This is a genomic window from Paenibacillus gansuensis, assembly GCF_042684925.1.
Classification (GTDB): Bacteria; Bacillota; Bacilli; order Paenibacillales; family DY6; genus Paenibacillus_N; species Paenibacillus_N gansuensis.
The window spans coordinates 57,672-114,255 of record NZ_JBHUME010000009.1 but is presented as its reverse complement, the minus strand read 5'-3'; the positions used below and the strand labels follow the sequence as shown (position 1 = coordinate 114,255).

Here is a 56,584-nt window from a genome sequence, read left to right as displayed (position 1 = left end):
GGAGCAATAATAGCAGAGAGGCTGTCCCGCTTAGGCGGGACGGCTTTTTTTGCATGAAGTGCCGATGCTCGCAGCGTTTGAAAGATAAATAGGAAGGTTTGTGGACATGCTGCAGTGACCGGTATTTTGAAATCCATGGCCCGAAGTGTATGATAAGTACGATCAACATGCTCACTTGGAAAGGAATGCATCCTATGACTGACAACCGCACTCCGAAAGAAAAAATGCTCCAAGGCGACCTGTACCACGCAGGAGACCCTGTGCTGCTTAGAGAACGGGAAGAAGCCCGGGCGCTCACCCGCGCATTTAATGAAACGCTCGAAACGGAATACGATAAGCGCAAAACTCTGTTGAAGCAGCTGTTCGGATCTACCGGGGAAGAGCTGTATGCCGAGCCGACATTCCGCTGTGATTACGGGTATAACATACATTTGGGGAACAACTTTTTTGCCAATTTCGATTGTGTCATTCTGGACGTGTGCGAGGTGCGGATCGGCGAAAACTGCTTCATGGCTCCGGGCGTTCATATTTACACGGCGACGCATCCGATTCATCCGGCGGAGCGCAACACAGGGCTGGAGTACGGCAAGCCGGTGCGGATCGGCGACAATGTGTGGATTGGCGGACGTGCCGTAATCAATCCGGGCGTAACGATCGGAAACAATGTAGTCGTCGCTTCCGGTGCCGTGGTGACCAAAGATGTTCCGGACAATGTCATTGTCGGCGGTAATCCGGCGAGAATCATCAAGGAAGTTCAACTGTAGTACCGCGCGCAAAGCTTGTCTTCTTCCATCAAGGGGGCAGGCTTTTTCTCATGTAAAAATTTTGAATAACGGGTGTATTGACATTGACGTTGCGTAAAGGTGTAAAGTGAACATTGTCAGGAGGGAATCAGATGGAATATACAGTGCAAAAGCTCGGGCAGCTCGCCGGGATCAGCACCAGGACGCTTCGATATTACGACGAGTTGGGTATTCTGAAGCCGGCAAGGATAAACACCTCGGGGTATCGCATTTATGGGCAAGCGGAAGTGAATCGGCTGCAGCAGATTCTTTTTTACCGGGAGCTTGGCGTTAGCTTGGAGCAGATTAAGGCGATCGTGACCGATCCGGATTTTGACGGGGCACACGCACTGAAGGAACATCGGGAGAAACTCCTGGACCGGAGGGCGCAGCTCGATCTGTTAATCCGGAATGTTGAAAAGACGATTGCCCAAACGGAAGGGAGAATGTCCAATATGAGTGACAAAGAGAAATTTGAAGGCTTTAAGCAAAAGCTGATTGACGATAACGAGGCGAAATACGGGAAAGAAGTACGCGAAAAATACGGCGACGACACAGTAAATAAGTCTAACGCCAAAGTAAAGGGCATGACGGAAGAGCAGCATGAACAATTGACCCGGCTGACGGAAGAGGTTACCGATACGTTGGCGGCGGCTTTCCAAACGGGCGATCCGGCAGGGGAATTGGCGCAAAAAGCGGCCGATCTGCACAAGCAATGGCTGACCTTCTACTGGGATTCGTACAGTAAGGAAGCCCATGCAGGGCTGGCGCAAATGTACGTCGACGACGAACGGTTTACCGCTTACTACGATGCCAAACAGCCCGGAACCGCAGCATTTCTTAGAGATGCAGTCTACATTTATACGGGTACCAAGAAGCAGGACTAGGTTTCACGGAGGTCGTGCGCAGGTTTGCTGCGTGCGGCCTTTTTTTGTTGGGAAGAGGGGTATGATCCCAAATCTTATAGTAAAATGGAACATGAATTCACCTTTTCCTCTACATAGCAAAGAAAGGAGCACAACATGAAAAAAGCGGTTGTACAGTTTGTCTGCTTCGTGCTGGCAGTGTCCTTTCCTCTTACCCCGACGGCCCAGGCAGAAGGCAAAAAATTTAAAAATTGCACCGAATTGAACAAAGTGTATAAAGGAGGAGTAGCCCGCGCTGCCAACATCAAGAACAAAGGCGGCAAAACCCGGTATGCTCCACATGTATCCAAGGAAATATACGAGGCTAACACCAAGAGCGATCGTGACAAGGACGGAATTGCCTGCGAAAAATAAAAGGAGGATGCGCGCCTATGGACAGCAAGGAACGATTCACGAACCGGGTGGACAGTTACGTGAAATACCGTCCGGGTTACCCCGTAGAAGCATTGGACTATTTATATGCGAAAGTAGGTTTCCGCAGAGATTCGGTGATAGCGGATATCGGCGCGGGTACGGGCATCTTTTCCGCGTTGCTGTTGGAACGGGGAAGCAGCGTGATCGCGGTGGAACCGAACGGGGCCATGAGGGAAGCCGCGGTGCGGGTGCTGGCGGAGGAGCCGAGGTTCCGCACTGTTGCTGCAACGGCTGAACATACCGGGTTGCCGGAGAGGTCCGTTGATTTTATCGTGTGCGCCCAGTCCTTTCATTGGTTCGACCGCCCTGCAGCGCAAGCCGAATTTGCCAGGATCCTGAAGCCGGGCGGCAAGGCCGTGCTGATCTGGAACTCCAGGCTGACCTCGGGAACACCGTTTCTTGAGCAATATGAGCAGCTGCTTCGTGAATATGGAACGGACTACGAACGAGTGCAGCACAAGAATATCGACGAGTCCGCATTGGTGCCGTTTTTTGCGCCGGGCAGCTTTCAGGTGAAGCGGTTCCCGTATCGGCAATTGTTTGACTTTGAAGGATTGTGCGGCCGGCTGCAAAGCTCCTCCTATGCGCCTCCTCCGGGACATGACCGCTACGAACCGATGATCAAGGCGCTCAAAGACGTATTCGACCGGACAAAACGGGAGGGACTCGTCTCCTTTGACTATGAGACGGAAATCTTCTGGGGCGAAATGTAACCTAAGCGCAAAAACCAGCGAGTCTACTGTAATCGTACAGTGGGTTCGCTGGTTTTACTTAATGCTATGAGGTGTCACTAACTATTCGCAACGACATGGCTAGTGATATGACATATCACTAGTTCGCGCAAACTTCATCAAATGTTGCTTAAATTAGCCAATCAAAGCTGCTTAGTGCTATGTGGTATCACTAACTTCGACCGATGACACGGCTAGCGATATGACATATCACTAACTTGAGCCAACTTCCTCAAATGGTGACCCAAGTTGCCAGCTGACTATAGATCCGACTCTGTTGCACTGGAAGGCTCCGCCGAACCCTTTGACTCAGTGCCGGCCGGAGCCTTCCCGTCTACAGGGCCGGGTCCGTCGAAGCTGGGGCCGCCAAAACCGGGGCCGCCGTGGTGGACGCCGTGGTGGACGCGTCCGCCAAAGCCGTCCTTTTCAGGGAAGTTGCCGTTGACGATGTCAGCTGCAGTCGCAGCCAGATTGGCCTTTTGCTTATCATACTGCGCCTGTGTAAGGATTCCGTCAGCCAGCATCTTATCGAGTTCTGCCGTCAGCGTTTTAGTCACCTGAGCTGTTACTGCGGAAACAGCAACGCCTTTTTCGCCTGCGATCGCAGCCAGGGACTTGCCGTCGTGCAGCGCAGTGTGGAGCTCATCTTCGGTCATCCCGAACAGGGTTGCCAAGACTGTATCCTTAAACACGCCAGGCCCTCCGAAGCGAATGTGGCCCTCGGGTCCTTTCAAGCCGCCTCCTTTGCCGATCTTCGTTTCATTTACAAAGTCCTTGGCCCATGCCGCAGCTTTTGCCTTGATTGCATCATATTCAGCCTGCGTTATGGCGCCGGCCTTTACCTGCTTATCCAAAACCGCACTCATCGTTTTCGCTGTCAGATCAATAACCTTCTGGACTTCTACTTTCTTCTCTTTAGCCACCACTGCAACCGTTTTGCCGGAGCCCAGCGCTGTTTTCAACTCAGCAGCAGTTACACCGAGAAGCTTAGTGAACTCAGGGTTGTTCAATACAGCTGCCTCGAATTCGTGATGTCCGCCGTCGAAGCGGATTTTGTCCTTACGTCCAACGAAGGCGTCGTTCACCATTGAAGTGACCTTCGCGGTAATCGCCGTTTTTTCCTTATCATATTCCGCTTGCGTTATTTTTCCGGCTTTGAGCGCCGCTTCCAGGGAAGCGATTATCGGTTTCGCCTGGAGGTCGATCACTTTTTGTACGTCTACCCCTTGTTCACCTGCAATGGCGGCCAGTGTTTTGCCCGACTTTAGAGCTTTGCGCAGTTCCGCCTCCGTCATGCCGAGCAGCTTTGCAGTTTCAGCACCGTCCGGAGCAAACCGCGGTCCTTTGCCAAAATGGACTTTAACCTTCTGAACCGTTTCCGCCGCCCAGGCGTTGTTCGTAACCAATGCTCCGTTTCCTGCCGTTACCGCTAGTGCCAACAAACTTGCTGCAATCATTTTCTTATTCATGTGAATTCCTCCTAGAGAATGGGTGTCTTGTTTTACAAGGATCACTTTACGCGGACTTGGTGAAAAAACGGTGAAAAAAACGGGTTCATCTCATCTTTTTTCTCAAAAATTTCCGGACGAGGTTTACAATCTATCAAAACGGGCGACTCTAGGACTATGAATCTTTCATAGTTTGGGAGGGTGTCTATATGAAATGGTATGTTCCAGCTAAAAGCAGCCTGTTGATTTCCGCTTTATTTTGTTCCCTTTTTTTCGGCGCTGCAGCCGTCAGTGCACATGACTTCATCGGCAGCGACCCCCATGTTGGCAGAGTGAAACCGAATTCTACTATAAAAAACGCAGCCGCTGTAAACCAGCAAATCAAGCCTGTATCCCGCGGGGTTCACCTTGCAGCACCTGCAGTTAAGCAGCTCAAATACAGAGTTAACACAGGTGACACGCTCTACCGTATTGCAAGGAAGTTCGGCGTAACCGTAGATGCCTTGCAGGCCGTCAACCGGATTCATAATCCGAATCAGCTGTCCGTAGGGGCACAGCTCGAGGTGCCGCAAAAACAAATTTCCGCCGCCAAAACGCTGCTCGCAGGCAAGCAGGTGGTAGCGCAAGTGATTACGGCCAAGCTGACCGCCTACACGGCAGGGTTTGAGTCAACCGGCAAAAGGCCATCGCATCCGGCCTACGGCATTACCTCGAGCGGGGCGAAAGTGAAGGAAGGCCGAACGATTGCGGTCGATCCCAAAATTATTCCCATCGGGAGCACCGTCTACATTGAGGGAATCGGGATCCGGAGAGCGGAAGATACCGGGTCAGCCATCAAAGGGGCCAGGATTGACGTATTCATGAAAGACCTGAAGAAAGCCCGGAAATTCGGCGTGAAAAAAGATGTGAAAGTATACGTACTTTCCGGCCCGCAGGACCGGGCTTCGTTATAGCAGCACGGAGAGGACCCGCAAGGGTCTTTTTTCGTTGAACAACCTGTATTACAATTAGGGCATCATGTCACGAATGGGGAACGGGAGGCCTGACTGCATGCTGGCATATTTAAAACAGGTGGCTGCTTCGTGGATCGACTTCCCCTTGAGACCGGGGCTTATCGTCCGAAAGAAGTATCGCATTGAACATTTTCTGGGAATAGGCAGTTACGGACTTACCTATGTGGGCAAAGAGCTCGCGACCGGAAAGGAATTTGTGCTGAAGCAAGCCAAGCCCAGCAAAGGCAGCAAAGCAAGGCTGCTTCTGGCCCGGGAAGCGGATATCCTGCAAATGCTGGACCTTGCTCAGATTCCGAAGCTGACGGAAGTGTTCGAATGGAGGAAGAAGCCGTTTCTCGTCATGGATTACATTCGGGGGCAGACGGTGGAGGACCTGATTTTTCTGGAAGGAAGGACCTTCAGCGAGACAGACTGTTTGAAGCTGATGCTTGAACTGACACGGCTGGTAGAAATGATTCATAACCAAGGGATCGTTCATTTGGATTTGAGGATACCGAACGTGCTAATGAAGGAGGGCAAGCTGCATGTCATCGACTTCGGCTTGGCCCGAAAGATCGGAGAGGAGCCCGAACCGGAACCGAAAGGTCTGGATGCGGCGGCGGCTGCGGAACACAGGCTCAGGCGTACGCCTCAGCCGGCAAGCGATTTATACGCGCTCGGCCATTTCCTGCTGTTCTTGCTCTATTCGGCTTATGAAACCCCACAGGAAGAGGAGGAAGCGGACTGGCAGACGGAACTTCAGCTGGCTCCAGACCTAAAAGGCGCCCTAAGGCGCCTTCTGCAGATCGATCAACCCTATTCCGGGGCGACCGAATTCAGGTCGGAACTAATCGAACTTCTACGCGTCAGATCGGCGCTTTAGCTCGAGCTGCCGTAACGGTTTTTATAATGCTTATGGCCATGCCCGTGATGTTTATGCCCGAAGTCCGAGCTGGAGTGGCGGGTGTAGACGGGACGCTGATGTTTATAATCACTGCTGCTGTGTTTGTAGTGGCGGTACGGCCGATGGTGTCCCGATTTGGAACCCAGCAGGGAATGAAGTAATTTTTGGAGCAGATGTTTTAGCATAGAAACAACCTCCTTGGTTATTTGAAACTATACTATGTAGTACGAAGAGACCTTAGGAGGGTTTCTTTTTTTAAAAACACTATATTGCATTATAGAATAGCTTGCAGTATATTATAGACATGGGTATTCAACATTGATGAATAGCTTGTTATGAAGGATAGGTGGAGGATGACCATGAATGTGCAGTTTAAGAAGGGTGTGCTGGAAATCTGCGTACTTGCCCTGGTTGCAAGAAGGGACCGCTACGGGTATGAGTTAGCCGTAAAGATATCGGAGAAATTCGAGGTGGCGGTAGGGAGCGTTTACCCGCTGCTGAACAGGCTGACCCAGGAGGAGTACTTCTCCACGTACTTGCAGGAGTCGCCGGAAGGGCCGCCGCGAAAGTATTACAGCCTGACCCCCAAAGGGAGGCTTCATATGATGGATTTGAAGGATGAGTGGAAGCAGTTTGCGGAAGCTGTGAACGCTTTGTTAGCGGAAGGAGAGCAGGATTGAGATGAGAAGGGAATTATTTTTGAGCCAGTTGGAGTCGTCTCTTGCCGGTGTGCCTGATGTGTTGAGAAGAGAGTGGATGTTCGATTACGAGGAGCATTTTCGTATAGCCGAATTGGAAGGAAGGCCGGAATCAGAGGTGGCGGATGAGCTCGGGGACCCCCAGATGATTGCGAAAGAGCTGCTGATGAGCTACAGGGTAACCCAAGCTGAGGAGAACAGCAGCATAACTAACGTGATGAGAGCTGTAACCGCGGCAGTAAGTTTGGGGTTTGTTAATCTTTTGTTCGTATTGGCCCCTTTTATCGGAGTATGTGCAATCATAGTTTCTTTATGGGTTGTGGGTGCAGCATGTTCCTTATCAGGACTGGTATTTGCAGGTGCGGGGGTGTTCCGGGGAGGCGGCAGCATGTTGCAAGGTATCTTTGTCGGGCTGACTTTGTCTTCGCTGGGCGTCCTGATTTTTTACGGAATGGCTGCTGTCACGAAGGTGTTTCTGGCTTGGACCATCCGGTATATCCGGTTTAACGTGAAGATTGTAAAGGAGTAATGAGACATGAAAACAGGTGTCAAAATGGCGCTGCTAGGGCTGGTCATCGGGCTGGCCGGTACAGCGCTCACGATAAATAAAGGCGATATGTTCACGTTCCGGACAGAGCCTGTGTCCCTGGAACGCATCGTCGAACATTCGAAAGCCGTCAAAGCCGTCATTGTAGCTGACAGTGCCGACATGAAGATCATTCCGGCGGAGGGAGACCGGGTGAAGGTGAGCATAGCGGGAAAGGTAAGCCTGCACCAGGCGGACCGGCTACTGCTTACTGCGGAGGAATCAGGAGATACGCTGACGATACGGGCCGATTGGAAGGATCAGTTTGTCGTCGGTGTCAGCATGGCTGAACTGGATATGACTGTCGAGCTGCCCAAAAGAGTATATGACTCCTTCAAGCTTCGGACAGACAGCGGCAACGCCGTGATTACCGGGGTACAGGCGGATTCAATGGAAGTGGACAGTGATTCCGGAAAGGTTACAGTGGAAGATAGCCAGGCGGAAAAGCTCTTGTTTGACGGCGACAGCAGCACAATGTCTTTTGTGAACGTGCTGGCGGATTTGAAAGGAACAACGGACTCAGGGGATGTTGTTATTACAGGCAAACAGTGGGACCGTACCGCCGAGGTGAAAACGGACAGCGGCGACGTTACTGTAACCTTGTCCGAGCAGCCGCAGTCCATGAGAATTCAGTATACGACGGATTCAGGAAAGCAACAGCTGGATTTCGACGGCATCATGCGGGATGATTCGCAAGAAGGTAATTATCAGGCTCACTTTGGGAGTGGAGAGAAGAAGTTTGAGGTAAACACAGACTCGGGAGACTTCACTTTCCGCCAACAATAAAGGGTATACATGAATATCCCCCGCTGCAGCGGTTTGGCCGCCTGCAGCGGGGGATGTTTGTAAGTATGGGTTAGCTTGGATTTATTCCGGCGGACCGCTGCAGCCTTTTGGCGATTTCCAGAAAGTCCCCCTTCGACACGCCGGGAGCAAACTCCTCCGGCATTTCCTCCAAATCGATATTCGGCGCTCCTTCCGGCATCCCGGTGATCACTTCAAGCGGCTGCTTCGTTTCAGGATGCTGACCTTTCCAAATATAGCGGATATCTTCATAATCCTGGTCGCTCCACGTATAAAGCTTATTGGAGAGGTGCTGGAATTTCCGGGAGGTTTCGAATGCGTCGTTCGACAGGTCCGGGATAGGGAGCATCTTGGTCACATCCGCACCCGTCGCCATTTCCAGTGCCTTGGCGTAAGCAACGATATGCGTGCCTCCCCGCACAAGCAAATAGCCGACCACTTCGCGTACAACCGGGTGGCTGGTCATTTCATATACGCGCATTTTATTGGTCCGGGCGCCGCACTCCAGGTAGAAGTTATGAAGCAGATCGAATACCAGGTTTCCGGTATTCACCACATAGTCGCCGCGCCAAGGATTCCCCATGGAATCCGCAACTAAGGCCGTTTGTGCGTGGGAGATAAAATGCTGTGAATTCCTTTTGTCGACACCTGGCTGTAATGGTGCCGCATCCGGGTCCGCTGTGAAACTCGAAGGGGTTAACGTCAGGTCGATACCGGTGCTTACGATCTCGACATGGCCGAACTCCTCAGCCGTAATGCTGGCGATCAGGTCGAAGAAGGGTTTCAGCTTCTTTTTGCCGCGGAAGTTAAAGGATTGAAACATATAGTTGTTCAGCGTGGACATCTCGCCGAATTTGCCCCCTAGCAGTTCCTGCATCGCCGCCGCGGCGTTTGCGTCCGAGTACCCCGGTTTCGGGAGCTCGATGGCAATTTTGTTAAAACGTTTGATCAACGGGATTCCCCCTATAAAGGATTTTAAAATATGAAAATGACGGCGTAAGCCGTCTCACCTTGTTAACGTATATTCATAAATCGACACAAATAGAACACTCCAGGGGGAGGAGTGTCCTATCCGAAAGCTTTCTGGCGATTGTTGTCGTACAAGCTTACATTTCAGGCGTAATCCAAATGATCTGCTGAATTCGAATGAAGAAAAGGGACATGCTGTCTCTGGCCTGAACTACGATATGGTCGGGTTTCACGTCTTTCAAAGTTCCGCGGATAATGCCCCGGGGCGTTTCCAATGCGACATTTTTGCCAATAACGGTAGACAGGGTTTGAAATACGAAAGGCTCCACGATGTACTGCGGCTGCGGCATGGCGGTAGCCATATTCTCGTTACGGTAAGCATCATAAGACATTTCCATGTAACCTCCTTTGATCTAGTTTCAGTCTATGCGACTGCCCAGAAAAGGTATGGGCGGATGCCCAGCACAACTGCGAAAGTTGCGGGTGTATGTCTAAACCATTATAAACGGGCTATTTCCCTAAAAGGTTGCATGCAGAAATGAGCAACATATTGAGGAGGTATCTCGTTAGAGAGAATGTGAACAGGCCATTGGTACTGTATTAACAACAACAGCGAAGGAGAGATTGATCATGAAAAAACAGAAATGGATAATGCTTACCGTAGGCGTAGGGATCCTTGGGGCTTCCGCTGGTGCCGGGGCGCAAGGTTTAATCGAACAGGTAAAAGGTGTGCTGCGCAACGATGTCGGCATTTCGGTGAACGGTGAGGCAACCTCACTCCATCCGGTATATATTAAAGGCAAAGCGTACCTGCCTGCCAGAGAAACTACAACGGCAATGGGGTATACCATGCACTGGGACGGCAAAGGCAAGCGCATCGACATCCAGGGAACTAAAGGAGGAGGCGGCTCTGAAGAAGAGAAGCTGATTCCGGTTTCCGGCGTAATCGTAAGTGCGGAACCAGCTGGCAACCAGGTCCGTGTAGAAGTATTGGGACATGGTCCGAACAAATGGATTATTCTCTTTGTGGATAAGGAAACAGCACTGACGAACGCGGAAGGTAAGCCTTTTGCCGCAGCGGATTTGAAAGCGGGCATGAGAATTACAGCGGAGTACGGTCCTGCCATCGCGCTGAGCTACCCAGGTCAATCCCATGCGGTGAAACTGCAGGTGCAAGGGGAGTCTCTTGTAAAAGAGCAGGCGATTTCCGATGTGAAAAAGACTGATGACGGCTGGCAAGTATCTTTCAGCGAAAACGGCAAGGATACTTCGCTCGTGTTGACCGCAGGCAAAGAGACAATGGTTGTGAATGCTCAAGGTGAATCAGTAGATTGGAACGCTTTGAAAAAGGGTTCGAACGTACGCGCTTACTACGGTCCGATGACGACGAAGAGCCTGCCGCCGCAAAGCCCGCTGCATGTGCTTGTAGTTTTGGATGAGCAGACTCAAGCTCCTGTAGATGTGAAGGAATACCGCAATCTGGCATGGTCCTTCCTTCCGAAAGAACAAAAATCTCACGTTACAACTAAGCATCAGGACGCGGAAGTAAACTTCGTATCCGCTGCTGATGTCAGCGTGATGACGACAACGGACCGTCAAAAGCAGCTTCTGGCTGACCTGAAGGCCAAAGGCGGAAAGCTGGCGACTGTCACTTACAACACCGATCAAGATGAGCTGTTAGGGCCTATCACGGTTGCAATCGATGTAGAAACTAAAGAGCTTGTTGGATTCTTTGCTAGACGGTAATCTAAGTTGAAATAATGATAAATGGCAGTGCAGGAATGACATCCTGCCTGCCATTTTTCCGTTTCGGCCCATCTTCGGCTTATCGTTGTTCAATATATCGCATACAATTCATTTGGCACGGTTGTCGGTCACAGAATGTGGCCGAGACTTTCTGGGCTAGGTCCATTTCCCGGCCTTTGTTTCCGGAACGCTGAATAAGCTATAATAGAAGCATACATAGATTAAAGGAGCGATGATCGATGGCGACATTCGAGCAGCAGCTGGAAACTTATGCAGAATTAATTGTAAAAGTTGGCGTAAACGTACAAAAGGGGCAGGAAGTAGTTATTAATGGAGCGAGCCATGAATTCATTTCACTGGTCCGCCTGATCGCGGCAAAAGCTTACGAGGCCGGAGCGAGCAACGTACACGTTGATTGGACGGATGAGGTGCTCTCCCGCCTGAAGTATGAGAAAGCGGCGGATGAAGTGTTCACTTCATTCCCTGAATGGGAAACGCTGAAGCGGAATACCTTCGTGGAGAACGGGGCGGCCTTCATCTCGATTACTGCGCCGAATCCGGATCTGCTGAAAGGCATTGATCCCCAGCGGATCGGTAACTTCCAGAAAGCTGCCGGCCAAGGGCTGAAAGAATTCCGCCGCGCGATTCAGTCCGATAAAGTAAGCTGGACGGTTGTAGCGGCTTCCACGAAGGACTGGGCGGAGAAAGTGTTTACGGATGCCAAAGGGGAAGAAGCAGTAAATAAGCTGTGGGAGGCCATTTTTGATTCCGTAAGGCTGCACAGCGCAGATCCGGTGAAGGCTTGGGAAGAGCACAATGCGAATCTTCACAAAAAAGTGGATGTATTGAACGCGAAGCGCTTCAAAAAACTGCATTACACCGCTCCAGGCACCGACCTGACAATTGAGCTTCATCCGAAGCATGATTGGGTAGGGGCTGGAAGCGTAAGCTCCATAGGCGTTTCTTTCATGGCTAATATGCCGACCGAGGAAGTGTTTACAGTCCCTCATAAAGACGGTGTGAACGGGTATGTATCCAGCACCAAGCCATTAAGCTACGGCGGAAACTTGATCGACGGGTTTAAGCTGACGTTTGAAAACGGCCGGATCGTAAAAGTACAGGCGGAGCAGGGCGAAGCGATATTGCAGCAGCTCGTAGATACGGACGAAGGATCGCACTATCTCGGCGAAGTGGCATTAGTGCCGCATGAATCCCCGATTTCCATGTCCGGCATCCTATTCCTCAACACCCTGTTTGACGAGAATGCGTCCAATCACCTGGCTATCGGCAGCGGGTACGCTTTCAATATCGAAGGCGGAAAGACCATGTCTCCGGAAGAACTGGAGCAGCATGGAGTCAACCAGAGCATGACGCATGTTGATTTCATGATCGGTTCCGCAGAAATGGACATCGACGGCATCCTGGAAGACGGGACGGTTGTACCGGTGTTCCGCAAAGGAAACTGGGCGATCTAAAGTTCTATCGGAGCATTAGAATAAAGAGGTTGAAGGACATCGTCCTTCAACCTCTTTTCGTTAGGTTACGGCTTCTGCGTAACCGGCCTGATTCATACGGCTTTTGGCCACTTTCAGGTAGCCGTACATGTTCTGGAGCTCGCTCTCAGGCATAAAGCGCAGCTTCATCGTGCCGGCGGCTTCCTGCAGGTACGGCTTCAATGCGGCTGCTCCTCCGCCGAGAACATAATAGCACTGGATGTCAGGGTACTTCTTCCAGCGCTTCTTTATCAGCTCAGCCACTCTATGGGCGGCCCGCTGAAAATACATATCGACGATTGGCTGGATACTCACTTGGCCTTCACCGATCCGTTGAATTGTATAATCCCTATTCCGGATGCGGGCGGCCAGCTTCGCGCGGCTCGCAAAGGAATATTGGTATGTATCTTCCACATCCCGGATAATCGCATCCAAATAAACGGCCATCCCCATTTGCTCGCCGTAGCTGAAATTGTTATCGATGCTCATTCGGTTAACGACTGGCAGATCGGTGGTAAGTGAGCCGATTTCACAAACGCCGATAACGCCGTTATAAATTTCTTCGTCGCGCACCTGGAGGTTCTCATGCGTAGCCAGATTAAACAAAGCAGCTGCACCCTCAATGGAAACGACGGCCCGGCGGATTCTGACTTTGACTTTCCGGTTGCGCAGCTGCGGCGTAGTCAGAAACGTCACTTCATGTTCTCCGACCAGACGCGCCTCGAACGATTCGTGGTACTTTGCATAGGTCCGCACTGGAAGGCCCGTTCCTACAACAAACTCTACTTCATCCGCCTGAGCAAAGCCGCCTGCAGCTCCCTCGCTGCCTGAGATTCCGGCCAAAGCAAGGCCTGTTAGCGCGACGATCAGCGATTGGTCCGACAGCGCCTTGTTGTCTGTCTCTTCCAATTCGTAGCTGTCATCCAGCTCCGTTGCCAGCTGACCGACGAACCATCGGCGGTTATTCTGTTTCAGTGCCGGGCTGTACACGATGACATCGAGTGCTTTCAGCGCCGAATCCTCTTCCTGAAAGATAGGCCTGTCATAGCCTGGTGTTATAATGTTAGGCACGATCAGCGGCTTATAGCTTCCGTCCGTGATGACTTTAATGCTGTCGTTGCCGATGTCGATTCCTGCTAGCTTTGCCACTTGCGGTTCCTCCCCTAAATCCCTTAATCTACTTTCTTTTATTTCGATCTATAGGCATAGATTCCTCTGCTACTTTTTACCTATTTTTAGCGAAATGGAGGACTATGTGAAGGTTTTTATCCTTTTTTGTAGAATTACAAGCGGTACTATTGTTCCATATATTTCTACGTAAAGCAGCATGTAAGGAGAAGTCAGAATGAGCATCAAGTGGTTAACGAAACGTTTTACGATTGTCCTGATCCCGGGCGCGGCTGCCTCGGTCCGCAGATTTCATCTGCCTTACGCCGTAGCTTACGCGATAATCGGGGTCCTTCTTGCAGGGGGAACATTGGCAGCTTTCTTCTACGCCAGGCATGCGGAATCCGCGTTGGTTAACATGGGGCTGAAACAGCAATTGGACGGTCTTGCCGCTTCTTACGAGCAGCAGTTGACGGACAAGAACAGGCTGTTGACAGATAAGAACCGGCAGCTGGAAGAAATGCAGAATAAAGTGATCGCATTATCCCGGCAAGCGGGTGAAGTGAAACAGCAAGTGGAGGAAATGAAGAAGCTGGAGAGCGACCTGCGCTCCTATTCCTCAGATACGAAAACCAAGGAACCTGCACATACAGTGAGCAAAGAAAGCCCGTTGTTTCGACAAAAAGAAGGCATAGGCGGCACTGAAATCCCTGCGACTGAATTGGGGATAGAACAGCTTTCCAAGCAGGCGGGCCTTTCCTTCGAGAATTCATCTAAGCAGCTTGCCGCATTGCAAGGCAGCTTTACTCTTGTGAAGCAGGAAGTGCTTAGAAAAGCAAGAGAATTAAGACATACGCCGAATCTATGGCCGTCCGACACCCATCGGATCACGTCCGCATTCGGATACCGTGAAGATCCGTTCACTTCGCGTCCCACGTTTCATGGGGGTATCGATTTTGGCGGTCCTGTCGGATCGCCGGTCTACAGCACGGCGGACGGGGTTGTAGTCGAAGCCGGTGAAGACAAGGCAAGAGGGCTGAATATTGTAGTCGAACATAAACAAGGACTAAGGACTTGGTACATGCATCTCAGCAAACTCCAGGTCGAGCAGGGGGATACCGTTCAAAAGGGACAAACCATCGGCCTGCTGGGCAACACAGGAAGAAGTACGGGCCCTCATTTGCATTATGAAATCTTGGTAAACGGGGAGAAAGTAGATCCAGAGCTTTATTTAAACGAAAGCAAGGGGGATAAATAGCAGCATGTTCAGCAAAAAGAAAGCGAAGCTTAATCCAAATGCCACGGATACCCTGGTGGGGGAAGGCACTATATTTGACGGCAAAATCGTATCGGAAGCCGGTGTCCGCATCGAAGGCCAAGTCACAGGGGGGATTGACTGCCAGGGTGATGTAGCTGTCGGTGAAAACGGAGTCGTCAAATCCAGCATTTCTGCCAGGGAAGTGACAATAGCGGGAGCTGTGCACGGCAATGTCACCGCGAAAGGAAAACTAACAATTCTAGCTTCCGGCAAGCTGTTCGGAAATACGAACGCCGCTTCGTTCATCATTGAAGAAGGCGGTATATTTCAAGGAGTCAGTAAGATGGCCGCCGCCTCCGTGAGAGAAGAGGAAGCACGGGCAGCCGGACGGCAAGCAGAGTCCCAACCGGCTTCGATCGTGCCGCCGGGAGAGCGGACGGTTGTATTCTGATAGAAATATACTTAAAGGCAAGGTTTATTCAGGATTGCGACAGCCGATTCCGCTTGTTCCGCCGATTCATCCGTCCTGGCCGGGGGTAATGATGATTACCATCGATCGGAGGAGGAACCATTATGTACGGGACTACTGTCGTCAGCGGAAAAGTGATCGAATATCGTAAAAACCGTGTGGTGATTAAGGAAGGCGATGCGGTTAGCACTTACAATCTAAGCTATTACCGCTTGCTGCAGGAAGAACAGCTGTCGTCGCCGTTGTCGGCCGATTTGTTCGAGGAGCTTCTTCCGGATCCGGAAGTTCTCCCGGAGGCCGGTGTCCAACCCGAGGCGGAGATCCTCGTTCAAGCTCCGCAGCGCAAACGTCCTTTCTTGGGTCAGCTGTTAAGCTTCTCCAAATAAGCAACACATTTCAATGAGGCCGGAACATCCCTATTGCTGCTGTGAAGTCTTGAGCGATCAAGGCTTTTTTGCCGTTACGGCGGAGTCAGAACGAGAAGGACAGCTGGACCGGAGTTTCCCGGCTATCGCTATGATCCTGGAGGCTTGGATTGCCCTCATCCCTTACCTGTACCCGACCGGAGAAAGGTTCCTTCGCCCCGACGCCGTACCGTTCCAGCAGCCCGTGAATTTTCTTCCTCACGGGGATACGGTACCGGTCCGGCGCGTAATGGGACGACGCATAGTAGTCCGCATACACCGGAACCAGGTCCGGGTAATGCGCTCTCAGCGTCTCAAAAAACCAATACTTTACTTCCTGCGTGCTCAGCCGCAGGAAGGAGGACATGACGAAGTCCGCTTTGTGCTCCTTCGCGGCTCTTGCAAAGCGCTCCAGCTCCTCGTCGCTGTCGCTGATATGCGGCAGTACGGGCGCCATAAAAATGCCCGCATGAAGGCCTTCTTCCTTCAAAGTCCGCACCGTCTCCAACCGCTTCACAGGAGACGGAGTGGAGGGTTCGAATCTCTTCCAGACATTCGAATCCAAAGAATGGAGGCTGATATTCACCGAGGTAATGTTCATGCTCTTGAGCAAATCCAGATCGTTCAGAATCAAAGGCGACCGCGTGGTGATGGAAGTAGGTACACCATATTCGGCAAGCACCTCCAGACATTGCCTTGTGAGGCGGGATTTCGCTTCGATCTGCTGATAAGGGTCGGTGGCTGTTCCGATGGCCACTTGTCCGAACTTGGCAAGGCCTTGCTTGGAGCGTGCCGCTTTCGCCAGCTGTTCTCGGAGTGCCTGGGCGGCATTCTCCTTGAAATAGATATGATGCTGAAACGTATCGTCCGCCTGTTCACCCAGGAAGGTATGGGTAGCCCGGGCATAACAGAAGCTGCAACCGTGCTGGCATCCCCGGTATGGATTCAAAGACCAGTCAAAAGGCATGGACGGTGCCTTGACCTGATTCAGCATCGTCTTCGAGTGCATGGGTTCATATTGGGTCTTGGCAGCCATCAGCACCGCCTCCTTCGTCGAATAGGAATATATGTTCGTATTTTTAGTTTAACACAGCCATCCTATGTTAGCAATTTCCTATTTTTAGGCGTTTAACCAAAAAGAACCGCATGCCATAGGCCTGCAGTTCTTTTCTTTGCACTATTTAGAATGACTCGTTAATGATGATTTCGGATAAAGGCAGGCGGGATGAAGCATGAGCCTCTTTCGCCGCTTCTCCGATCGCGATCATCATAATCGGTACGTAACGTTCAGGGACATTCAGTTCCTTAACTACCGCGGCATGGTCGAAACCGCCCATGGCAACGGAGTCATAGCCTTTGGCTTTGGCAGCCAGCATCAGCTGCATTGCAGCCAGTGGCGCATTCTTCAACGCTTGATCATGACCTACGCCAGGGTTCGCATAGGCTCCGTTGATTTGGTTCAGCATGTTCTCGCGAACCGCTTCAGGAGCGGATGCAAAAGCTGCAGGTGCTGTCAGGTTCGCCTCCACATCGCCGAGAACCAGAACAACAAGCGAAGCGTCGGAAACTTGCTGTTGTCCGTAAGCCAGAGGACGCAGGCGGTCTTTACGGGCTTGATCCTTCACAACAACAAAACGCCAGTGCTGCAGGTTCCATGCGGACGGAGCGCTGTGTGCCAATGTGAAAATTTCCTTTTCCACATTCGCGGGAATTTCTACTCCAGGTTTAAAATTGCGGACGGAATGACGGTTCAGCATTACTTCTTCAGCAGTGACATTAGTTACAGATTGAGTCATGGTTAATATCTCCTTCTCTCCGGTTGGTTGTTTACTATTGTATATTTTATTACTAAAAGTAAGTTAATGCAATGCAAATATCAAACTTTACAAAATGTCAGCATTCTACCAGATTAGGCTTGGTATTTTGCTCTCTTTTCATGTGCACGGAGGAATGTTGGCGTTTAGGTTTGAATAGAGCGGGGCAGGGTAAATCATACTATGGAAATCAACAACAGTAACGGGAAGGGGATAGGCACATGGGTAAACAAATTCAAGCTTATTTCAGAAATGAAAATGATGCGGTAGACGTAAGAAGCAAGCTGAATAAATATAATGCGACGGCAGTGGAAACTTCCGAACTGCCTGAAGCAATCAACGGGGATGACAGCCGCTTCCTGTTTCCGGTTGTCGCTGCGGCCGCTCCCGGCCATACGACCGGTATAGGTAATCTGGTGGCTCCGGCAGGCGTGCCCGGTGTAGCGGCAGGCACGGTCGGCACGCTTGGCATTCTGGATGTGTCAGGCCAGAATACGTTCGGGATTGATGATAATGCTCACAAGCTGACTCACACGATCACGGCAGAGGTAGCAGAAGAAGACTACGAGGACGTCGTAAACACGATCCGCCAAAATCACGGGTATGTAGAGAATTTCGAGAAGTAGATTGCAACTTGTATCAGCAAAACAAAAAAGCAGCTTGCCTGGCCCCGCCGGTTCACCGCCTCGGGGCAGCCGGGCAGGCTGCTTTTTGCCTTCTTAATTCCACATCATCAGCATCGAAATCAGCGCTATGAGCGCACATCCGATGATCGTCAAGGAGGCGAACACGAACATGATGATGGTGGTGCGGGGGCGGAACTTTTGCTCGCGAATCCCTCTTTGGATAATGTAGTAGTCTTTGGCCGCGAATAAAATGACCAGCACGCCAAGCAGAACTGAAGTGATCCCGGTAAACGCGGCAAGCTTATGGATCACTTCCTGGTTTGCTGATGAGTTGAACACTAGACCTGCCGCTAAAAAGCCAAGACCAATAATCGCAGTACCTGTCCGGACCCAGGCTAGGAACGTGCGCTCATTAGCCAAATGCTGCTGTACGTAAATTTGGTCCTCGGAGTAAACGCCTTGTTCGGAATGCAGTTTCTCAGTCATCCTGCCGCCTCGCCTCGCGCCGGCATCATCCGCGCCTTCTTCCAGCCTCCGAAACGGTAATACAGCACGTTAAGCAAGGCAGCAAGTATAAAACTGGCCGGGAAGCTCCACCAGATCGCGTCGAACCCGTAGAGATGGCTAAGCCAGGTGGCTAAAGGAATCCGCAGCAGCAGCAATGCCGTAAATGTGACTGTCAACGGGACGACTACTGCCCCTGAAGACCTTACCACACCGGCAACCACGTTGAAGATCCCGAAGAAGATAAACGACCATAATGTGACAGCATTGATGTGGACGCCCAGTTCGATTGCGCGTCCGGTGGCAGGGAGGAACAGCGATAATGCTTCACGGTCGAAGATAGTAAGCAGTACTACCATTCCTCCGGTCAGCGCCAAATTAAACAGTACGCCGATCCATGTCAAACGGGAGATGCGGTCCCACAGGCCTGCGCCGATATTTTGCGCGGCAAACGAGGTTACTGCGCCGCCGATGGCCATAGCCGGCATCTGCACGTAGCTGGAAATCTGCATCGCAGCTCCGAAGGCGGCGGCCGCTTCAGCCCCGTACTCGTTAACAAGATGTATTAGCAGCAGGTTGCTTAGCGAAACCACAACCATCTGTAAGCCCATTGGGACCCCTTTCCGCACTAAGGCAGCGATAATGCTCCAATCGATTCTAAGCATATGCAGGTCCGCGGAAGTGATGCGGAGGAAGTATTTTTTAGCATATAAGTACACAAGAAGCAGCGTAAAACTGATAAATTGCGCTATAAAGGTAGCAAGAGCAGACCCGGTGATGCCCAGTTCAGGCAGGGGCCCCGTGCCGAGTATTAACAGCGGATTAAGCAAGATATCGAGCCCGGCAGATAACAACAGGAAATAAAAAGGTGTTTTCGCATCCCCCGAGCCTCGTAGAATGGCCATAACGAGATTATATCCGAATATAAATGGAATCCCGGCAAACATAACCTTTGTATAGGCTACCGCCAACTCTTTCACTTCCTGAGGCGTATTCAACCAATCCAGTAAAACAGAAGTAAACAGCAGTCCGAGGCCCCCTACGATCACTGAAAGAAGGAAAAAGAATACCGTACTGGTACCCACTACACGCTTGGCTTCTTCCGGTTTTTTCGCCCCCAGATGCTGGCCGATCAGAATGACAGCCGCCATGGCAAATCCAAAGATAGCGCTGATTAGAAAAAACATAATGATATTTGCGTTGGAGGTGGCAGCGAGTCCTTTTTCACCTAAGAATTGGCCTACCCAGATCGCATTGATGGACCCGTTGAGCGACTGCAGAATGTTGCCCAGCAGAATTGGCAGAGAAAAAAGAAATAACGATTTGGCAATCGGCCCCTCCGTTAATGCAGCTTTCGGTTTGGACATGACGCACCTCGATTATGTAAAAGTTAAAATATAAAGTTCATAGGATATTATACCATGAAGCACCCGGCTGAAACATGGAAGCCGTCCCGAAGGACGGCTGTAAGTCATTCCTGCACTTGCGTGCGTTTCGGTTTCTTCGCCGCTTCGTTCTCATTAACCTCGTTGCCGAAGCGGGGATTCAGCGTCATGCCCGTATGCTGCTGATCCATCGGAAATCCGACCATTTTCCACTCGGTATCGCCTAATACCGGATCAGCCGGAAAGACATCACCCCGGTCCAGCTGTACTTCTCTGCCCCACTCGGTCTCATAAACACCGCTTACTTCCACGTGCTCCCCCGACATCGGGTCCATGCGTTTGGAATTTGCCATAAGGTTCCCTCCTCCAAAATTCACTATAGTTCTCAGGATAGTCTTCCACGAAGCGCTTGGTATATACTTAAAGGATGTTTGGCTGCCGAACGGCATATTACAGCGTAGAGGAGTAACTAGAACTAATGCAGGCATTATGGGGGACTTCAGTGAATGCTGCGGCTATTATAGCGGGCGCTTTGCTCGGATTGCTGCTGCCGAAACTAAGAGAAGGAATTAAGGATACAGTGATGCAGGGCATCGGGTTAGCTGTAATCGTACTGGGCTTTTCAATGGCTTTGAAATCGGACAACTTTCTGGTAGTGATCGCCTGCCTGGTCTTTGGAGGGATTTTGGGCGAATGGATGAGAATCGATGACGGAATGCAGTGGCTTGGACAGAGGTTGGAAAAACTGTTCGGCAGCAGGGGACAAGGGAAAGTGGCCGCCGGATTCGTAACCGCCACTTTGATCTATTGCATCGGCGCAATGGCGGTGCTGGGGGCGCTGCAGAGCGGGATGGACGGGAAGCATGATATTTTATATACCAAAGCGATGCTGGACGGGTTTTCTGCTATTATTTTCGCTTCCACGCTGGGCGTCGGCGTCATGTTCTCTTCGGTTCCGGTGTTTGTGTACCAGGGGATTATGGCGTTGGCGGCTACCTGGATCGCGGCTTCAGTCGGACATGTGATGCTGGATCAAATGATCGTGCAAATCACGGCCGTCGGCGGTGTCCTGATTATCGGGGTAGGACTCAATGTACTGGAACTAAAAAAGGTGAATGTCGCCAATCTACTGCCGGCTATCGTGCTGGCGGCTTTGTCCGTGCCTTTTCTGCAATTATGGAATTGAGGGATTTAGGAAGATCAGGAAAAAAATGAAACTTTTGTGACTGTTTTGGCGTATACATTGGACGTAAGATCTTACAATGACTAACACATGTTTAGGGAAAGGAGGGCGGCATAAAGATGGAACAAGTGTACTGGAGCTGTCTGCTCGGAGGAGCGCTGTTCGCTGTCGTTACCGTGATTTTCGGAGATCTCATTAGCGGACTGTTTGATGGATTGCTGGACTTTCTATCGGTCGATTTTCTGCAGCCGATGGTGTTAGCCGGCGGAATTACCGCGTTCGGTGGAGCGGGAATTATGCTGGGAGACTACACTGCGCTACCAGCTCTCCCGGTGGCCGGCATGTCGGCATTGATTGCGGTTGGGACCTCGGCCGCGGTGCTCTTCGGCTATGTGAAACCGATGCGCAACTCGGAGACCTCCGTAGGTTATTCGATGAGCGATCTGGTGGGGCGGACGGGACTGGTCACCGTAGCGGTGCCGGTACACGGAGTCGGTGAAGTGATGGTCCAGGTGGGGGCATTTCAAACAAACCACATCGCAGCAAGCGCGGATGGAGAAGCATTGGAAGCGGGCTCGACCGCGATTGTGCTGGAAGTCCGCAAACATCTTCTTTATGTCGCCCGGTTTGATGCAAAATACTTAACCAAAGGAGATGGAGTGTTTGGAATTCGTGTCTAGCGCATTGTTTATCCCCGCTATTGTCATCGGGGTCATCATCGTTCTGGGGTTAGCGTTCTGGGCCCGTTATAAGACGGTTGGGCCGGAAGAAGCAATGATCGTAACCGGTTCGTTCCTCGGTTCGAAGAATGTTTCCTCCGATGCGGATCAAGGAGGCCGCAAAATCAAGATTGTAAGAGGCGGGGGCGCATTCATCTGGCCGATATTCCAGCAGGCCGAATTCCTTTCTTTGCTGTCGCATAAGCTGGATGTTTCCACACCGGAAGTATACACAGAGCAGGGTGTTCCGGTCATTGCGGACGGAGTGGCCATTATCAAAATCGGCGGGGCGGTAGAAGATGTCGCTACTGCGGCGGAACAATACATGGGCAAGCCGATCGAAGGGTTGAAGGCCGAAGCGCAGGAAGTGCTGGAAGGCCATCTCCGTGCGATCCTTGGTTCCATGACCGTAGAAGAGGTGTACCGGAACCGCGATAAATTCGCTCAGGAAGTGCAGGGGAATGCGGCGCTCGATTTGAAGAAAATGGGGCTGCAGATTGTCTCCTTTACCATTAAAGATGTGCGCGATAAGCACGGGTATCTGGAATCGCTCGGAAAGCCGCGGATTGCAGCCGTGAAGCGGGATGCGGAAATCGCGGAAGCGCAGGCAATCCGGGATTCGCGGATTCAGAAGGCGCTGGCGGAAGAGGAAGGGCAGAAAGCGGAGCTGCTGCGCGACACCAACATCGCGGAAGCCGAGAAGGAGAAGGAGCTGAAGGTCGCAGCCTTCAAGCGGGATCAGGATACGGCCCGCGCGGAAGCGGACCAGGCGTATCATATTCAGGAAGCTCGTTCCCAGCAGATTGCGGTGGAAGAGCAGATGAAGATTGAACTGGTCCGGAAGGAAAGAGAGATTGACCTTCAGGCCAAAGAGATTCAAGTCCGCGAGAAGCAGTACGATGCGGAAGTCAAGAAGAAAGCGGACGCCGACCGGTACTCGGTTGTTCAGGCGGCGGAAGCCGATATGGCGCGCCGGATGAGAGAAGCGGACGCGCTGCAGTATAAGATCGAGGCGGAAGCCAAGGCGTCAGCCGAGCAGAAGCGCCTCGAGGGTTTGGCGATCGCGGACGCCGAGCGGGCCAAAGGTACGGCGGATGCGGAAGTCATCCGGCTGCGCGGTCTGGCCGAGGCGGAAGCGAAGGAGAAGCTCGCCGAAGCGTTCCAGAAGTTCGGCGAGGCGGCGGTGTTGGACATCATCGTGAAGATGCTGCCTGAGCTGGCGGGTAAGATTGCCGAGCCGCTGCAGTCCATCGACAAGTTGACCGTAGTAGATACCGGCAATGGTAAAGGGGCTGCACGTGTCAGCAATTACGTGACGGAGCTGATGGCTACCGCACCCGAAATGCTTCGTTCTGTGTCGGGCATCGACCTGGAGCAGCTGGTGCGCAACCTGACGACGAAGTCGCTGCCTGCAGCAGGAAGCAGCGCGCCGCAGCAGGCTGAGCTGCCTGCTGCCGCTCTGGTAGGCGCAGCGAAAGAAACCGAAACCAACTAAGAAGAGACAACGCCCACCCGGGTTTGCGGGTGGGCGTTACTTGTTGCTGGCTGACGGGCTTTAGTTTACCTGCGTGGAGTGTGGAGGAATCCCCCGTTGTTCACCATATCGGTAATGTGCTCCGTAAGTTTAGCCTTAAGTTGATCCGCCTCGGTTTGGGTCAGCTTACCGGACTTCACTTTCTCGTTTACTTTCTCACTCATATCCTTGACTTGTGCGTCGATCAGCTTTTGCGGATCGATGCCTTTTTCTTTGGCCAGCTCCGCTAGCGTCTTGCCCGCCCGCAGCGCCTCATGCACTTCCGATTCCTGCATGCCCAGCACTGTGCCGGCCGCAGTGAAATCGAAGCGCATCATCCGTTTACCCCCGCCGAACATGCCGCCCTTGGCGTCAATGATCCTGTCCAAATTAGCATAGAAGCGCTGCTTCTTCTGGTTCAGCCGCTGATCAAAGGCCCGGGTCATGATGTCTTTCAGCTCCGCCCGCGAAACGCCTTTAGCTTGTGCAATTTCCGCAAGGGATTTGCCGGCCTTAAGCTGCGCCTTCAGGCCCGCCTCGTCGGTCTTTAGAGCCCTCAACAGTTCCTCGTTGAAACCTCTATGCCACCCTTTTCCGTCCCGATGGTGATGCTCTACGCCGTCTGTTGTGGGCTGAGCGGGCGCTGCTGCTGTCCCTGGCGCCGTTTCGCTCGATGCCGGTCCGCTGGCGCTGACGGGCAATGCCAATGCTAGCAGCGCAGCTGCTGCCAGCAGTTTGGCTGCGATCCATTTCGTCTTGTTCTTGTTCATGGACTATTCCTCCTTTGGAATATTTTGTGTTACGCCCACAGTATGTATACGAATCCTTAAACGAAGATTAAGGCAAGCTAAAAATTAGATGAAAAACGATAACCCGACGGCCAAACCGTGATCGAGCTGATTGCCATAAATCCTTTTGAGATTGCTGCCAAAGGCAGAGTCAATCATCTTGCTTTTCAAGTCGAGAATATAGAGCATGGAAAGATTACATCCGTCATTATTTTCATAGATGAGCTTGACCAAGGATAACTGACAACGGATTACGGGTGCTTCCGGCTAACTTCGGGGCATCCGTTTTCTTTTTGCTCAGCATAAGCAAAAGGCCCTCCGGATGGAGAGCCTGTTCCTGTCTCTTTTATCACTGGCATTACACCCAGAAAGTGCGCAGTACAATTACCAAAAGGATGTAAAGCACCAGAATTACACCTGTAGAAGTCCAACCGCCGTATCCTCCGACTGGTCCGCAGTTTGCTGACATTGAAGAGCACCCCCTTCGTTTTGGAAGTTAGTACAGCATATGCGTATAGTACAGCCATGGATTGGACGTTTATCCCTGATCGGAAGCAGCTTGCCAGTTACATTCGGGAAGGATAAAAAGCAAGAAACGCGCGCATACGATTGATTCAGCATTCACGAGATAATAAAAGATCGCATGTAAAGTAAGCGGTTCCCTGGGCCCAAATTAAAGCTTTTCCGTCGAAAAACCACTCTATCGTACCTTTACTTGAAACGTCAGGGACTGTATATTCTAGATGCAAGTTCCTTACGGCTGCAGCCGCAGGAAGTACATCCAGAAGGAGACACAACCGTGCCATTTCTATTTATATTTGTAAGTTTGTTTATCGCGGGTATTTTGCTGCTTAGTCTATTTGGCGTACAGGGCGGGGCCGGCGGTCCATTCTGTAAAAAGCGCAAAAGAAACCTGATCTTGATCTCTTTATCTCAAGCACTGGTTTTCTCCGCAGCTTACAATATGTTTTTCTATATTCACTAAAAACTAAAACAATGAACAGAAAGCCGACCCGTAGAGGTCGGCTTTCTTTAATTTGTTTCCACTTATTGTTACGCTTTCTCTTCAAATCCCATATGAACCATCAACCGGCGGAATGCCGCGCGGCCTGGAGCATCCTGCTTGTATACGCCGGCATCCTTCAGTACATTAAGGAATTTGCGGCCGACTTCGCCGCGAAGCATTTCTTCAGCCTCGGCAGCGGATAAGGACGTGCCGTAAGACGAGACCATGCTGCTGATCCAGTCGCTGTGCTTATTCAGCGGATGGGAAGCGTCTTTGCGGATGTCATCCGACAAAACGGCTTGGCCTGTCAGGAAAGCGCTGATCTGCTGAAGCTCATCCTTCAGACGCCCAGGCAGAACTGCAAGGCCCATTACTTCGATTAAACCGATGTTTTCTTTCTTAATGTGGTGCAGGTCCTGATGCGGATGGAAAATGCCGTCCGGATGCTCTTCGCTCGTCCGGTTGTTGCGCAGTACGAGATCGATTTCGTACTCGCCCTGCGTGTTGCGGCGGGCGATCGGAGTGACCGTGTTATGAGGGATCTTGCCGCCGTCCGTTTCCGTAAAGGCGGCGATATCCAGCATCGGATTGCTGTATCCTTGCCATTGCTCAAACACAAGCGCAGCAAGCTTCAGCAGTTCCTCTTTGTCGCTGCCTGACATCCGTACTACCGACATCGGCCATTTCACAATGGAAGCTTTCACGCCAGGGAAGTCCCGGTGGCTGAAGAACGCTTCCGATTCGGCCCGTTCCATTGCAAACTGATGTCGTCCGCCTTGAAAATGATCATGGTTCAGAATCGAGCCGCCTACGATCGGCAAATCCGCGTTGGAACCGATGAAATAATGCGGGAAGCGGTCAAGGAAGTCCAGCAGGCGCGCAAACGTAGCCGGCGTAAGCTTCATCGGGACATGCTCATTATGAAAAATAATACTATGCTCGTTGTAATACACATACGGCGAGTATTGGAAGTTCCAAGGCTCATCCACGAGCGTCAACGGAATGATCCGGTGGTTCTGGCGTGCCGGGTGGTTCAGGCGGCCGGCATAGCCGACATTGTCCACACACAACAGGCAAGCCGGGTAGTTCGATTGCTGTACCGTTTTCAGCAGAGCAATCTCTTTAGGATCTTTTTCCGGCTTGGACAGGTTGACCGTGATCTCGAGATCCCCGTATTCCGTATTTGTCAGCCAATATTGGTTCTTGCGGATGCGGTCCATCCGGATATAGTTCGAATCGGTGGAAAAGCGGTAGTAGTCGGAAGTAGCCGCTTCAATACCGCTTTCTTCCGCCGTTCTCCAGAATTGGCGGACTACTTCGGATTGGCGGGGCATCAGCAGCCCCATAATCCGCGCGTCAAGCAGGTCGCGGTGTGTCAGCGTATCCGCCTCCAGCATGCCGGATGCCGCTGCATAATCCAGCAGCACCTCCAGCACTTCCACGGCGCTGTCCAGCCGCTCTTCCGGCACTTCTCCGCCGAACGGTTCCGCCAGGCGGAACAGGTCAAGCAGGGCGTTGCGTGCAGGAATCACGTCCAACGGCTCCAGCAGCCCGCGCTGCACGCCGAACTGAAGCAGGCGCTCGATCTGCAGATCCGGCTTCGACCCAGCAGCTGCAGTCGCAGCTGCTGCGGTAGTTTCTTTTTGCAGCATGATGTCTTTCCCTCCTATCTTAACTTGAACACGTCTCTATTTTTCGTTATAGCCCTTCGGATTAGCTTGATGCCAAGCCCACGCGCTGGCGATGATGGATTGAAGGTTGTTGCGTTTCGGATTCCAGCCAAGCTCGGTGCGGATGCGGTCCGACGAAGCGATCAGGGAAGCCGGGTCGCCTGCACGGCGAGGTTCGACAACCATCGGAATCGGGTGGCCGGTCACTTCGCGCGCCACATCGATGACTTCCTTAACAGAGTAGCCGTTGCCATTGCCCAAGTTGTAGATCGAGCTGTCTCCTCCGTCACGAAGCTTCTGTACCGCAAGGATATGGGCATCCGCCAAATCCGTCACATGGATGTAGTCGCGGATACAAGTGCCATCCGGTGTATTATAATCGTCGCCGAAAATGGAAATGTGCTCGCGTTGTCCCAAAGCTACCTGCAGGATAATCGGGATCAAATGCGTTTCCGGCGCGTGATCTTCGCCGATTTTGCCGCTTTCATGCGCACCGGCTGCGTTGAAATAGCGGAGAGATACATATTTCATGTCGTGGGCCGTGTCGAACCACTTCATCATTTTTTCCATTGCCAGCTTGGTTTCGCCGTAAGTGTTGGTCGGAGCCGTACGGTCCGTTTCCTTGATCGGCACGCTTTCAGGCTCGCCGTACGTTGCTGCTGTAGAAGAGAAGACGATGCGCTTCACGTTGTATTCGTTCATTTTCTCGAGCAGGCACAGAGTTCCGTACACATTGTTGTGGTAGTATTTAGCCGGCAGCTTCATACTTTCGCCAACCAGAGAGTTTGCCGCAAAATGGATTACCGCATCGATGTCATTCTCCTTGAACACGGTATCCATAAAGTCCGCATCCCGCAGGTCGCCGACATACAGCTTGCCGCCAAGTACCGCGTCCCGGTGTCCCTGCTGCAAATTATCAACGATCACGACTTCCTCGCCGCGGGAGAGCAGCTCCGCTACAGTATGGGAACCGATATATCCCGCTCCGCCGGTAACTAGAATCGCCATTACGCTTCACGCTCCATTTCTTTTACGCCGTCGCCGATCGTGCATACGTAGAAATCTGCTTTCAGTCCGGTGGCTTCCGCATACTTAGCGCCTACGGTTTCAATAAATTCGTCGACTTTGTCTTCGTGAACGAGAGACACAGTACAACCGCCGAAGCCTGCGCCCGTCATACGGGAACCAAGCACGCCGGGAACGGTTCTGGCTGCAAACACCATGGAATCCAATTCGTGGCCCGTTACTTCGTACAAATCCTTCAGCGAATCATGGGATGCATTCATCAGCTGGCCGAATTGCTCCAGGTCATCCGCCTTCAGAGCGACTACGGCTTTCAGTACGCGGTCGATTTCTTCCACAACATGCTGCGCGCGGTTTCTTACGATTTCATCAGGGATGAGGTGCTTGTGCTCGTTGAACTGCTCCAGGGTCAGCTGGCCGAGCAGCTTGATTTCAGGGAATGCGCCCTGGAGGTACTCGACCGCTTTCTCGCACTGTGCGCGTCTTTCGTTGTATGCGGAATCTACAAGACCTCTGCGTTTGTTGGTGTTGCCGATGACGATTTTGTACTTTTTGCTGTCAAAAGGAATCAGGCTGTACTCCAGCGTATCGCACATCAGCAGAATCGCATGATTCTCGCGTCCGTTAGCAACGGCAAACTGGTCCATAATGCCGCTGTTGACGCCAATAAACTGGTTCTCTGCTTCTTGGGCAACCAGTGAAAGCTGGACAGTATCCAGGGAGCTGCCTTCCATGGCAAGGAATCCGAATCCTGTAACTACTTCAATGGAAGCAGAGGAGGAAAGGCCCGCACCGTTCGGAATTTCCCCATGGAACAGCACGTCGTAGCCGCCGAAGGAGAAGCCGCGCTTTTGCAGGTGCTTGATGACGCCTTTCGGGTAGTTCGCCCAGTCATGTGCTTCCTCGTACACGAGGTTGTCAACGTTCACCACTGTGGTAACCGGGAAGTTGGTAGATGCAAAATGAAGCTCCTTGTCGTTCCGCTTGCGGATCAGCATCGTTGTGCCAAAAGTCAGTGCTGCCGGGAACACATAGCCCCCGTTATAATCTGTATGTTCTCCGATGAGGTTTACACGGCCCGGTGCATGGAATACGCGAAGGTCTTCCGCAGTGCCGCCGTACGTTTCAGTAAATTTGTTGGTTAATAGTCTCAAATCTGCCATGATTACACCGCCTGGGATTCATTTTTAAATTAAGATGTTGCTTGTATTCAGTATACTTCCCGAAGAGTGGCGTGCATATGGAAACATGTAATTTTAACATGGATATATATCACTTTTAGGAGTAAACTATCAGACAAGTAGGTAGATGGTATGACAACAAAAAAAGACGCCATAGGCGCCTTGCAGGATGCATGTCCGGTTCAAAGTGATCTTACAGAAATCTTGAAGCTAGTATAATTACAGCTATTACTCCGACTGCCAGCAGCAGATTGCTGATCTCTCTCCAAAGAGACGGACCGCCAAGGATATGGTGTTCTTTTTCGGCTTGTTTCATGCGGGCTGCGTCCACATTTAAGGTTCTGCTGATTCTGGTCGTATGGGCTTAAATCCATGGGCTGTCTCCTTTAGATCACAATGAGATGGCTAGACAAACTTCACAAGCACAAAGTAAAGAACAACAAGTACAGCTATACTAACGATCAATTTCATGAATTTCATAAAAAGCGTCGGTGCAGTGCCGTTCTGAATCTGCCGTTCGACTTCATCCTGACGCGCTTTGGCCGTTTCCTCGTTCAACGGATTCGGAGTGTTACCAAAGTTGGGTTCCATAACAAGTGCCCCCTTGGTAAAGTAGTGGGTTACATATATCGAAGCTCAATGACTGAGGCTTCTCTATGTCCGGACAGTATAACATAAATTGTCATTTTAGTAAGGGTCTGTAGTTCTAATTGTAAGCCTAATTTGACTGGGAGGAGGATGGATATGCGGGAGGAAAGCTATTATGTAGTGTCCAATCCGGCGGCGGGTGGGGATCGGCCGGGGCTTCATGTGCTTTTTGCGGGGCACAGCCAGACGAAGCCGGGACATAGGAACGGGCCGAAGGTTTTTGATTATTACCTTGTGCATTATGTGCTTTCGGGGCGGGGCGTGTTTCGCTGTCTGGATGAAGCGTATGAGCTCCGGGCGGGGGACAGTTTTTTTATTAAGCCCGGGCGGCTGGTCAGCTATGAAGCGGATTTGGCTGATCCGTGGCAGTACCGCTGGATCGCCTGCCGAGGTGAGGAAGCGGAGCGCATGTATGATGCTGCGGGCGTTTCATCCCGAGCGCCTGTGATCCGCTCAACAGGGAATCGGCGAATTCCCGTTTTGTTTAATCAGATCGAAGGGGTGCTGAAGCGCAAAGGAGAGGGCGTGGACTACAAAGCCTCCGGTTATTGGAACCTGCTTATGGGAGAATACCGCGAAGTGCAGTCCCCCCGGGCGGATGCCGGGCCTGAGGTGCTCGACGAAATCGATAAGACCGTGCAGCAGGCGGTCCATTATTTATCGACGCAGTATGCGGAGGCGGTCACCATCGAGATGATGGCGGAAAGCCTGGGGTATAACCGGGCGTATTTGTCGAAGATTTTTAAACAGCGTATGAAAGAGAGCCCCGTCACCTTCCTGCTTCATCTCCGGCTTGATAAAGCTCGGCTGCTGATCCGCGAACGGCCGGAGCTGACCTTGGAGCAAATCGCTTCCTCCGTAGGGTTTAACGATCCGCTTTATTTTTCTAAACAATTTAAAAAAAGATACGAATTGTCTCCTTCCGATTACCGCCGGGCGATGGAGCGTCTGGAGGAGGGTTGATCGAGGGCTGCAGTTGACTGCCGCCCATGTAACGCCGATCGCGTGCCGCGAGCTGGTTTAGGTGAAAAAGTGAGTCGGGGCATATGGAAAAGGCGAGGCTGTTACAGCCTCGCCTAGCGGAGATAATATACTTTACTAATCATTCGGCTGCTTAAGGATCAATAATTGAGATTATAGAACAAATTCTACGTATGACGCAGCGCATAAAATTAAGGAACCGAGCAGCGTTGCTGCGAGGGTACGGCCGCCGCTGACGCGAAGAAGCGGCAGATTCATGTTCAGGCCGAGGCCGGCCATGCCGGCAGCCAGCAGAAACGCGGCGGCTTTGGAGGCTGCCGCCGCGGCCAACGGCGAGATCCAGCCGAGCGAGTGGAACAAGCTAACGGCGAGAAAGCCGAAGACGAACCATGGCACAGGCAGGGTTCGGATGGAAAAGCGCCTCTGCGCCTCCCCTTTGGGGCGGCAGAGGAGCGCAAGCACAGCGGACACCGGGATGAGCAGCGCCACCCGGGTCAGCTTCACCAGCAAGGCCGCGTCCTGTGCCTCGCGGCCGAACGGCGCCGCTGCGGCCACCGCGTGGCCCAGCTCGTGCAGGGAAGCGCCCGCGAGCATGCCGTAGCGGGCGGGATCCAGGCCCATCACCGGCTGGAGCAGTGTATACGCGATGGTTATCGCGGTACCGAGCAATGCTACGGTGATGACGCCCAGCGCCGTCTCGTCGCGCTTTGCGCCGACGAGCGGTGCCACCGCGGCGATGGCCGCGGCCCCGCAGATGGCCGTGCCTACGCCGGCCAGCAGCGCTATGCGCTGAGGCACGCCGCAGACGCGGGCGATGCCGTACACCGCGCCGAGCGCAAGCGCCGCGTTCAGCGCGGTGAACCCGAGGACGCCGCCGCCTGCGGCCGCGACGTCCTGCAAGCTCAGCTGCGCGCCGAGGAGCACGATGCCGGCGCGCAGCAGGGTTGTCGACGCAAAGGCTGTGCCTTTTTGCGTCTCAGGGTGCACGCCGGCGGCATGGCGCCAGGCGGCCCCCAGCCCGATGGCGAGCACCATCGGGCCCAGTATGCCCAGGCCGGGCAAGGCGGCCAGGGCCAGCGAGCCTGCGGCCAGCAGCAGCGCGAGCAGCACGCCGGTGATTGGACCCCGCCCCAGTTTCCATTTATCATGACTTCTTATATATACTTTCACGAGTTCAGCCATCGCTTATCGCCTCGATTTTCTTGTGGATGCGATAAGTATATGCCTCACAGCACAGTATGGGAAATTCCAATCTGTTATGTGAAGTATAATGATTGCTTATAAAGCGGATATCTATGAACTCTTCAACTATCTATTTCAAAGCCAGCTCACAAGACGGACAGACCGCATCCCGATGCGTAACCCGTTCTCCGCAGGCAGGGCAATCCTCTTCAAACGAAGCCGAATCGGCAAGATCGCCAAGTATGCCCGGATTGCGAGGATTCGCCGAACCAGCAGGACTACCCGATGAGCCTGGTTCGATGCCCACCTTACTTCCAGCCGACACGTTGGCCTGAAGAACGGCGTCTGCTGCTTCTTCCTTCCCCGCCGCCTGCTCCCCGCCTCCGGGCCGTAAATGTGCGGGCGTACCGAACAACGATTCTACGATCTCCCTCACCCAGCGGTGCTGATCGGAATCCGACGTGGATGCTTTCACCACTAGGAACATTCCGCCCAAAATCACTACCGCAAACAAAGCCACGACAGAATAGCCAATAATGTCAATCACCTGCGGCCCCCCGTTCCCCCTAAAAACTCCAATCAGCAAATTTCCCTTATCGACTCAAAAAAGATGCATTTTCTCAAATTAGACGTACTTATTTCCTTTAAATAAATTCCGACAATGTGGAGCTATAGCTTGGCTGGCGGGAGAAGCGGAAGTTCGTGCTGCCCCTACCCCTCCAGCTTATACTTGGCCTCCAGCTTCTTGCCGCCGTACCAAAGCCCGGCAATGACGGCACAGACGATGACGAGCTGCCAAGGATGGCGGATGAGCGAAGGAATGTCGTGTCCCAAAAAGGCGATGACGAAAATCATGACGGCTTTGCCTGACAGCACGGCCATCGCAAAAGTGCGGATGGAAACGGTACTCAAACCGGCAACGACGACCAGCAGGAAGGACGGCGTAAACGGAAAGCAGCACAGCAGAAAAATCGGCGTAAACCCTTTATGCTCGACCCATACGAAAAATTTCCTCGTGTGCGGCAGCTTGCGGTCGACAAAACCGCGGAGCCGGTGGCCGAACCGGCGGAAAATCCAAAACAGCAGAAAACTGCCCGCAATAGAACCTATATAAGAGTACAGAAATCCCAAAGTCAACCCATATGCGGCAGCATTGCCCACGATAAATACCCACAACGGCAGAAAGGGCAGGAACGCCTCCACAAAAGGAAGCGCAATGCCCGGCAGAGGACCGAACGCTTTGTAATCGTCCATCAGTCTCTGAAAATCATCCATATTCAAATTACTTACATGCTGAAGCCAATCCATCAGTACACCCCAATTTCTTCAACCTTTGCGAAGCTCTCCCCGAAATACCCTAAAAGGAAAAAACATGTAAAATAAGGCAATTACGGCGAATAGTATAGCACTTAAAACTACTGTCGTCGAGGTCCCATACCACTGTGCCAAAAGTCCGCCAAGCGCCGGCCCGATCATGACGCCGACCCCTTCCACAGTAGAAAAGATTCCCCATCCCAGCCCCTTCTGCGATGGAGGCACGTAAGCGGCAAGCAGCGCATTCCAAGCGGGCAGCACAGCCGCATAGGAGATGCCGAGCACAACCGCCCAGAGTATCGCTTCGGCAATACCGGGTTTCCCTGTCGAAATCGAGTACAAGCCGAATCCGAAGATGAGGAAACCGATGACGAGAAACCATTTTTTGCCCAGCTTGTCCGACAGCTTCCCTAACGGGATGAGGCCGAGCACCGTACAGCCGCCGCCCGCTAGCAGCAAGTAGGAATACTGTGTATTGCTCATGCCCAGCTCCGATTCGGCAAAGCCCGGCAGGATCGGTACAAGCATACTGGCCCCCAAAGTCTGAAGCACCATCCCCGGCAGCAGCAGCTTCATTTGCCTCAACCGTCCGCCAAGGATCTGAAACTGCCTCCGCATAGAGATTTTGCGTATACTGGAGGTTTTCTCATTCGTTATCAGCAGCGCCAGAATCCAGCTCAGGAAGGACAGCCCTACCAGAATCCAGAACGTCAAATTGTAGCTAATATCCATAATAAAATTGGATACAACCGGACCCGCGCCCAGCCCGACCAGCCATATCGTGTAAAGCAGGCCCATCTGGGTGGCGCGGTTTTTCTCGGAAACCTGGGTCAGGCATACGATCCAGATCGGCGAGATACCCACCCCGTATAAAGCGGCTGCGGCGACAAAAATCCACGGATAGGACGCATAGTGAATCAGGAACAATCCCGCGAAGCTGATAAGCAGCCCAGTATGTACTACGAACTTAATCGAAAAACGGTCCAACAAATATCCGATAAACATTTTTAAGGCCGTATCCGTTATATAATGCGCCGTGATGGCGACCCCGATAATACCTAAAGGCAGCAACAGCCCTTTTTCTCCGTAAATGGGAATAAAGCTGATCAGAGCCGCGCCCCGCACGAACTCTACTAAAAAAAGAATGATCGAAAACAGTGCGATTTGCCTGCTGAGATGAAACCGGCTTATGTTTTTGGCACTCAATAGGAAGATCCCCTTTGCACTGGCTGTATTTTGTACCTTGCCTTTCTCATTCTGCTGCATTTTAAGATATCTAATACGATAGTGTCCGAAGAATTGGCTTTTTGCAGGCTGCGGATCCGGGCTCTCATTTGCTCCAGGCGATCGGGCTGCGCAGATAACCAGTGAATGTGGCGGCACAGTTCGGCCGGTCCTTTGGCAATCAAAGCGGCGCCTTTCCTCGTTAAATAGGCGGCATTCTCCATTTCTTGTCCCGGCACGGGGCGGTAGATGATGATAGGCAGGGTGCAGGAGAGCGCTTCGGACAGGGTAATCCCACCAGGTTTAGTGACCACGCAGCTGGACACTGCCATCAATTCATGAATCCTACTCACAAAACCATAAACATGGACATGAGGATATTCCGAAAAGGCACGTTCCATCTGAGCCTGTAAAAATTTGTTTTTGCCGCATACCACCGCGATCTGCAGGGAAGCGCCTTGTTCGCACAGCTGTCTGCACATCGTACGCAAACCTTGCATGACACCGTAAGAGCCAGCCATAATGAGCAGGGTCTGCAGGCCGGGCGCCAGTCCGTATTTACTTTGAATTTCCGGGGAAGGACAAGGGTCGTGAAACTCAGGTTTCAGCGGGATGCCGCTTACTTCAATCCGGTCTGAAGGAACACCCATGCGCTCAACGGCTTGTTTTAAATCGTCGGTGGCAACGTAATATTTATCCGTATCGGGGTGAACCCAGCGGGAATGCAGGTCGAAATCAGTCAGAACATTGTAGGTAGGGATGCGGATGCCGGCGGCTTCTTTCAGTTTTTGCATAACCTGCAGAGGAAACGTATTGATCACCAGATCGGGCTGTTCCCGTTCCAGGATCTGCTTCAGCTTGCGCACGCCGAAAGAATGCAGCACTTCCGAGAAAGGAGCGTTATGTTTCATCCGCTTCGTTGCGTTATAAATCCAGCCATAGACGGAAGGCAGAAAAGTGAAGCTTTTAATGTACAAAAATTTGGTAAGGTCGTTCAGCAGCGGATGTGCTTCGGCGAACAGATCCAGCATAATCACTTCCGTAATGCCGTGCCGCAGGAAGGCGTCCTGCAGCGCTTTAGAGGCCTGGAAATGCCCGTCTCCGTAACTCGCGAACAAGATCAGCACCTTCGGATTCCCTTTCATTCGGCATACCCCTTTCGCTTCAAGCTGTGACGCCCGTACCGGGCTTCCTTTCACTATAAATTTCTAGTATTAAGCAGGCGTTAAAAAAGATTTGATATCACGTAAAAAAGAACTTATATTATATATCTGACAATCTGGGCAAAATATACGAAATTCACCACGGAATGCCATATCCATCTTTTCCGGTAGGAATTATCAAAAATATAATGACAAACCAGATTGGCTTCGATTATAATCATTTTGAAATACAGGAGGACAAGCCATTGATTGTGCTTTCTAATCTGGTGAAGGACTACAAGACGAAGGGGCAGTCTGTCCGCGCCCTGCATAGCATAAATCTCACCATACCCAAAGGTCAGATATACGGCATCATCGGTCATTCCGGAGCCGGGAAGAGTACGCTCATCCGGTGTATCAACCTGCTAGAGCGTCCTACCGACGGAAAAGTAATGGTAGACGGAGTGGATCTGACCTCACTGCCGGTAAGGCAGCTTCAGGTGCAGCGGCGGAAGATCGGCATGATTTTTCAGCATTTCAACTTATTAACCTCGGCTACCGTGTTTGAAAATATCGCGTTTCCGCTCAAACTTGCCCGCAAGCCCCAGGCGGAAATCAATAAGCGCGTGACCGAGCTGCTGGATCTAGTCGGGCTGACGCAGCACAGGGACAAGTTTCCCGCCCAATTGTCCGGTGGTCAGAAACAGAGGGTAGGTATCGCTAGAGCGTTAGCGAATGACCCGAGCGTATTGCTTTGCGACGAGGCGACCTCGGCGCTGGATCCGCAGACGACGAATTCTATTCTTGCCCTTTTGCTCGATATTAACCGCAAGCTCGGATTGACCATTGTTCTAATTACCCACGAAATGCAGGTCATCCGATCCATCTGTGATCAGGTGGCCGTGATTGACGGGGGACAGATTGTGGAATCCGGAAAGGTCATCGACGTCTTTTTGCATCCGGAGCATCCTACGACGCGCGAATTCGTCGAACAGGTATCCGATTCCTCGGAGCTGGGCGAAGTGCTTGAGAAGGAGAAAGCGGCCGGCACTCATCAGGTCATCCGTGTTACCTTTCTTGGAAATATTACTTACGAACCGGTTTTGTTCGAAACAATTCGGGAGCTCGGAGCAAGCTTCAGCATCCTTCAGGGGACAATTTCCCGTATGAAGGACATGCCTTACGGGCAGCTGATCGTTAAGATTGAAGGCAACGATACACAAGTTCGCCAGGCTGTAGACACCCTGCGTGTACGCGGGCTGGAAGCGGAGGTGATCTAAGATGGCGAATTGGTTTATGGCTGTGGAGACGAAAGGGTTTTGGGACATCGATTTTTCTACGGTAGATTGGGCGGATATTTGGCAGGCAACAGAAGATACGCTGGCAATGCTGGGTTTCTCGGCTTTATTCACGATCATTGTAGGCTTGCCTCTTGGCGTGATGCTGTTTTTGGTATCCAGAGGTCAGATGCTTTCGAACCGGCCGTTGTATTGGGGGTTGTCGCTGATCATTAACGTGCTTCGTTCGATTCCATTCGTGATTTTGATGATTTTGTTCATGCCGTTTACCAAATGGATTATGAACACATCCATCGGTGTCGAGGGATCCATTCCTCCTCTAGTGATCGGTGCGGTACCTTTCTTTGCGCGTCTGGTAGAGGTGTCTTTGCGTGAAGTGGACCGGGGTGTCATTGAGGCTGCTCAAGCGATGGGGGCTTCCCATTGGGAAATCGTCCGGCGCGTACTGCTTCCGGAATCCCGTGCCGGGCTTATGGCGGGGGCCACAATTACCACAGTAACCCTCGTTTCCTACACGGCCATGGCCGGCCTTATCGGCGGCGGCGGTTTGGGGGACATGGCGATCCGGTATGGATACCAACGGTTTGATACTGCGGTGATGCTGATTACAGTCTTTATTTTGATAGTACTTGTCGCTTTGCTGCAGGCAGCTGGAGACAGGCTTGTGATCAGGTACAGCCGGAAATAAGTTAGGGCATTTATTTTGATATAAAGTGACCTTGTCACTTCTATATAATGTTGTTTTAAGTATAGAAAAAGGGAGTGTTTTAGATGAGAAAAGGTTTACTGGCTTTCCTATTAATTACCTTAATTGCACTTACTGCTTGCGGCAACAACAATGCGGGCGATAACGCCCAAGGTTCCAACGGCGGAACAAATACAGGCGCGAACGGCGGCACAAATGCCGGAAATGCAGAACCTGTGAAGCTCGTGGTTGGCGCGACCGCAGTGCCTCACGCTGAAATTCTGAACTTCATCAAGCCGAAGCTGGCTGAAGAGGGCGTGGAGTTGGAAGTGAAAGAATTTACGGATTATGTGCAGCCAAACGTGCAAGTATTCGAGAAGCAGCTGGATGCAAACTTCTTCCAGCACCTTCCTTACCTGGAGGATATGAATAAAAGCAAAGGTATGGATTTGGTACAAGTAGTAGGCGTGCACATCGAACCTTTTGGTGCTTACTCTAAAAAAATTACCAAAGTTGATGAGCTGAAAGAAGGAGCGAAAGTGTCGATCCCGAACGACGCAACCAATGCAGGCCGCGCTCTGGCTCTTTTGGAGAAGAACGGATTGCTGAAGCTGAAAGAAGGCGTTGGGGTCGCAGCTACCGTGAAGGACATTGTAGAGAACCCGAAAAAGCTGGAAATCAAGGAACTGGAAGCAGCTATGCTGCCTCGTGTACTGGATGAGATGGACCTGTCCATGATCAACACGAACTATGCGCTGGAAGCCGGTCTGGACCCGACCAAAGACGCTTTGTTCATCGAGGGCAGCGATTCCCCTTACGTAAACATCCTTGTTTCCCGTCCGGACAACAAAGACTCCGAAGCGATGCAGAAGCTGGCCAAAGCTCTGACTACGCCGGAAGTGAAGAAATTCATCGAAGACAAATATAAAGGCGCTGTTGTAGCGGCGTTTTAAGAACTTAAGAAAGTATAAGTTTTCGGAAACGAAAACGGGCTTTTTTACATGGCGAATAAAGCATCAGCTACCTATGGCAGCAGATCGGAACACAGGTGTCCTCCCGTTGGGAAGGCGCCTGTGTTTTTTTGTTTTGAGTTTATGCTGTTCCACTGCCCTGACACTGCCGTGATCTAGCTTGGATCCACTTCAACGAAGCCCAGGGAGCACGAACCGCTCCAAAATGCCGCGGGGATGGCGGTAGTGCCCCGCGTTCGGGTTGCCCGTGAACACGGCGACGAGGTCGAGTTCCGGGAAGATGCTGATGAGCTGGCCGCCGTGCCCCAAGGCGCAAAAGCTCTCCTGCCCGCCGACCGGGCCGCACCACCACTGGTAGCCGTACCGCCCATAGGCGGGAAGGCCCTCGCTGTGCGGGCGGGAGGCTTCGCGGATCCATCCTGCCGGAACCAGCCGGCGGCCCTGCCACTCGCCTTCGCGCAGGATCATCTGGCCGAATCTGGCCATGTCCTGCGCCCGAAGGCGGAGGCCGATGTGGCCTGCCGTATGGCCCTGCGGATCCGCGCTCCACTGCGCCCCCGCGATGCCCAGCGGGGCGAACAGCTTTTCCTGCGCATAGTCCAGCGCAGGACGGCCGCTGATCCGCGTCAACATCGCGGACAGCAAATGCGAATCGGGGCTGCGGTACAAGAACGCGCCCCGTAATCCCGGCTCGACCGGCAGGCGCAGAATGAACCGGACCCAGTCGGGGCTACGGTGCATCCGGTGAATCCAGCGCTCGCCGAGGCGCTTGCCGGTCTGCCAGTACAACCCGGACGTCATCGTCAGCAGGTGACGGACGGTCGTTTCCTCCGCCAAGGGCGAAGGACTTGGCGGAAGTTCCTCCGGGAAGAAGCCGTACACTTCCCGGTCCAGCGAATCCAGCAGGCCGTCTTCGAGCGCGATCCCGATGAGGGTCGTGACGAAGCTTTTCGTCGCCGACCGCAGCTCCATCAGGTCATCGGCGGTCCGGCCTTGATAGTATCGCTCGTGCGCCAGCTTTCCTCCGCGCACCAGCAAAAAGCTGTACAGCTGCTTATGCTGCGCTGCGATGTAGTCCTCCGCCTCCGCCAACAGCTCCGGGCAAATTCCCGCCTCTTCCGGTTCCGCCCGGTCCCACATGTTCTCCATAACTGCCCATCCCTCCCGATCATTTCTATTATGTCTATATCAACGCCAATCTATGAGCTTAAAACAAGGGTTCCCGTTTAAAACGATGCTAGACTTCCAATACTGTTACTAGAGTCTGCCCGGTTCCCTGAAACCGGCACATGGCGGCGTAGAGGAGTAGATCGGTATGGACGTTAACAAGGGGATCCCCAGAAGAAAAGGCCGCAAACCATCGGGCCTGACAAGCCTCCTCTGGATTACGGCAGCAGTGCTGCTCTTCTATATCTGGCAGTCCGGCTCGCATGCCACCGGCAGCGGGACGATCCAGCAACAACGGGCCAGTGTCGTACGCGTTCTGGCTGTCAGCAGTGACGGCACGCTGTCAATAGGTTCCGGATGGGCCGCGGGCAGCACCGCAGGCACCGAAAGCCCCAACAGAAGGGACAGTACAAACAATCCCAACGGCACCAACGGCACTGACAGCATCAACAGCATTGACAGTACCAACAGCACCGGCTTTCTCCCAGCCTACGGGACCTCAAGCATCGTCACAAGCGAGCACGTTGTCCGCGGAGCGGCGGAAGTATATGTGCAGTATGTAGATGAGATTATTCCCGTAGTGAAGATCACATCAGACGAGGGCATAGACGCTGCTGTCCTGGAGCTGGAGAGTCCGCAGCCGCGGCTGCTGCCCCTGAAACTGCGAACCGGAAAACATGCCGAACCGGCGGAAAGCGTTTGGTCGCTTGGTTTCCCGGCTGTTTCCGATGAGGTACTCGGCAGGATGCGCTCAACGCCGGAAGAAGTCACAGTCACGGACGGAATCATCAGCAAAAGCACAGCCGATGCACAGGGCCGCGGCATGTATCAGACGACGGCAGCCATGAATGGAGGGAGTTCCGGCGGGCCTTTATTGGATGAAAAGGGCAGAGTAATCGGGATCAACACTTTCATGGCGCTTGATGGCTCACAGGGCATCTTCGGCGCAGTCCGGTCCGACGAGCTGCTGCCGCTTCTCGAGAAGGCCGGCGTCCGTTATGAAATTGCCAGCCGCCAGCTTCTGTCCCCGCTTTGGATCGACAGGCTGCTTTCCGCAGCCGGCGGGGCCGCCTTGTTCGGTTTATGGGCTTGGCTGAGAATGTTTCGCCGGATGCGCAAAGCCGGGCTGCAACTTTTGGATGCTCACCATCGTTAAATTTGTAAGAACTTGCCTGTTTGAACTGCGACAAAATCGTTTATTTTGTTATAGAACTAGGGGACAAGCCATAAATAAAATTAATTAAATTTTTACACAATTCACTGTTAACCCTGGTTCAGGATTGTTATAATGGGGTATATCCGCCAAATGTATTGAAAAATACATAAACTTGCTTTCTTAGCTATACACTACAACCATGTCAACCCTGTCCAGGCAGCTGCCGGGCGGAGCGACGCACCGAAGACTTACCAGAACGTGCTTTTTTATGACAATGGGAGGGATCTGTGTGGCCACAAGACGTAATGATGAAGTGAAAGAAAGTGTAATGGAAATGGCTCGGATTTTTCAGCCCAGGGATCCAAGGAAGTTTGTAAAGGAGTATGTGAAGAAATACAGAATCATGGGCGGATACGAAGACGAATTGACGACGATTGTGGAAGCGGAATTGAAGCGCATGAAGATGGCTTCGGTAGCTCAGGGATAAATTAAGTGTTTGACAGCACTTTCAGCTACATAAAGTAAGATGATACAGCGCCTTTCGGGGCGCTTTTTTGCTGTGATGCCGTAACTTTACGCATTTTAATTTTATCTTCGCCGTCCCGGAATAGCCCCAAGTTTGGTCGTCAAGCATACATATGATATAGTAAAATCACGCGAATAACGGAGGGGACATCTTTGATCGTCAACAAAACGAAAGAACAAATCAGCAAAATGCACGACGCCGGCAAGCTGCTTGCTTCGGTGCACCATGAGCTGCGCGAGCGTATCAAGCCTGGTGTAACGACATGGGAAATCGATCAGTTTGTGGAACAGTATATCAAGAAGCACGGCGCCATTCCGGAGCAGATCGGGTACAACGGCTATGAGTATGCCACGTGCGCATCGGTAAATGACGTTATCTGCCACGGGTTTCCGAAGAAAGAGCAGCTGAAAGACGGAGATATTGTGACTATTGACATGGTAGTCCGCCTGGACGGCTGGTGTGCCGATTCGGCCTGGTCTTATGCGGTGGGGACGATTTCGGAAGAGGCGGACCGCCTAATGCAAACAACGAAAGAAGCATTGTACCTGGGGATCGAAAAAGCGGTCGTCGGCAATCGGATCGGGGATATCTCTAACGTAATCCAGAAGTTCGGGGAAAGCCGGGGCTATGGTGTCGTAAGGCAGTTTATCGGTCACGGCATCGGGTCCAAAATGCATGAGGAGCCGCAGGTTCCACATTACGGTCCGGCGGGCCGCGGTCCGGTCCTGAAGGAAGGGATGACCATTACAATCGAACCGATGTTCAACACCGGAACGTATCAGGCGGTCATCGATTTCGACGGATGGACGGCTAGAACGAAAGACGGCGGATTATCGGCTCAGTACGAGCATACAATTGCTATTACTAGTGACGGACCGCTGATTTTGACGGAGCAGGACGTGTAAAGTAAGTAACAGTAACAACAGCAAGGAACCGGATTGACGGGGAAATGTGTACTAAATGGGGGAGCGGCGTGCCATGCAAATGGAGCGTATGATTACCGCCTCCGGTCTGCAAAAGGACCTGGAGGCGCTTGGTGTAACCAAAGGAATGACGGTCATTGTCCATAGTTCCTTGAAAGCTTTGGGGGGATGGGTCTGCGGAGGCCCGCAGGCCTTTATTGAGGCGCTGGAGGGGGCCGTCGGGCCGGAAGGAACGGTGGTAATGCCCACTCAGTCGGGTGATTTGTCCGAGCCTTGTTACTGGATGCGGCCTCCGGTACCCGAAGAGTGGTGGGAGACGATCCGGCAGGAGATGCCGGCATACGATCCGTCGTTGACACCGACCCGGGGCGTCGGCATCGTGCCCGAGACGTTCCGTAAACAACAGGGGGTCAGCCGGAGCTCTCACCCGCAGTGGTCGTTTGCTGCCTGGGGCCGCCATGCGCCTCAAGTTACGGAGCATCACGGTTTGGACCAGGGCCTCGGAGATCCGTCGCCGTTAGGCAGGCTGTATGAGCTGGGCGCCTACGTGCTGCTGGCCGGTGTGGATCATGATAAGAATACGTCATTGCACTTGGCCGAATACCGTGCGGACTACGCCGGCAAAAGAAAAGTGCAGCAAGGCTCTCCGATGATGAAGGACGGGCAGCGCCAATGGGTGGTTTTCAATGATCTGGAACTGGACAGTGACGATTTTCCGGAAGTCGGGCGGGCGTTCAATGAGGAAACAGGCTTAGTGAAAGAGGGCTTTATAGCCGGCGCCCGTTCCATGCTGATGCCCATGCCGGAACTGGTGGATTACGGGATCGGATGGATGACGCGATTTCGCGGCAATGCAACGGAGGAAGGATGAGAACAGATGGATGAACGGACATCCTTGTCCATAGGGGATATTGTAAAGGCGACTTACAAAACCGGGGAATACATAGGCGAGCTTACAGAATTATCCGCACCGCGCGGCGTTGTGAAAATTTTGGCGGTCATCAAGCATCCCACCCAAGGCGACCTTCACCGGATGTACGAAGCGGACGTGGCTTTCTTTCATCAGCGCAGGGCGTTAAGCTACACCGAGAAAGCGCTGGTGCCGTTGAACGCCATCGAACCTTATACCGGCAGCATTCCTCCTTATAAAGAGTCGCTTCGTAAGGCGCTGGAACTGGAGATGGAGATGCTCAGCCGCACGGAGCAGTGGGCCAGGTTATCCCTGGAACAGCTGGAGCTGCTGAAGAAGGATTACGCTTTTTAGGTTCCGGAATCAAAATGAGATCCATCGCATTCAGTTGAAAAAGACCGGTAATCGTGTTATGATACCTCATGACCGATTGACCGGTTTTGTATTTTAGTCATTTTTATAGAGTAAAGAGCTTGTTATTTCAGCATATTGGAGATGAATGTATGTCTATCGACCGCAGAAAGCTGATTGTGGAAGCGGCGGCAAAGTCTTTTTCCCTGTTCGGGTACAAGGCGACTACCATGGATCAGGTAGCAAAGCTCGCTAACGTCGGCAAGGGGACGATTTATACGTTTTTTGCGAATAAGGAAGAGCTGTTTGACGAGATTTTGCGCGACCTTATTATGGAAATGAAGCATGCGGCAGAAGAAGTGTATGTGGAAGGCAGGCCGTTTTTCGAGAACTTGCAGACGGTTTTGTACAATTTGCATGACCTCCGGTCCAGGCACGAACTGGTTCTTAAGCTGTCCCACGAGGTTCGGGACATGGGCACTCCCATGGCACAGGAAGCGATAATGAAGTTGGAACACCACGTTATTTCCTATATTGAACGGAAGGTGCAGATCGCTATCGACCGCAAAGAGATCAAGCCCTGCAATCCTCAGATTACGGCTTTTATGATGGTGAAGATGTATTTGGCGTTGGCGACGGATTGGGGCAAGTACCACCCTCCTTTAGATAAACAGGCCATTGCGGATTTGTTTCAACTGTATTTGCGCGACGGGATCCAGGCTGACGGTATGGTTGAAAAGGGGTAAGGCTCCTTTTTTTTTGCATAAAATGACCAAATGAGAAATATAGTCACTAAGTACAATGTTCAAAGAGCGTTTGAAAAGGAGTGGAACGAAATGAAGGGAATTCAACAATTCGGCCGCGAGCTGAAGGCCATTGTGACCAACCGGAAATCACTGATCCAGATTACAGCGGTGCTTCTGATCCCGATGCTGTACAGCGGTATGCTGTCCGGGGCGTTTTGGGATCCGTACGGGCATCTGGACAGGCTTCCGGTAGCCGTTGTCAATCAGGACCGCGGTGCCGTTTATGAAGGAAAGCAGCTGCACATCGGGGAAGATCTGGTGGATGAGCTCAAGGAAAGCAAAGACTTCCATTGGGAATTCGTTGATAAAGCGAAGGCGGACCAAGGGCTCCAAAACGGCGATTATTATATGGCCATAGAGATTCCGGACCATTTCTCCAAGCAAGCGGCCACCTTGACTGACGATAGGCCGGAGCCTGCTGAAATTCAGTTTTATACAAATCAGAGCTCTAATTTCCTGGCATCGCAAATCGGGAAAAGCGCTGTGGAGAAACTGAAAACGGAAGTGTCCCAAAATGTGACCAAGGCCTATACCGAGGCTATGTTCGATCAAGTGAAAGAGCTGTCCGACGGATTGGCTAAAGCCAGCGACGGAGCCAGCGAGCTGGACGAAGGGACCCGGAAAGCCAAAGACGGGATCGCGACGATGGAAGCAAACCTCGCGAAGCTGGCGGACAGCACGGTTCTCTTCGAGAACGGCGTCGGCAAGCTTTCCGAAGGCGCCGGGAAGCTGAAGAGCGGGACGATCGCTCTGCAGAGCGGAGCGCAAAGCTTGAATGCAGGGCTGGCGAAGCTTAGCGATGCTCAGGCGCAGCTGACGGCAGGCGCTGGTGAGGTTGCCGGCGGGGCCGGCGGCCTGCAGGCAGGAGCCGAGCAGCTGAGCGTCGGCCTGGAGCAGCTGGGTGCCGCCGCGGGGCAGTTGGCTGACGGAGCAGCCGCAGCGGAGCAGGGCGGCGCGAAGCTGGCGGACGGCCTGAAGGCGTCCGCCGAGGGCGCCGGGAAGCTCGAGTCCGGGGCGAAGGGCTTGGCGGACGGCTTGGCGAAGTACGTCGAATCCAACCCGCAGCTTGCCCAGGACCCGGGCTTCCAGAAGCTGCTCGCTGCCAGCAAGCAGCTCGCCGAGGGCGCGGCGGCTTCCGCCGAGGGCCAGCGCCAGCTGGCCGCAGGGGCCGAGCAGCTCCAAGCCGGGCAGAGCCGGCTGAGCGAAGGGCTCGGCACCTTCGGCGCGAAGCTGGCGGAGGCGGGCAGCGGTGCCGGCGAGCTTGCGCATGGCGCGGCGAAGCTGTCAGGCGGTGCCGGCAAGGTGCACGACGGCATGCTGGCCTTCGGCAGCAAGCTGGCGGAAGCCGGCACGGGCAGCGCGAAGCTCGCGCAGGGCGCGGGTGAGCTCGCCTCCGGCGCGGCGCGGCTGGACGGCGGCCTGGCAACGCTTGCCGCCGGGGCCGGGCAGCTTTCGGACGGCTCGCAGAAGCTGGACGAAGGCGCCCGCAAGCTGAACAGCGGGCTGCAGGAGCTGTCGGACGGCACAGGGGAGCTGTCCGGCAAGCTGAGCGATGCCGCGAAGGAAACGTCCGGCATTCACAGCGACGACAGCACATATGAGATGTTCTCGAAGCCGGTCGGCGTGAAGACGGTGGAAGTGACGAAGGTGGAGAACTACGGTTCCGGCTTTGCGCCTTACTTCCTGTCCATCGGGCTGTTCGTGGGCATGCTGATGCTGACCATTGTCTTCAGTGCGGCAGAGCCTGCCGTTCGTCCGGCGAACGGATGGAGCTGGTTCGCAGGCAAAGCGTTGACGCTGATTACCATCGGCGGAATACAGGCGCTTCTGGCTGACGCCGTTCTGCTGTACGTCCTGGGGCTGCATGTACAAAGCGTACCGTATTTTATCACATTAAGTATTGTGACCAGCGTGACATTCATGACGATTATTCACTTTTTTGCGGCTGCTTTCGGCAACCCGGGGCGTTTTGTCGCTACCCTGCTGATGATTCTGCAGCTGACGTCATCGGCCGGCACGTTCCCGATTGAATTAATTCCGGAACCGTTGCAGCATGTCAGCAAATGGCTGCCGATGTCCTATTCGATCGAGGCGTTCCGCGAGGTCATTTCGGGCGGCGACTTCTCCGTCGTGTTGGGAGACATGCTGATTATGGGCATTTACATTGGTGTGTTCTTTGCAGCTATGCTTATTTTGTTTGTAATTAAGTTTCGTTCCAAGTACAAAAATACACCCAAAAGTTCACATGGCAGCACTGCTGCGTTTGTATAAACTTAGGACTACCTTTTTGAATCGGTAATAGCAGGATAGCGGCTATTACCGATTGTTTTGTTATCGTTCCATATATTAGTTAATGTTGGTATCGAATTATGATGATCCATTTTCATAACTGAAACGACGCTTTCATAAAATAAAATGTAAACGATTTCACCAACAGAGGAGGCGGTCGTACATACTGGTGCGGCAAGCGAGCGTTTCTTTTCTCGCTTCAGCGTTACCGCTTTTCAACTTTTCATTGGAGGAGAACATTGATGAGGAACAAGTTTTCATTTGTACTGCTTTCGTTCGTGATGATGGCGGGACTCCTATTCTCGTTTGTGCAGCAGCCCGTCGCTCATGCGGCTTTCGGCGCTTCCGATTTTCTAAAAACGAGCGGAACCGTAATCAAAAACAATTCCGGTACAGGGACCATCGTTAATCTTCGCGGCCCCAACCTCGGCGGGTGGTTGCTGCAGGAAGCCTGGATGTCTCCCATGAATACCCCTGATCAGTATACGCTGACTAAAACGCTATGGAGCCGCTTCGGAACGGATATGAATCACAGTCTTCAGCAGGGTTATCATGATGTGTGGATTCAATCGAGTGATTTAGACAATATCCAGAGCATGGGACTCAATGTGGTACGGGTGCCGATGTATTGGGAGGACTTCATGAATCCGGACGGCAGCATGAAACCGGACTCTATCTCTTTCCGGGAGCTGGATTGGGTTATCAACCAGAGCGCGCTCCGTAACATTTACGTAATTCTGGATTTCCACGGTATCCAGGGAGGGGATTGTCCATGGCAATCCTGCGGCATATCGGACTCCAATCAGTTATGGAGCAATCAAACTTACCAGGACAGAACGGTGCAGATTTGGGAGCGAATCGCAACCCGTTATAACGGCAACCCGGCGGTGGCAGGGTACGATTTAATGAATGAACCGTTGGTTACAATGGGATCGGCGGAAAATGCTGCACAGGTTAAACAAAAATATGATTTATATAACCGCCTGTACACAGCGGTTCGCGCCAAAGATCCAAACCATATCATTATTGTAGCGGCGTTCTTCGACTGGGAGCAATCCTTGCCGCCGTCGACATACGGCTGGACGAACGTTGTCTATGAAACGCATCATTACAACACGACGAACTATAATGATTGGAATTTGACTAATTCCATGATCGATAATTGGTTGACCAAAATGGCCCAATATCAGACCAATTACAACGTCCCGGTTTACGCAGGCGAGTTTTCCTTCGGTCAGCTTGATTTGACAGAGAAATGGCTGGCCGGGCTGAATAATTTGAACGCCTCCTGGTCCAATTGGTCGTATAAAGTAACCGGTGGAGGAAACTGGGGTTATTATCATAATAATATGAATCCCGTACCGGATATTTATAATGACAGCGCAGCGACTATCACGTCCAAGTGGAGCAAGTTCGCCACAAGCTATTTCCAAGCTAACACACCTTTCATTAATGTCGTTAAAAAGTATGCCGGCCAAAGTCCAGTTAGCCGTACAACATCGAGCATAAAAGCTATGGCAAACAATAAATTTGCTTCTGCCGATAACGGAGGAGCCAGTCCATTGGTCGCAAACCGCGATATAGTTAATGATTGGGAAAAGTTTACCGTTGTCTCAAATTCCGACGGGACGGTCTCTTTCTTGTCCAAGGCCAACAATAAATACGTAACGGCCGATCTGAACCAAGATGCGAAGCTGATCGCGAGAGCGGCCACCATCCAAGGATGGGAAAAGTTCCGTTTGATCGACCGCGGTAACGGAAAAGTGGCCCTGCTGGCGCTAGCCAACAATAAGTACGTCAGTGCGGACTTGAATTTAGGCGCCGTCCTTTACGCGAATCGCGATACGGTTCAGGGCTGGGAAGAGTTTGTCATTAGCTCGGCGCCTTAAAGTAAACGTTCGCAAAGGTTACATTAAAACCAGCCATCAAAGGCTGGTTTTTCTTATTGTAACAAGGTTCCTTAATGACAGATTACTAATGCGAAATCTGTTAATTATAGTTTTAATCCAATAGAACTATAAACCTCCTATTATTTTCTTGTGAATCTCCACAATTCACCAATTTATGCTATAATAATGCACATAACATTAGTATTTTAGTATATTAGTACTAATTATCATACCGAAAAGGCAAACCCATCGTAAGGTGGAGACGCAAAGTCATGGGTCCTGAGAAGGATCGCCAGACCGCCGAAGTGTTGTGCAAGGCAGGGAGTATTATGCCGTAGAGCCGAACGCTTGGATGCGTTGCGGCTCTTTTGTTTTTCGGGGAATAAGGGGTGGGAATGTGATAGGTAAGAAGAAGTTTGGTAAAGGTTTGGCCGGTTTGATAGTTTCATCACTATTGTTTAATTTATTGCCGGTTCCAGTATGGGCGGAGGCTGCCGATCGACTTGGCGAGGCCGTGGCTGCCGGTGTAGAGGCGATCAAGGCCAATACGACGGCAGGAGAGGTGCAAGATCCGTGGACCGATGATCCGGACCGGACCGAAACTCCGAAATTCTACTCATTTGAGGGGGATCAAGTATTTAAAGAGCGTCCCGATATGGAGGAGAAGGGCGGTAAAGGCAACGCATACTTGAAGCTGTCGGATGCGGCGGATATTTTTCCGAACGATAAAGACCAGATGACCATATCTTGGACTGATAATTTGAAGAAGTGGATCGACTCGCAGGAAGGGGAGCCGGTAAATGCTCCCGCGGGTTATACCGTAACCCTAAATTTGAAAGAAGTCGGTACTAAGAAAATTTATCCATTGATGACCGCCAGCAAGGATAGCAGCGGTGTGAATCAATTTATATGGACAGGGAAGGACGCTTCCGGCAAGGAAATTCCGGATGGAGTCTATCACTTGCAGCTTACAGCGCACGCGTTAACGGTGAAATTCTCTATTCCTTCGGAAAGTCCGGGCGGACAGGCTGATATCAAAGAGGTCCCGGCTCCCCAATATGATACCGAGTTCAGGATGGTCTTGCTGGACCGCACGGGGCCGGAAATTATGGGCGTACATCCGCTTGGCGGCGGCAGCTTAGCGGTGGAAGTCCGTGATTTGGTTGCCGGAATGAAGAAGCTTTCTGTGAAGGGCGATACCGAGAAGGTGAAAGTGTGGGAGACCGCCCCGCTTCGGATCGCTTTGTCCGCACAGCCGGGCGATGCGGAAGAGATGCTTATCACTGCTGTAGACATCGTGGGGAACAAGACGGAGGAGAGGCTGCCGGTCCGTCCGTTCATGCCTGGAACAGGCTCGGAAGATCATTTGCCGAACGTGGAGTCCGTGGTGGCAGACAAAGAGGTGAGGGTGAACCTCACGACCGGCAACGGGATGCAGACCTTCCAGGGATTTACTCAGAAGAGCCCGGGCATCGACCTGGACGTTTATTTTACATACAATCACCAGAACCGGCAGAAAGGTCCTTTCGGCTATGGCTGGAGCTTTAATCTGGACTCCCGATTGACAAAATGGACAACCGGAGACATCACCTGGCAGGGCTTCGACGGAACGCTGTATTGGTTTAAGCCGGAAGGCAATGATTATATCACCTATACCAACGGGCAGAAGCAGCATTATCCCAAGTTGAAGCTGGACCCGAATTTGGATAGCGAGGATGACAAGAATGCCTTCATTATCGAGTGGCCGGATCAGCTGAGATACCGTTTTAAGAACGACGGACGGTTTTGGTTGATTCAAGACCGGAATGAAAACCAGATCTATTTTGAATGGTCAGGCGTGCTTACGTACCCTACTCTTGATTACAGGATTGAGTCAGTATATGACACGAACAAGCATCGCGTCGATTTCATATACGATAAAGATACCGATAATATAAAAACGACTATCATTACGAATCTTTTAGGCCATGCGGATTTAACTGTCCAACAGAAGTTTTTCTACATGTACAATAAAGCAGGAGAGTTTGTAGGCTACAGGGACCCTTCTAATAAACTGATCCGCTTCGTCTATGATGACCTGCACCGTATTTCGAAAGTAGTAGACAACGGCAATAATGATCGCGAAGAGAGCGGGATCACACCGGAATCGGTGGTGACCGACTGGGTCTATGACGGGCAGAACCGTGTCACCCGGATGGGCATGACGCGCAAACAGGACCAGAAGGAAGAGTTTGTGGGCGTTGCCTACGGAACGAAGGAAGCGAAAGTATCGCACCCGCTCGGTGATTACACCTTGAGATGGAACGACGCTTTCCGTCCTACCGAGAAGGAAGAGACCGTAACCACGGAAAACGGGCAAGAATTGGCGAAAACAACCTATACTTACAGCGCCAACAACCTGATCCGGCAGGCGGATCCGTTACAAAGAGAGCAAAAATACAAATACAATGACCATGATCAGGTGGCTGCAGAGCAAAGTCCTTCCGGGCGCATCGTGTATTACGAGTATGACGACCAACAGGATTTGAAAAAGGAGAAGGGTCCGCACGGCTATGAAGTAAACTACAACTATGTGAAAAAAGGCCGACATATCCTATCCAAGACGACAACGGTAACGGCAGTTGACCCGGCTGGCGTAAATCCTGACCAAACTATCAAGACGGTAGAGGAATTTACCAGCAAAGGACTGTTGGCCAAGCGAACAGACGGTGCCGGAAATGTATTCAATTATACCTATGACGATAAAGGCTTTGTTACTTCGGACGATACCCGTACCTCATATAAGAACGATGACAACGGGAATCCTTTGGAGACGATCACGGACGAGGGCACGCCGGACGAGGCGAAGACGGTCTCGGTTTATAACAGTGTGGATTGGCTGGAGCACCGCGAAGGGCCGACCGGTTTGACCGAGGATTTTGAATACGATCCTTGGGGCCGGGTAGAGAAACATATTTTGAAAGACAAGAATGACCCGTCTAAAGTAATCACACGTAATTATAAGTATGACGATGGCGGCAATGTAATTGAAGAGTCGGACGATCAAAGAAAGACCATCTACACTGTAGACGGAGCCGGCAATACACTTAAGAAGGTGACGACTCCTCTTATCGATGCAAACGGGGAACGTCTGGAAGAGAAGTTTGTGTACGATAATCGGGGCCTTGTTTTAAGTTATACGGATCCGCTCAAGGAAACGACCGAGACGAAATATAATAAAGCCGGGCAGCCGGTGAAAACGATCGTGAATCCTGATTCTATTGAGACAACCTACGAATATGACGAGGGCGGACGGAAGAAAGCGGTCATTGCGGATGACGGCGGACGTACGGACTATGTCTATGATTTATGGGACCGCGTGTTAGAGGAGAAGCAGCTGATTAAGCCTGTATTTCCAAGCGAAATATCGGTGAAAGCAGCATCATTATCCGCTTATACCGCCATAACGGCGAACCGTTACGACAGCGCGGGCAGACTGATCGAAAAGAAGAAGCCGAATGATGCGTGGACCCGCTATATCTATGATGGCAACGGCCAAGTAACGGACACTATCATCGGCGGGCCGGTTCCGCAATGGAACGCGACGTTATTGGCAGCAGGAACACCTGATTCGCTGTATGCAGGGCATGAAGTGCTGAGCCGTCAGCATACAACGTACGATAAGCTGGGACGTCCTCTTACCGAGACGGATGGGGAAGGGCATACGACCAAGTACAGCTACAACGGGCGCATGACGGATATCCAAACCCCCGCGCTCGATGAGTTTGGACGGGAAGTCTATTATTCAAGCAAGCATTATGTGGACCCTGCAGGAAATACAGTTCGTTCCGTTTCGGAAGCCAATGAGGTTTCTACGATAAAGTATGACGCTTTCGGAAATGAAGTGGAGACTGTTAACGAGGAGAATCAGAGGACGGTAAGTGTCACCGATGCATACGGCCATGTGTTTCAACGGGTGGAGGATGTGGATCGGAAAGGCGCCAAACAGACTTTTGATTACGTGATAGATAATTGGGGACATGTGAAAAAAGAGCGTCGCCAGCTGGAGGATAACAAATGGGCGGAAACAGACTACCTTTATTCTCCGGACGGCCGTTTGGAGGAGGAAACATCTCCTGCCGGACTCAGAACAATATACAACTATGACGCTCACGGAAGATTGGAGAAGACGATCGAGCGGAACCAGATCGTGGTAGACGGTCAAACAACAGTGGAAGAGCGGAAAACGGATTACGATTATGACGCTTTAGGACGGCAGATTAAAGTAATCCAGCCGGATCTGAGCAAGGAGGTTTCGGTATACAACACAGCAGGTCAAATTCTGTTAACATTCGACGGGAACCAGAACATTACGGAAAACCGGTACGATGCAGCAGGTCTTACGACAGATACGTTTCAGTACAAAAAAGGCACGGTCGACCTCACTCCAATCAACATCTCGGCTTTAACTCACTATGTGTACGATGGAGCAGGGAACGTGGTGCTGGAGAAAGATCCGAACGGCAATATCAGCCGCTCCATCTATGATAAGAGCGGGAATTTGACAGAGCAGGTCTATTATGAAGAACCGTCTATGGCCGGCAAGAAGATTGTGAACCGCTACAGCTATGACCCGCGGGGTTTGACGACAGCTTTTACGGACGGCAATAACCATACGACAACGTATGCGTACGACGCCGAGGGGCAGCAGACGGTAGAGAAGGATGCGTCTGGTCATTGGATTAAGTATGAATATACTCCTGCAGGGTTCATCCATGCGGAACGCCGTCCTCTAGCCCGTGATACGGTATGGGGATACGATTATCGGGGCAACAAACTGGAGGAGAAGGATGCTCGAGGCGAGGTAAAGCTATTCGCATTGGATTTGGACGGCCGAGTGCAAACGGAGAAGAACCGGATCGATGAAGTTACGAGCTATGATTATAATGATACCGGTGAAATGACCCTCAAGAAGACCTCGGACGGCGCTGAGTATAAGTATCAATATGATTCGGCCGGAAACAAACGGGCAGAGAGCCGTCCGGTTTATGGAAGCATCAAATACGACTATGACGGGAGAGACAGCCTGACCCACGTCATAGAGCAGCAAGCGGCAGGCAGCGAACTTAAGACGACATATCAATACGATGCAGAACTACACCGCACAAAGCAGGTGGATGGAAATAACCTGGAGACATCGTATGATTATGACGAGTTGGGTCGCCGCAAGCAGAAGGTAGTCGTCCGTAAAGAAGCGGGACAAGACGTCTTCGAATATGATTACGACCCTAACGGCAATGTGCTGCTGGAGAAGAAACCGGGTAATGTAGTTGTTAATTACAAGTATGATTTCATGAACCGTAAAGTCCGCGAGGACTATAACGACGGAACTTGGTTTACGTATACGTACGATAATGCAGACAACATGAAGACGCGCGAAGGTGCGGATGGCATCATTACCTATGATTATTACTACAATAATCAGCTGAAGAAAATTTCGTACCCGAACGGCAATACCGTGGTCTATGAATACAATCTGAATGGGGAAAAGACAGCGGAAATCATCAACGGCGTTCGGACGGATTTTGATTTGGACGCGGCTGGAAGGCCGAAAGGATATACAGACAGCAAAGGCTACTACTATTCGTACGATTACGATGACGAAGGCTATGTAAAAGCGATCCACTATCCTAACGGAACGGTAACATCTACAAACTATGAAGCGGATCACGTCATCGGTACCCAGAAGACAGCGACCGAAGCGGGACAAGAACTCCATGCGAGCGTATATGCCCACAATGCGCGGGATTTCATTACCGGTATGCAGGAGCAGGGCAAAAAGTCAGGCTACGCCTATAATGACCGGGAGCAGCTCCGTCGGATCGAAACGCCGGAAGGCGATGTGATGACATATGAATATGACGGCGCAGGCAACCGGACGGTACGTAAAACAATCATTCAGGGTACTGTGATCGACAAACAGCAGACCATTACGACAGAAGAGCTTGTTTTGAAAGTGCTGGCTTCCTATGGAATCAAGCCCCCTCAATCAGATCCGACCAATCCGGCTCCATCTGATCCGGGTGAAGTTCCGTCATGCGGTCCGAACGACAACGGCAACGGAAATGGAAACGGACATGGCAACGGAAACGGTAACGGTAATGGAAACGGTAATGGCAACGGAAATGGTAATGGAAACGGTAATGGCAATGGTAATGGTAATGGTAATGGTAATGGTAATGGTAATGGTAATGGTAATGGTAACAACCATGGCCATACAAAAGACAAGCTCCAAGCAGCTACAGCCAACGCGAACGTAAACTCAACTGAGATCGGTAAAATTCTCATGGCCGCAAATGAGCCGTCTGGTAACGGTAACGAGGGTGATCATGGCGGAGGCAACGGGAATTCCGGCGGAAATGACGGCTCGGGCGGCTCGGGCAACGGTAATCCCGGAAACGGCAATGGTAATGGCAACGGTGATACCGGCGGAGGCAACGGCAATGGCGGAACTGGCAATCCCGGCAGCGGCGGTGGCAACGATAACGGCCACGGTAATGGGAACGGAAATGATAATGGAAATGGTAACGGCAACAGTAATGGCAACGACAATGGCCATGGCAACGGTAATGGAAACGGAAATGGTAACGACAATGGACATGGTAATGGCCATGGTAATGGAAACGGAAACGGAAACGGTAACGGAAATGGAAATGGAAATGGAAATGGCCACGGTAACGGCAACGGCCATGATAAGGGCGACGTCAAAGGTAACGGTAACGGAAAGGGGAACAACGGAGGCTGCGGCTGGTTAAAATCGTTGGATAAAGGCAAAGGCAAGAAGCTGGGCCTTTACAAAAAGCTAGGCATCCTTCCAGGCCCAGACGGATCCATAAGCTCTACATTTGAAACCGGCCAACTCGAGCATATCCTGGCTGCGATCGATAATGTCGTCAATGGGGAGGTAAACCTTCCGCCGGGTGAGCATACGAAGCTGTTTGAGCGCATCCGTCAAGTAGGAGCAGGGTATACCATCATCGGCGCGAATTATAAGTACAACAGCCGAAACCAGCTGGAGTACCGCGAGAACCTGATCCGCTACGAAGCGTATAACTACAACTATGACGATCAAGGAAACCTGCTGACCGACGAACGCAGCAAGTATGAATGGAACAAGCTGGGACAGCTGACCAAAGTCACGTTCCCGGACGGGTTCGGCGAGAAATACGACTATGACATGCTTGGACGCCGGAGCACCAAGACACAGTTCAACCATCGCGGCGAAACCCAAGAAGTTACCCGGTATTCGTACAAAGGCGACACCTGGGTCATTACCGAAGAATGCGATATCAACGGCAACGTGACGAAATCGTACACCCACGATATCAACGACCGTCCGCTGACCATCACGTACAAAGGCCAAACGTTCTGGTACGTATATAACGGCCATGGCGATGTATCTGCCCTGACGGATAAAGAAGGCAACGTCGTCGCCCGTTACGAGTACGACGCATGGGGCTTAGTATCCCGGATGTACAACCGATTAGGTGAGCGCGTACGCGAGGGCATAGGCTGGATCGGCGACCTCGGCACCGGCAACGGCAGCCCGGGCTCCGTCCAAGGACCGGAAGACGGCAGCGGCAACACCGAGCCGGATTATCACCCGGGGAACGGAAACGGAAAGGGTAAGACGAAGTCGGCGGACGCTGCAACAAGTACAGTTACAGCGACTGAGTCAAGCGCAACCTCAGCTGATGCGCCATCTACGGAGCCGAACTTCGAACAAGTCATGTCTGACATGGTGACTGACGAGACCAAACCGGCTGAGGACTTCTCTACCGAGTTGGTCAAAGAGAACCCTTATCGCTATGCGGGCTACTATTGGGATCGGAAAACGCAGTTCTACTACCTGCAAGCCCGCTACTACGACCCGCGGCCGGCCCGGTTTATCTCAGAGGATAGCTATGAAGGAGAGATAGAAAATCCTCAAAGCTTGAATT

Annotated in this window: 57 protein-coding genes and 1 riboswitch (2 of these 58 only partly in view); of the genes, 34 read left to right on the top strand and 23 right to left on the bottom strand. The window is 52.0% G+C overall.

Annotated features, from left to right (window positions below; all coding sequences use genetic code 11):
- From ACFSUF_RS15780 to ACFSUF_RS15760, 5 genes are all read left to right on the top strand, one after another.
- On the top strand, window positions 1-10 hold the final stretch of the coding sequence (locus ACFSUF_RS15780) for an amino acid permease (RefSeq protein ID WP_377604130.1). 1,424 nt of this gene lie to the left of the window's left edge; the window shows 10 of its 1,434 coding nt (coding positions 1,425-1,434); its start codon lies off the left edge, out of view; it ends in the stop codon at window positions 8-10.
- Between the two features lie 184 nt (window positions 11-194).
- Window positions 195-764 carry a sugar O-acetyltransferase gene (locus ACFSUF_RS15775; RefSeq protein WP_377604128.1) on the top strand — a complete coding sequence of 190 codons (570 nt, stop codon included), beginning with the start codon at window positions 195-197 and terminating at the stop codon, window positions 762-764.
- A gap of 131 nt (window positions 765-895) precedes the next feature.
- Window positions 896-1,669 carry a MerR family transcriptional regulator gene (locus ACFSUF_RS15770; protein ID WP_377604126.1) on the top strand — a complete coding sequence of 258 codons (774 nt, stop codon included), beginning with the start codon at window positions 896-898 and terminating at the stop codon, window positions 1,667-1,669.
- Between the two features lie 135 nt (window positions 1,670-1,804).
- Window positions 1,805-2,062 (top strand): excalibur calcium-binding domain-containing protein, encoded by a 258-nt coding sequence (locus ACFSUF_RS15765; RefSeq protein WP_377604124.1) that lies wholly within the window; start codon window positions 1,805-1,807, stop codon window positions 2,060-2,062.
- A gap of 17 nt (window positions 2,063-2,079) precedes the next feature.
- Window positions 2,080-2,835: a class I SAM-dependent methyltransferase gene (locus ACFSUF_RS15760; RefSeq protein ID WP_377604122.1), complete on the top strand. Its 756-nt coding sequence runs from the start codon at window positions 2,080-2,082 to the stop codon at window positions 2,833-2,835.
- Window positions 2,836-3,113: 278 nt separating this feature from the next.
- Here the strand turns inward: ACFSUF_RS15760 and ACFSUF_RS15755 are convergent, their stop codons facing one another.
- On the bottom strand, window positions 3,114-4,322 hold the full coding sequence (locus tag ACFSUF_RS15755; protein ID WP_377604120.1) for an SHOCT domain-containing protein: 1,209 nt from the start codon (window positions 4,320-4,322) through the stop codon (window positions 3,114-3,116).
- Between the two features lie 188 nt (window positions 4,323-4,510).
- On the opposite strand from ACFSUF_RS15755, the gene ACFSUF_RS15750 reads away from it, so the two are divergent.
- Entirely contained in the window at window positions 4,511-5,254 is a 744-nt protein-coding gene (locus ACFSUF_RS15750) for a 3D domain-containing protein (protein WP_377604118.1), read from the top strand.
- Window positions 5,255-5,351: 97 nt separating this feature from the next.
- Complete coding sequence (locus tag ACFSUF_RS15745) at window positions 5,352-6,176, top strand: serine/threonine protein kinase (RefSeq protein WP_377604116.1); 825 nt, start codon at window positions 5,352-5,354, stop codon at window positions 6,174-6,176.
- On the opposite strand, the gene ACFSUF_RS15740 is transcribed toward ACFSUF_RS15745, so the two are convergent.
- Window positions 6,173-6,382 (bottom strand): hypothetical protein, encoded by a 210-nt coding sequence (locus ACFSUF_RS15740; RefSeq protein ID WP_377604114.1) that lies wholly within the window; start codon window positions 6,380-6,382, stop codon window positions 6,173-6,175. The genes ACFSUF_RS15745 and ACFSUF_RS15740 overlap by 4 nt on opposite strands.
- Before the next feature lie 174 nt (window positions 6,383-6,556).
- On the opposite strand from ACFSUF_RS15740, the gene ACFSUF_RS15735 reads away from it, so the two are divergent.
- From ACFSUF_RS15735 to ACFSUF_RS15725, 3 genes are read left to right on the top strand one after another with little or no spacing between them, the layout of a single operon-like run.
- A complete protein-coding gene (locus ACFSUF_RS15735) occupies window positions 6,557-6,877 on the top strand; it encodes a PadR family transcriptional regulator (RefSeq protein WP_377604112.1) in 321 nt (106 codons plus the stop codon).
- 1 nt (window position 6,878) lies between these two features.
- Entirely contained in the window at window positions 6,879-7,424 is a 546-nt protein-coding gene (locus ACFSUF_RS15730; RefSeq protein WP_377604110.1) for an HAAS signaling domain-containing protein, read from the top strand.
- A 6-nt stretch (window positions 7,425-7,430) separates the two neighbouring features.
- Entirely contained in the window at window positions 7,431-8,267 is an 837-nt protein-coding gene (locus ACFSUF_RS15725) for a DUF4097 family beta strand repeat-containing protein (RefSeq protein WP_377604108.1), read from the top strand.
- Window positions 8,268-8,337: 70 nt separating this feature from the next.
- On the opposite strand, the gene ACFSUF_RS15720 is transcribed toward ACFSUF_RS15725, so the two are convergent.
- Both ACFSUF_RS15720 and ACFSUF_RS15715 read right to left on the bottom strand, forming a co-directional pair.
- On the bottom strand, window positions 8,338-9,237 hold the full coding sequence (locus ACFSUF_RS15720; protein ID WP_377604106.1) for a manganese catalase family protein: 900 nt from the start codon (window positions 9,235-9,237) through the stop codon (window positions 8,338-8,340).
- 154 nt (window positions 9,238-9,391) lie between these two features.
- Window positions 9,392-9,646 carry a YuzF family protein gene (locus tag ACFSUF_RS15715; protein WP_377604103.1) on the bottom strand — a complete coding sequence of 85 codons (255 nt, stop codon included), beginning with the start codon at window positions 9,644-9,646 and terminating at the stop codon, window positions 9,392-9,394.
- A gap of 238 nt (window positions 9,647-9,884) precedes the next feature.
- Here ACFSUF_RS15715 and ACFSUF_RS15710 point away from each other — a divergent pair, with 238 nt between their 5' ends.
- Both ACFSUF_RS15710 and ACFSUF_RS15705 read left to right on the top strand, forming a co-directional pair.
- Window positions 9,885-11,000, top strand: a complete 1,116-nt coding sequence (locus ACFSUF_RS15710; protein ID WP_377604101.1) for a hypothetical protein — start codon at window positions 9,885-9,887, stop codon at window positions 10,998-11,000.
- Between the two features lie 239 nt (window positions 11,001-11,239).
- The gene (locus ACFSUF_RS15705) at window positions 11,240-12,475 is read left to right on the top strand and encodes an aminopeptidase (RefSeq protein ID WP_377604099.1); all 1,236 of its coding nucleotides are present in this window, start codon (window positions 11,240-11,242) and stop codon (window positions 12,473-12,475) included.
- A 60-nt stretch (window positions 12,476-12,535) separates the two neighbouring features.
- Here ACFSUF_RS15705 and ACFSUF_RS15700 read toward each other — a convergent pair whose 3' ends face one another.
- The gene (locus ACFSUF_RS15700) at window positions 12,536-13,642 is read right to left on the bottom strand and encodes a ParM/StbA family protein (protein ID WP_377604097.1); all 1,107 of its coding nucleotides are present in this window, start codon (window positions 13,640-13,642) and stop codon (window positions 12,536-12,538) included.
- A gap of 196 nt (window positions 13,643-13,838) precedes the next feature.
- Between ACFSUF_RS15700 and ACFSUF_RS15695 the strand changes: the two genes are divergently transcribed.
- The 3 genes from ACFSUF_RS15695 to ACFSUF_RS15685 all read left to right on the top strand — a co-directional run bounded on the left by ACFSUF_RS15695 (window position 13,839) and on the right by ACFSUF_RS15685 (window position 15,713).
- Window positions 13,839-14,858 (top strand): M23 family metallopeptidase, encoded by a 1,020-nt coding sequence (locus tag ACFSUF_RS15695; protein ID WP_377604095.1) that lies wholly within the window; start codon window positions 13,839-13,841, stop codon window positions 14,856-14,858.
- A 4-nt stretch (window positions 14,859-14,862) separates the two neighbouring features.
- Window positions 14,863-15,309: a bactofilin family protein gene (locus tag ACFSUF_RS15690; protein WP_377604093.1), complete on the top strand. Its 447-nt coding sequence runs from the start codon at window positions 14,863-14,865 to the stop codon at window positions 15,307-15,309.
- Between the two features lie 122 nt (window positions 15,310-15,431).
- Complete coding sequence (locus tag ACFSUF_RS15685) at window positions 15,432-15,713, top strand: hypothetical protein (protein ID WP_377604091.1); 282 nt, start codon at window positions 15,432-15,434, stop codon at window positions 15,711-15,713.
- Between the two features lie 85 nt (window positions 15,714-15,798).
- Here the strand turns inward: ACFSUF_RS15685 and ACFSUF_RS15680 are convergent, their stop codons facing one another.
- The gene (locus ACFSUF_RS15680; protein ID WP_377604089.1) at window positions 15,799-16,767 is read right to left on the bottom strand and encodes an SPL family radical SAM protein; all 969 of its coding nucleotides are present in this window, start codon (window positions 16,765-16,767) and stop codon (window positions 15,799-15,801) included.
- A gap of 145 nt (window positions 16,768-16,912) precedes the next feature.
- Entirely contained in the window at window positions 16,913-17,527 is a 615-nt protein-coding gene (locus ACFSUF_RS15675; RefSeq protein WP_377604087.1) for a nitroreductase family protein, read from the bottom strand.
- A 239-nt stretch (window positions 17,528-17,766) separates the two neighbouring features.
- Here ACFSUF_RS15675 and ACFSUF_RS15670 point away from each other — a divergent pair, with 239 nt between their 5' ends.
- Window positions 17,767-18,171, top strand: coding sequence for a hypothetical protein (locus ACFSUF_RS15670; RefSeq protein WP_377604085.1), 405 nt, complete (start codon window positions 17,767-17,769; stop codon window positions 18,169-18,171).
- A gap of 93 nt (window positions 18,172-18,264) precedes the next feature.
- Here the strand turns inward: ACFSUF_RS15670 and ACFSUF_RS15665 are convergent, their stop codons facing one another.
- From ACFSUF_RS15665 to ACFSUF_RS15655, 3 genes are all read right to left on the bottom strand, one after another.
- Complete coding sequence (locus tag ACFSUF_RS15665; RefSeq protein ID WP_377604083.1) at window positions 18,265-18,657, bottom strand: YidH family protein; 393 nt, start codon at window positions 18,655-18,657, stop codon at window positions 18,265-18,267.
- Entirely contained in the window at window positions 18,654-20,042 is a 1,389-nt protein-coding gene (locus ACFSUF_RS15660) for an MATE family efflux transporter (RefSeq protein WP_377604081.1), read from the bottom strand. The genes ACFSUF_RS15665 and ACFSUF_RS15660 overlap by 4 nt, the downstream gene beginning before the upstream one ends.
- Before the next feature lie 104 nt (window positions 20,043-20,146).
- Window positions 20,147-20,413, bottom strand: coding sequence for a transposase (locus ACFSUF_RS15655; RefSeq protein WP_377604079.1), 267 nt, complete (start codon window positions 20,411-20,413; stop codon window positions 20,147-20,149).
- A 125-nt stretch (window positions 20,414-20,538) separates the two neighbouring features.
- Between ACFSUF_RS15655 and ACFSUF_RS15650 the strand changes: the two genes are divergently transcribed.
- The 3 genes from ACFSUF_RS15650 to ACFSUF_RS15640 all read left to right on the top strand — a co-directional run bounded on the left by ACFSUF_RS15650 (window position 20,539) and on the right by ACFSUF_RS15640 (window position 23,457).
- The gene (locus ACFSUF_RS15650) at window positions 20,539-21,246 is read left to right on the top strand and encodes a DUF554 domain-containing protein (RefSeq protein WP_377604077.1); all 708 of its coding nucleotides are present in this window, start codon (window positions 20,539-20,541) and stop codon (window positions 21,244-21,246) included.
- Window positions 21,247-21,362: 116 nt separating this feature from the next.
- Window positions 21,363-21,923, top strand: a complete 561-nt coding sequence (locus ACFSUF_RS15645; protein ID WP_377604075.1) for a protease — start codon at window positions 21,363-21,365, stop codon at window positions 21,921-21,923.
- The gene (locus tag ACFSUF_RS15640) at window positions 21,916-23,457 is read left to right on the top strand and encodes a flotillin family protein (RefSeq protein ID WP_377604459.1); all 1,542 of its coding nucleotides are present in this window, start codon (window positions 21,916-21,918) and stop codon (window positions 23,455-23,457) included. The genes ACFSUF_RS15645 and ACFSUF_RS15640 overlap by 8 nt, the downstream gene beginning before the upstream one ends.
- 65 nt (window positions 23,458-23,522) lie before the next feature.
- Here ACFSUF_RS15640 and ACFSUF_RS15635 read toward each other — a convergent pair whose 3' ends face one another.
- Entirely contained in the window at window positions 23,523-24,245 is a 723-nt protein-coding gene (locus ACFSUF_RS15635) for a hypothetical protein (RefSeq protein ID WP_377604073.1), read from the bottom strand.
- Between the two features lie 117 nt (window positions 24,246-24,362).
- On the opposite strand from ACFSUF_RS15635, the gene ACFSUF_RS15630 reads away from it, so the two are divergent.
- Window positions 24,363-24,503 (top strand): hypothetical protein, encoded by a 141-nt coding sequence (locus tag ACFSUF_RS15630; protein WP_377604071.1) that lies wholly within the window; start codon window positions 24,363-24,365, stop codon window positions 24,501-24,503.
- A 118-nt stretch (window positions 24,504-24,621) separates the two neighbouring features.
- On the opposite strand, the gene ACFSUF_RS15625 is transcribed toward ACFSUF_RS15630, so the two are convergent.
- A complete protein-coding gene (locus ACFSUF_RS15625) occupies window positions 24,622-24,732 on the bottom strand; it encodes a YjcZ family sporulation protein (protein ID WP_377604069.1) in 111 nt (36 codons plus the stop codon).
- 330 nt (window positions 24,733-25,062) lie between these two features.
- On the opposite strand from ACFSUF_RS15625, the gene ACFSUF_RS15620 reads away from it, so the two are divergent.
- Window positions 25,063-25,248 (top strand): hypothetical protein, encoded by a 186-nt coding sequence (locus ACFSUF_RS15620; protein WP_377604068.1) that lies wholly within the window; start codon window positions 25,063-25,065, stop codon window positions 25,246-25,248.
- Between the two features lie 68 nt (window positions 25,249-25,316).
- Here the strand turns inward: ACFSUF_RS15620 and ACFSUF_RS15615 are convergent, their stop codons facing one another.
- The 5 genes from ACFSUF_RS15615 to ACFSUF_RS15595 form a co-directional block, all read right to left on the bottom strand.
- Window positions 25,317-26,921, bottom strand: coding sequence for a UDP-glucose--hexose-1-phosphate uridylyltransferase (locus ACFSUF_RS15615; protein ID WP_377604066.1), 1,605 nt, complete (start codon window positions 26,919-26,921; stop codon window positions 25,317-25,319).
- 36 nt (window positions 26,922-26,957) lie between these two features.
- Window positions 26,958-27,947: a UDP-glucose 4-epimerase GalE gene (gene galE, locus ACFSUF_RS15610; RefSeq protein ID WP_377604064.1), complete on the bottom strand. Its 990-nt coding sequence runs from the start codon at window positions 27,945-27,947 to the stop codon at window positions 26,958-26,960.
- Window positions 27,947-29,125: a galactokinase gene (locus ACFSUF_RS15605; protein WP_377604062.1), complete on the bottom strand. Its 1,179-nt coding sequence runs from the start codon at window positions 29,123-29,125 to the stop codon at window positions 27,947-27,949. The genes galE and ACFSUF_RS15605 overlap by 1 nt, the downstream gene beginning before the upstream one ends.
- Window positions 29,126-29,336: 211 nt before the next feature.
- Complete coding sequence (locus ACFSUF_RS15600) at window positions 29,337-29,459, bottom strand: hypothetical protein (protein WP_377604060.1); 123 nt, start codon at window positions 29,457-29,459, stop codon at window positions 29,337-29,339.
- Between the two features lie 89 nt (window positions 29,460-29,548).
- Entirely contained in the window at window positions 29,549-29,734 is a 186-nt protein-coding gene (locus tag ACFSUF_RS15595) for a hypothetical protein (RefSeq protein ID WP_377604058.1), read from the bottom strand.
- A 153-nt stretch (window positions 29,735-29,887) separates the two neighbouring features.
- On the opposite strand from ACFSUF_RS15595, the gene ACFSUF_RS15590 reads away from it, so the two are divergent.
- Complete coding sequence (locus ACFSUF_RS15590) at window positions 29,888-30,754, top strand: AraC family transcriptional regulator (protein WP_377604056.1); 867 nt, start codon at window positions 29,888-29,890, stop codon at window positions 30,752-30,754.
- 171 nt (window positions 30,755-30,925) lie between these two features.
- Here the strand turns inward: ACFSUF_RS15590 and ACFSUF_RS15585 are convergent, their stop codons facing one another.
- The 5 genes from ACFSUF_RS15585 to ACFSUF_RS15565 form a co-directional block, all read right to left on the bottom strand.
- The gene (locus tag ACFSUF_RS15585) at window positions 30,926-31,954 is read right to left on the bottom strand and encodes a YeiH family protein (RefSeq protein WP_377604054.1); all 1,029 of its coding nucleotides are present in this window, start codon (window positions 31,952-31,954) and stop codon (window positions 30,926-30,928) included.
- Between the two features lie 130 nt (window positions 31,955-32,084).
- A complete protein-coding gene (locus ACFSUF_RS15580) occupies window positions 32,085-32,501 on the bottom strand; it encodes a hypothetical protein (RefSeq protein WP_377604052.1) in 417 nt (138 codons plus the stop codon).
- 164 nt (window positions 32,502-32,665) lie between these two features.
- Window positions 32,666-33,262, bottom strand: a complete 597-nt coding sequence (locus ACFSUF_RS15575) for a TVP38/TMEM64 family protein (protein ID WP_377604050.1) — start codon at window positions 33,260-33,262, stop codon at window positions 32,666-32,668.
- An 18-nt stretch (window positions 33,263-33,280) separates the two neighbouring features.
- Window positions 33,281-34,474, bottom strand: coding sequence for an MFS transporter (locus tag ACFSUF_RS15570; RefSeq protein WP_377604048.1), 1,194 nt, complete (start codon window positions 34,472-34,474; stop codon window positions 33,281-33,283).
- On the bottom strand, window positions 34,471-35,637 hold the full coding sequence (locus ACFSUF_RS15565) for an MGDG synthase family glycosyltransferase (protein ID WP_377604046.1): 1,167 nt from the start codon (window positions 35,635-35,637) through the stop codon (window positions 34,471-34,473). The genes ACFSUF_RS15570 and ACFSUF_RS15565 overlap by 4 nt, the downstream gene beginning before the upstream one ends.
- A 263-nt stretch (window positions 35,638-35,900) precedes the next feature.
- On the opposite strand from ACFSUF_RS15565, the gene ACFSUF_RS15560 reads away from it, so the two are divergent.
- From ACFSUF_RS15560 to ACFSUF_RS15550, 3 genes are all read left to right on the top strand, one after another.
- The gene (locus ACFSUF_RS15560; protein WP_377604044.1) at window positions 35,901-36,914 is read left to right on the top strand and encodes a methionine ABC transporter ATP-binding protein; all 1,014 of its coding nucleotides are present in this window, start codon (window positions 35,901-35,903) and stop codon (window positions 36,912-36,914) included.
- Between the two features lie 16 nt (window positions 36,915-36,930).
- On the top strand, window positions 36,931-37,620 hold the full coding sequence (locus tag ACFSUF_RS15555; RefSeq protein ID WP_377604457.1) for a methionine ABC transporter permease: 690 nt from the start codon (window positions 36,931-36,933) through the stop codon (window positions 37,618-37,620).
- Between the two features lie 83 nt (window positions 37,621-37,703).
- A complete protein-coding gene (locus ACFSUF_RS15550; protein ID WP_377604042.1) occupies window positions 37,704-38,570 on the top strand; it encodes a MetQ/NlpA family ABC transporter substrate-binding protein in 867 nt (288 codons plus the stop codon).
- 189 nt (window positions 38,571-38,759) lie between these two features.
- On the opposite strand, the gene ACFSUF_RS15545 is transcribed toward ACFSUF_RS15550, so the two are convergent.
- A complete protein-coding gene (locus ACFSUF_RS15545) occupies window positions 38,760-39,737 on the bottom strand; it encodes a serine hydrolase domain-containing protein (protein WP_377604040.1) in 978 nt (325 codons plus the stop codon).
- 166 nt (window positions 39,738-39,903) lie between these two features.
- On the opposite strand from ACFSUF_RS15545, the gene ACFSUF_RS15540 reads away from it, so the two are divergent.
- The 9 genes from ACFSUF_RS15540 to ACFSUF_RS15500 form a co-directional block, all read left to right on the top strand.
- Window positions 39,904-40,911: a trypsin-like peptidase domain-containing protein gene (locus tag ACFSUF_RS15540; protein WP_377604038.1), complete on the top strand. Its 1,008-nt coding sequence runs from the start codon at window positions 39,904-39,906 to the stop codon at window positions 40,909-40,911.
- Between the two features lie 289 nt (window positions 40,912-41,200).
- The gene (locus tag ACFSUF_RS15535) at window positions 41,201-41,398 is read left to right on the top strand and encodes a hypothetical protein (protein WP_377604037.1); all 198 of its coding nucleotides are present in this window, start codon (window positions 41,201-41,203) and stop codon (window positions 41,396-41,398) included.
- Between the two features lie 191 nt (window positions 41,399-41,589).
- Complete coding sequence (gene map, locus ACFSUF_RS15530) at window positions 41,590-42,342, top strand: type I methionyl aminopeptidase (RefSeq protein ID WP_377604035.1); 753 nt, start codon at window positions 41,590-41,592, stop codon at window positions 42,340-42,342.
- 73 nt (window positions 42,343-42,415) lie between these two features.
- The gene (locus ACFSUF_RS15525) at window positions 42,416-43,231 is read left to right on the top strand and encodes an aminoglycoside N(3)-acetyltransferase (protein ID WP_377604033.1); all 816 of its coding nucleotides are present in this window, start codon (window positions 42,416-42,418) and stop codon (window positions 43,229-43,231) included.
- 6 nt (window positions 43,232-43,237) lie between these two features.
- On the top strand, window positions 43,238-43,624 hold the full coding sequence (locus tag ACFSUF_RS15520) for a kinase-associated lipoprotein B (protein WP_377604031.1): 387 nt from the start codon (window positions 43,238-43,240) through the stop codon (window positions 43,622-43,624).
- A 149-nt stretch (window positions 43,625-43,773) separates the two neighbouring features.
- The gene (locus ACFSUF_RS15515; RefSeq protein WP_377604029.1) at window positions 43,774-44,367 is read left to right on the top strand and encodes a TetR/AcrR family transcriptional regulator; all 594 of its coding nucleotides are present in this window, start codon (window positions 43,774-43,776) and stop codon (window positions 44,365-44,367) included.
- Window positions 44,368-44,457: 90 nt separating this feature from the next.
- Complete coding sequence (locus ACFSUF_RS15510; protein WP_377604027.1) at window positions 44,458-46,698, top strand: YhgE/Pip family protein; 2,241 nt, start codon at window positions 44,458-44,460, stop codon at window positions 46,696-46,698.
- A 260-nt stretch (window positions 46,699-46,958) separates the two neighbouring features.
- Entirely contained in the window at window positions 46,959-48,605 is a 1,647-nt protein-coding gene (locus tag ACFSUF_RS15505; protein WP_377604025.1) for a cellulase family glycosylhydrolase, read from the top strand.
- 229 nt (window positions 48,606-48,834) lie between these two features.
- A riboswitch (cyclic di-GMP riboswitch) is annotated at window positions 48,835-48,910 on the top strand.
- Window positions 48,911-49,002: 92 nt separating this feature from the next.
- Window positions 49,003-56,584 carry the 5' portion of an RHS repeat-associated core domain-containing protein gene (locus ACFSUF_RS15500; protein ID WP_377604022.1) on the top strand. 881 nt of this gene lie beyond the right edge of the window, so 7,582 of the gene's 8,463 nt are visible here — the first part of the coding sequence; its start codon is at window positions 49,003-49,005; its stop codon lies beyond the right edge, outside the window.

Coding starts and splice junctions, on each gene's coding strand:
- ACFSUF_RS15655 (WP_377604079.1), bottom strand. CDS start 20,413: ATGGCAAATTCCAAACGCATGGACCCGATGTCGGGGGAGCACGTGGAA.
- ACFSUF_RS15600 (WP_377604060.1), bottom strand. CDS start 29,459: ATGAAACAAGCCGAAAAAGAACACCATATCCTTGGCGGTCCGTCTCTT.
- ACFSUF_RS15770 (WP_377604126.1), top strand. CDS start 896: ATGGAATATACAGTGCAAAAGCTCGGGCAGCTCGCCGGGATCAGCACC.
- ACFSUF_RS15695 (WP_377604095.1), top strand. CDS start 13,839: ATGAGCATCAAGTGGTTAACGAAACGTTTTACGATTGTCCTGATCCCG.
- ACFSUF_RS15665 (WP_377604083.1), bottom strand. CDS start 18,657: ATGACTGAGAAACTGCATTCCGAACAAGGCGTTTACTCCGAGGACCAA.
- ACFSUF_RS15725 (WP_377604108.1), top strand. CDS start 7,431: ATGAAAACAGGTGTCAAAATGGCGCTGCTAGGGCTGGTCATCGGGCTG.
- ACFSUF_RS15760 (WP_377604122.1), top strand. CDS start 2,080: ATGGACAGCAAGGAACGATTCACGAACCGGGTGGACAGTTACGTGAAA.
- ACFSUF_RS15525 (WP_377604033.1), top strand. CDS start 42,416: ATGCAAATGGAGCGTATGATTACCGCCTCCGGTCTGCAAAAGGACCTG.
- ACFSUF_RS15670 (WP_377604085.1), top strand. CDS start 17,767: ATGGGTAAACAAATTCAAGCTTATTTCAGAAATGAAAATGATGCGGTA.
- ACFSUF_RS15745 (WP_377604116.1), top strand. CDS start 5,352: ATGCTGGCATATTTAAAACAGGTGGCTGCTTCGTGGATCGACTTCCCC.
- ACFSUF_RS15590 (WP_377604056.1), top strand. CDS start 29,888: ATGCGGGAGGAAAGCTATTATGTAGTGTCCAATCCGGCGGCGGGTGGG.
- ACFSUF_RS15680 (WP_377604089.1), bottom strand. CDS start 16,767: ATGGCTGCCAAGACCCAATATGAACCCATGCACTCGAAGACGATGCTG.
- ACFSUF_RS15625 (WP_377604069.1), bottom strand. CDS start 24,732: ATGTCAGCAAACTGCGGACCAGTCGGAGGATACGGCGGTTGGACTTCT.
- ACFSUF_RS15585 (WP_377604054.1), bottom strand. CDS start 31,954: ATGGCTGAACTCGTGAAAGTATATATAAGAAGTCATGATAAATGGAAA.
- ACFSUF_RS15565 (WP_377604046.1), bottom strand. CDS start 35,637: ATGAAAGGGAATCCGAAGGTGCTGATCTTGTTCGCGAGTTACGGAGAC.
- ACFSUF_RS15605 (WP_377604062.1), bottom strand. CDS start 29,125: ATGGCAGATTTGAGACTATTAACCAACAAATTTACTGAAACGTACGGC.
- ACFSUF_RS15765 (WP_377604124.1), top strand. CDS start 1,805: ATGAAAAAAGCGGTTGTACAGTTTGTCTGCTTCGTGCTGGCAGTGTCC.
- ACFSUF_RS15705 (WP_377604099.1), top strand. CDS start 11,240: ATGGCGACATTCGAGCAGCAGCTGGAAACTTATGCAGAATTAATTGTA.
- ACFSUF_RS15690 (WP_377604093.1), top strand. CDS start 14,863: ATGTTCAGCAAAAAGAAAGCGAAGCTTAATCCAAATGCCACGGATACC.
- ACFSUF_RS15615 (WP_377604066.1), bottom strand. CDS start 26,921: ATGCTGCAAAAAGAAACTACCGCAGCAGCTGCGACTGCAGCTGCTGGG.
- ACFSUF_RS15520 (WP_377604031.1), top strand. CDS start 43,238: ATGGATGAACGGACATCCTTGTCCATAGGGGATATTGTAAAGGCGACT.
- ACFSUF_RS15510 (WP_377604027.1), top strand. CDS start 44,458: ATGAAGGGAATTCAACAATTCGGCCGCGAGCTGAAGGCCATTGTGACC.
- ACFSUF_RS15505 (WP_377604025.1), top strand. CDS start 46,959: ATGAGGAACAAGTTTTCATTTGTACTGCTTTCGTTCGTGATGATGGCG.
- ACFSUF_RS15545 (WP_377604040.1), bottom strand. CDS start 39,737: ATGGAGAACATGTGGGACCGGGCGGAACCGGAAGAGGCGGGAATTTGC.
- galE (WP_377604064.1), bottom strand. CDS start 27,947: ATGGCGATTCTAGTTACCGGCGGAGCGGGATATATCGGTTCCCATACT.
- ACFSUF_RS15555 (WP_377604457.1), top strand. CDS start 36,931: ATGGCTGTGGAGACGAAAGGGTTTTGGGACATCGATTTTTCTACGGTA.
- ACFSUF_RS15675 (WP_377604087.1), bottom strand. CDS start 17,527: ATGACTCAATCTGTAACTAATGTCACTGCTGAAGAAGTAATGCTGAAC.
- ACFSUF_RS15650 (WP_377604077.1), top strand. CDS start 20,539: ATGCAGGCATTATGGGGGACTTCAGTGAATGCTGCGGCTATTATAGCG.
- ACFSUF_RS15775 (WP_377604128.1), top strand. CDS start 195: ATGACTGACAACCGCACTCCGAAAGAAAAAATGCTCCAAGGCGACCTG.
- ACFSUF_RS15730 (WP_377604110.1), top strand. CDS start 6,879: ATGAGAAGGGAATTATTTTTGAGCCAGTTGGAGTCGTCTCTTGCCGGT.
- ACFSUF_RS15645 (WP_377604075.1), top strand. CDS start 21,363: ATGGAACAAGTGTACTGGAGCTGTCTGCTCGGAGGAGCGCTGTTCGCT.
- ACFSUF_RS15575 (WP_377604050.1), bottom strand. CDS start 33,262: ATGGATTGGCTTCAGCATGTAAGTAATTTGAATATGGATGATTTTCAG.
- ACFSUF_RS15740 (WP_377604114.1), bottom strand. CDS start 6,382: ATGCTAAAACATCTGCTCCAAAAATTACTTCATTCCCTGCTGGGTTCC.
- ACFSUF_RS15710 (WP_377604101.1), top strand. CDS start 9,885: ATGAAAAAACAGAAATGGATAATGCTTACCGTAGGCGTAGGGATCCTT.
- ACFSUF_RS15685 (WP_377604091.1), top strand. CDS start 15,432: ATGTACGGGACTACTGTCGTCAGCGGAAAAGTGATCGAATATCGTAAA.
- ACFSUF_RS15715 (WP_377604103.1), bottom strand. CDS start 9,646: ATGTCTTATGATGCTTACCGTAACGAGAATATGGCTACCGCCATGCCG.
- ACFSUF_RS15540 (WP_377604038.1), top strand. CDS start 39,904: ATGGACGTTAACAAGGGGATCCCCAGAAGAAAAGGCCGCAAACCATCG.
- ACFSUF_RS15515 (WP_377604029.1), top strand. CDS start 43,774: ATGTCTATCGACCGCAGAAAGCTGATTGTGGAAGCGGCGGCAAAGTCT.
- ACFSUF_RS15660 (WP_377604081.1), bottom strand. CDS start 20,042: ATGTCCAAACCGAAAGCTGCATTAACGGAGGGGCCGATTGCCAAATCG.
- ACFSUF_RS15755 (WP_377604120.1), bottom strand. CDS start 4,322: ATGAATAAGAAAATGATTGCAGCAAGTTTGTTGGCACTAGCGGTAACG.
- ACFSUF_RS15735 (WP_377604112.1), top strand. CDS start 6,557: ATGAATGTGCAGTTTAAGAAGGGTGTGCTGGAAATCTGCGTACTTGCC.
- ACFSUF_RS15635 (WP_377604073.1), bottom strand. CDS start 24,245: ATGAACAAGAACAAGACGAAATGGATCGCAGCCAAACTGCTGGCAGCA.
- ACFSUF_RS15750 (WP_377604118.1), top strand. CDS start 4,511: ATGAAATGGTATGTTCCAGCTAAAAGCAGCCTGTTGATTTCCGCTTTA.
- ACFSUF_RS15595 (WP_377604058.1), bottom strand. CDS start 29,734: ATGGAACCCAACTTTGGTAACACTCCGAATCCGTTGAACGAGGAAACG.
- ACFSUF_RS15550 (WP_377604042.1), top strand. CDS start 37,704: ATGAGAAAAGGTTTACTGGCTTTCCTATTAATTACCTTAATTGCACTT.